Below are 57,671 nucleotides of genomic sequence, written 5' to 3'. Positions count from 1 at the left end.
CCGTACACCAAGCCGACGCGCATCTTCTCCTGTTGTCCCATAATTCCCTCCGTCAGCGCATCAAGCGCCTGTTGTCCCTCCTACGCTGTCCATGCTGCTCCTCTACAGAGCATCAATAATATGGAAGAAGCGATATTGCGTAGCCTCAGTCCACGCGTAGGAATCCTGATAGTCCCAATAACGGTGACGGCTGTTCGTCGTATGCGCATTAATGAGCGGCATGCCGTTTGCATCAAATGCAGTTACGATCGTCGTGTGTTGGAAATGGCCATCTCCATCCCAATCATAGGCGATGACGTCGCCAAGCTGCAGATCAGTTGGCTGTGCAACCAGCACTGCTCGCAAGCTAGATGCGCTATTAGCAAGCAAGCGCTCTAGACTGTTCGCGACCGCCCAGCTGTAGCTCCAGTTCTCCTGACCGTTGACCATTCCTTTATACCACCAGCCCGTTTCTCTTCTACCAGTATAGTTCATAGGCACCCCCCCTGCAAAGAGACATTGGGAGACATAATTGGTGCAATCGACCTCAAACGACAGAAAACGGGGATTAGGCTCGTTCCACCATTGTTCTGCATATTGTACCGCTCTCTCCCGCCGATAGGGGGAAGACTTCTGCGGCCGCATATTCATGCCTAGCACATCATAATTCAATAGGGGCATCGAGCGGTTCTGCCTCTCAGCATAATGCTGCGCCTCATGATTCTCGTCATCCAGCTTGCTGCCATGACGCTCATGGGCCGGTGTTTCTACTCGTGTAATAATCCAGCTGTCACCGTCTCGGTTCAGTGTCAATCGCTCGATGTCAATTCGCTCATCGAACAAGGACACACCCTGCTGGTCATACTCGCGCTGGACGTGGAACTCTACGTCGACAGCCACTTCTCCATCGCCTTCATGCTTGCGTACGATTTTAGCCTTTGTCTCGCTCTTAAGCGGTGTTGTTCCGCGTTCGCGATACCACAATTTCAATCTTCTGGCCCGCTCGCTGGCCTTCATAACATACTCCATATCCTCGATAGGTGCCTGAACCGCATAATTCCGATCATCCACTTCTGAGCGATTGTGCTGATCTACATAGAGATACAGCGTATTTTTCCAATCTTGCCGCATGCTACTGCCTCCTTGTACGGGCGCGCCTCCGGCGGACAACCGTCCTTGAAAGCCGCGGAATATTGCTACCATATATATGCGTCATCCACATCGCTCATGTCCTGTGGAATGGCCTTGGGAAGCACGGTTATCAATTGTGTGCTTAGGGCTACGAATCTGCTCTTTATCGAACAAACGACCAGACATCACAAATATGTGCGAAAAGCACGTACATTTAGGCATTTTTATGCAGAAAAACCTCTTTACGCTCATACGGGAACACGCTATACTGGAGATGTGAAGCAATTATGAAATAACGTTTCATCTAGTGGAACTAATAGAAAAAAACTAACTACCTGCATACCTGCCAGCACACGTGAATCAGATGCATCACCAAGCAAGAGATGAACACAGAACCAAGAAGGAGGTTTCTCTATGGCAAGAACAGATGCTTTTTCTACAGCACGCGAGTTAACCGTCGGCAATCATTCCTATCGCTACTACAGCTTGGAAGCGTTCGAGGCGCAAGGCAACGATATTTCCCGCCTTCCATTTTCGATCAAGGTGCTGCTTGAAGCAGCCCTGCGCCAATTCGACGGCCGCGCCATTACGAAGGATCACGTAAACCAGATCGCCAATTGGGCGAATGGCCGTGATGAGAATAAAGAGATTCCATTCATTCCAGCACGTATCGTGCTTCAGGACTTCACAGGCGTACCCGTTGTTGTCGATCTGGCAGCGATGCGGGATACGGTGAAAAAAGCCGGTGGAGATCCGAAGCAAATTAATCCGCTTGTTCCGGTCGATCTCGTTATTGACCACTCTGTCATGGTTGATGCATTCGGCACTAAGGATGCACTCGAATATAACATGAACGTGGAATTTGAGCGCAACGAAGAGCGCTACCGCTTCCTTCGCTGGGCGCAAACGGCGTTCGACAACTTCCGTGCGGTACCACCTGCAACAGGTATCGTTCACCAAGTGAACTTGGAATACCTCGCTTCCGTAGCGGCTACGAAGCAGGTTGACGGCGTTACTGAAGTATATCCTGACTCGCTCGTTGGTACAGACTCGCATACGACGATGATCAATGGTCTTGGCGTTGTAGGCTGGGGCGTTGGCGGTATTGAAGCAGAAGCAGGCATGCTCGGACAGCCGCTCTACTTCGTTACACCAGAGGTTATCGGCTTCAAGCTGACAGGCAGCTTGGCGGAAGGCGCTACGGCGACTGACCTTGCACTGACAGTTACCCAAATGCTGCGCAAGAAGGGCGTAGTCGGCAAGTTCGTTGAATTCTTCGGTCCAGGCCTTGGGAACATCAGCTTGGCTGACCGTGCAACTGTAGCGAACATGGCTCCAGAATACGGAGCAACGATCGGCTTCTTCCCTGTTGATCAAGAGGCATTGAACTACATGAGTTTGACTGGCCGCTCCGAAGAGCAAATCGAGCTCGTGAAGGCTTATTATACAGCCCAAGGCTTATTCCGCACGGAGGCTACCGAAGATCCGGCATTCACAGATGTCATTGAATTGGATCTCGGCTCGATCGTACCAAGCTTGGCTGGTCCGAAGCGTCCGCAAGACCGTGTAGAGCTGACGAACATGAAGCAATCCTTCCTTGATATCGTGCGCACGCCGATCGATAAGGGTGGATATGGTCTGAGCGACGAGAAGATCGAACAGCAAGTTGCGGTTACTCATCCGAACGGTGAGACAACACAGCTGAAGACAGGTGCTGTCGTAATCGCGGCTATCACTAGCTGTACGAATACGTCCAATCCTAGCGTAATGATCGGTGCAGGTCTAGTTGCAAAGAAAGCGGTAGAGCGCGGCTTGAAGAAGCCTGCTTACGTGAAGAGCAGCTTGACGCCTGGTTCCCTTGTCGTTACCGAATATTTGAACAAATCCGGCTTGATCGAGCCGCTGGAAGCGCTCGGCTTCCATGTTGCCGGCTACGGCTGCGCAACATGTATCGGCAACTCCGGTCCGCTTCCTGACGAAGTAAGCAAGGCAATCGCAGATGAGGATATGACCGTTGCCGCTGTCTTGTCCGGTAACCGCAACTTCGAAGGCCGTGTCCATGCTCAGGTGAAGGCGAACTATCTTGCTTCTCCTCCACTGGTTGTGGCATATGCACTTGCGGGTACAGTCAACATTGACCTTGCGAACGAGCCGCTTGGCTACGACAGCAACAATGAACCTGTATTCTTGAAGGACATCTGGCCAACATCCGAAGAAATCAAGGAAGCTGTTGCTCAAGCGATTACACCGGATATGTTCCGTGATAAATACGAGAATGTATTTACTCAAAACGAGCGCTGGAACTCCATTCCGGTTCCAGAAGGCGAGTTGTACGAGTGGGATGAGAAGTCCACGTACATTCAGAATCCTCCGTTCTTCTCGAACCTTGGCTCTGATTTGAACGATATTGCAGATATCCGCGACGCGAAGGTATTAGCGCTGCTCGGCGATTCCGTAACGACTGACCATATCTCGCCAGCCGGCAATATTAAGGTCGACAGCCCTGCTGGACAATACTTGATCGATAATGGCGTAACTCGTCAGGACTTCAACTCCTACGGTTCCCGCCGGGGCAACCATGAGGTCATGATGCGCGGTACATTCGCAAACATCCGTATCCGCAATCAAATCGCGCCAGGCACAGAAGGCGGCGTAACGAAGTACATGCCTACGGATGAAGTGATGTCCATCTATGATGCTTCCATGAAGTATCAAGCAGACGGTACGAACCTGATCGTAATCGCTGGTAAAGAATACGGTACAGGCAGCTCCCGCGACTGGGCTGCGAAGGGCACTTACCTGCTCGGCGCAAAGGCTGTTATCGCCGAAAGCTTCGAACGTATCCACCGTTCCAACCTGGTCGGCATGGGCGTTCTGCCGCTTCAATTCCAAGACGGCAACAGCTGGCAGACTCTCGCCTTGACTGGAACGGAAACATTCAGCATCGTAGGCTTGTCCAACAACGTGGAGCCAGGTCAATCTCTGCAAGTTGTGGCAACTCGCGAAGACGGTACGCAATTCGAATTCCCGGTAACAGTTCGTCTCGACAGCATGGTCGATGTCGACTACTACCATAACGGCGGCATCCTGCAAACGGTTCTTCGCCAAATGATCGCGCAAGAGCGCTCGCACGCGTAACTATAATTAATCTCGGACCAACATGGTCAACATGAAGAGCCCCCTTATCGACGATATTGGCTGGACACCTAGTGTGTTCCTCCAATAAAGCATAAGGGGGCTTTTTTATAAGTGTATAAAAAAAAGAGAAGTACCTGTACGTAATGTATGGCTAGAATAGGTAATAGACTAGCTAAATCCTCAGACTCTGCTACTGTTACTTCAGTTACTGTTACTGTTGCTTCCTCTGACATGGCATCTGTGGAGGACACCCCTTTACACCAAATGCTTCATATCTACATCAATACCGAACGTTTCCTGCAATCCTATCGTACCTGCTGCCGTTACCTGAATAGCTCTCGTCTTCGGCAGCCGCTCGAGCCAGCCCTTCTCTAGCATTCTTTCCAATAGGGCATTGCCTAAGGCTCCCGCTAGATGATGTCGGCGTTCACTCCAGTCCAAGCATTTCAATATATAGGCGCGCCGTTTCTTATGCGTCTCTACCAGATCTATATGAAATGCCGTGAAGAACACCTCGCCTTGCTCTGTAATCTGATAAGTCTCCCCGACATCTTCCATCAATTCCATTCGAAGAAGAGCTTCTGTCACCTGTACGCCCACACGCCCGGCGAGGTGATCGTAGCAAGTGCGTGCATAACGGATTTTCTTATCTTCATTGTGCTGCTTCAATGACTTGATCGGAACAGGAGGCGCAATTGATAGTAAAGTCTCCATCACATGAGCGACCTCTTGATTCCGAATGCCGTAATAGCGGTGTCGCCCCTGCTTCTCCATCGTGATGACATCGGCTTCGATCATTTTGGCCAAGTGGAAGCTGGCAGTTTGCGGCTTAATTCCAGCCATAGAAGCAAGCTCGCTCGCTGGGTGAAATCGGCCATCCAACAGTGCCGTCAACATAGCAGCACGAGAGCAATCGCTGACAAGCGAAGCGATGACAGCTGCATTGGCATCCATTTGTCTAGACACGACATTCCCCTCCTTGATTGTCACGATTGTATTTCATACTTCGATGATAATGGAATTATTTACGTTTTACAATGCAGAGGTATGAACAAAGAACCCGACCATAGGAGGCACAATGAATATGGAAATGATGAAGAAGAGGATGTCTGCAAGAAGCATTCAGCCGAAAGTTTTGTATTATGGAACTCCGGTCATATTGTTGAACACATTAAATGAAGATGGAACCACCAATATAAGCCCCTTGTCTTCATCTTGGGCCTTAGGAAATTGTATTGTACTGGGGATTGGACTTGGAGGCAAAGCGATTGAAAATATACAGCGCCATCCGCAATGCGTCATCAACGTTCCGAGCCCTGAGCTGTGGGGCAATGTCGAGAAGCTGGCTCCCTATACAGGAAAGCAGCAGGTTCCCGAATTCAAACAGCACATCGGAATTCACTATCATTCAGATAAATATGGAGTGAGCGAACTGACGCCAACTGAATCAACTGTCGTACAGCCTACTCGCATTGCAGAGTGCCCCATTCAAATCGAAGCACAGGTGAGACATATTCGTATCCCCGAGCATACTTCGTTTATGGCGATTGTCGAGACGGAAGCCGTTCACGTTCATGCCCATGAGGATATTCTCATCGGGGATAACCATATTGATCCGCGGAAATGGAGTCCGCTTATTTATAACTTCCGCCACTACTTCGGACTTGGCACTGAGCTCGGCAAGACGTACCGAGCAGAAACATAGAGCATCGAAAAAAGCTAAAAAAGCTGCTGTACCGGCGAGGAACTCCCCTTTTCCGGCCAGTGCTTCTCATTTCAAGCTGGATGTATATGTGAAATGTGCATCTTCCCCTTCTGACTTGCCCTTGCTGCCCCTTATTCTGTTGCATACTCTATTCATAGAGTTCTGCTATTCGTGGCATATGCAACTGTAGCAATTTGCAAAGGAGGGCTGGAGTGATAAATATATTTCCGAATCAGACCTATCAACGAACACGAGACTGGGCTGCTGGAACCGCTGTTAACCCTCAACAATTTCAAGAACGATATCGTGTGCTTTACCCGGCAGAAACGATTATTCTTCCTCCTCCCAAAGGAGTAGACACGCCTCGATGGGGATCTATATGTCACTTTGATGAAGCATTCGTGGCCGTTATACCAGGGGGAAAGGTCATGACTGGAAGTGGTCATGTGGTAACGCCTGACCACCGCCGGCTTCAAGACGTAGAACTCCCCCCTTATCCTTACCCGTTCAATGAGCTTCCTGAGCCGCAATATACATCAGAAACTGTAGCCACATTAATGTGGGGCTGGAATATTCCCGGCTATGCATATCACCAAGCTATTTTCGGGCACTGGTTTTTTGATTATTTGACCCGCATTCATTTGCTGGAGCAGAGCGGAATCGCTATCGACAAATATTTGGTTGGCCAACTGACACATTCTTTCCAATATGAATCGCTGCAAATGCTCGGCTTTCCGATGGAGAAGTTAATACAGGTTGACCGTAACGATTTCCATTTGGTCGCAAACGAGCTGGTCGTGCCGGCCGTACCATTCCTTATTGGCGGATGCCCGAGCTGGGCCAGTCAATACATTCGCACCCGTCTGAAAAATGCTTCCATTGCTCCTCGTCCTGGCTATGAGCGAATCTACGTTAGCCGCCAAGATGCGTTCGTTCGACACGTCATTAATGAAGAAGAAGTCATGCAAGTTTTGGCCGAGAAGGGCTTCGTCCGCATTGTGCTTACACCACTGTCCACGGCTGAAAAGATTGCAATTTATTCTTCAGCGCAAGTTATCGTTTCGCCGTTCGGAAGCGGGAGCATTAATACCGTGTTCTGCAATCCAGGCTCTACATTGATCGAACTGACGCCGTTAACAGTTGTTGATGGTTACTTTTGGAAAATTAGCAATTATGCAGGTATGAATTACTATGAGGTTCTATGTAATATCGAGCAGCCGCCAAAGCAGCTCGCTGGCTTTGATAACCTGATCGTCGACATCGACAAGCTGAAGCGCGTCCTTCATATGGCAGGCATTTAGTTGTGCCTGCCATATGTAGCGATTAGCACAGGGCTATGCAAGGACACGCCGCTTGCTGGCTGTATCTTCCGGTTAAATGCAAATGTGAACGACTCGCGTCCTCTCTCATCCGCCTGATGATGACCAAATGATAGGTATCCGCATAGTATGAAGCACATAATTCGAAGAGCTTCCACGCTTCCGAAACCTATGTTAACGCTTACATTATGGGAGGCGATTCCATTGGTCGTTACACTCGTCGGGATACACTGGGTGTATCTGCTGTTCATTGGGTTAATTATTGGCTTCCTCGTCATGCGGAGAGATACGACCATTGTATGTATGGCGGGGATATTCCTGCTCGGCTTGCTGGCAACTTCCTCGGTCAGTTCAGCGGTCAGCGGTATATTTACCAGCTTTATTTATGCCATTAAGGAGTTGCTTGGCACCATTCTCATCATCTCGATTATTGTCGCGATGAGCCGTGTGCTGCTCGCGTCCGGCATTAATGAAACGATGGTATCTCCATTCACCAAGCTAATGCGCGGTCCCACGATGGCCTATTGGACACTTGGGATAGTTATGGTCGTCATCAGCACCTTCTTCTGGCCGTCGCCAGGTGTCGCTCTTATTGGTGCGGTGCTGCTGCCAGCAGCAATTCGCGTAGGGCTGCCTCCTCTTGCTGTTGCGATGGCTATGAATTTATTCGGACATGGTATCGCATTGTCAGGCGACTTCGTCATTCAAGGCGCACCAAAGCTTACCGCGGATGCAGCCGGATTGCCTGTTAAGAGCGTGCTGGAAGCCAGCATCCCGCTTGTGATGGTCATGGGTGTCGTCACCACGGTCGTAGCGTTCTGGATGATGCGCCGCGATATGGGGTGTGGTCTTCTGACCATGAGTACCGGTCTTGCCAAAAATGACGACCGCAGCAGCTTCCATGTTCCCCGTATTCCCTTATCTCCCGTTGCCAAAACAACTCTAGCCATTCTCATTCCCCTGCTCTTCGTCATCGACGTCATCATGCTGTTCCAGCTAAATCTTCAGGGTGGGGAAGCAACGGCGCTTATCGGCGGAACCGCTGCAATCACACTCATCGTCGTTACCCTGCTCACCCATCGCAAGCAAGCATTTGAACAGACAACCAGCTACCTCGTGGACGGCTTTCTATTTGGTTTCAAAGTATTCGGCCCTGTCATTCCAATCGCCGCATTCTTCTATTTAGGAGACTCTGCCTTCTTCGAAATCTTCGGCAAAACTCTGCCCGCGGCATCGCATGGGATTGTGAACGATCTAGGGTTGGCGCTTGCACACAGCGTTCCACTCCACCCTGCCATCGGTGCAATTACCCTCACCATTGTAGGAGCTATTACAGGATTGGATGGGTCAGGATTCTCCGGCATCTCGCTTGCCGGCTCCATAGCGTCCCTGTTCGGGGCCGCCATTGGCGGCGGGACAGATACCCTGACTGCACTCGGTCAAGTTGCCGCCATATGGGTCGGAGGGGGAACACTAATCCCATGGGCGCTCATACCAGCAGCAGCTATTTGTGGCATCAGCCCGTTCGAGCTGGCACGCCGCAACCTTGTCCCGGTAATCATCGGCTTAACCGCCACGACACTCGTCGCAATGCTGCTGCTTCTCTTGTAGCAATAAGTCCCACCTGCTCGCTGCTTTGCAACAGGTGGGACTTATTTTGATTCATCCATCATTATTATTGTTACCTTGACACCTTTTCAACTTATATCGACTATGTCTGACAGATTTTCTTTAATCCTCATCACTAGTGTTTGTTATCCTTCAGAGCCATCATTTTAGTATTTGTTATCACTTTAGTGTTTGCCATCATTTTTTTGCTTATCATCGCTTTTGTGCTTGTCGTCCCCATTATTGCCATGGTCCATTGATTTGTTCATGCTTCCATTGTGCATGCCGCCGTTTTTCATTTTCTCTTTCCTCTTCAAATAACGTTGGTGGGAGATTTCATCAATTTCCTTCCACGATGCTTCCTTGCCCTTCAGGGCTTGATTGTCCGACACGAACTTCTGCGCTGCATCCTGCGTAGCGAACAACGCATAGCCATATTTCATCGGTGTCTTAATATCCGCCTTTACCGGAGTTGAATCCTTTGCTGTCACCCATTCTAATGTACTATAATCTCTCACCCAGGATGCAGCCGGCTTCTCTTTCATATCTCGCTCATAATTCAATAAGCAGCCGACATCGTCAAAATAGAGATGCTGACCATCTGCTGTCTGCATTTGCGCTGTAAACATCCCCATATCTTCTTCTCTCAAATAGATTTTCATTTGGCAAAAGGCGCATAAGTCCTCATGAGTTGGCTCCTCCGCATGCGCTGCAGCCAGTTCCTGCTTGAGTTGTGCCTTATTCTCAGTCGTTTGGTTTACTTGTTCCTTCCCCGTATTCGGAGCCGCTGCCCCCTCAACTGGCGCCGCAGCTTGTTCGCCCTTCTCTCCCGCATGGTCTGCACCGCCACATCCAGCAAGAATACTCAGCATCATGATCGAACAAATAAAAATAGCTAACCCCTTTTTCATATAACACCCTCCACGATGGAATTCATTGACAGATCAAATGCTAGCAAGCAATTGTGAGGAGATTGTGAAGGAAGTGAAATGAATTGTTGAACTTTATGTTGCAATTTTCCAAAAAGAAGTACAAAACTTCATAGATTTGATCAGATTTTGTGTCTAAAGCCGCTATAATGTTGCTATATTCCATTTTTTGAAATACAGGAGGAAGCGCCTTATGCGCCTTGCACCTTTCTTACGCACATTTTTGCCTTTGTTTGTTCCGCTCACTCTTGCTTTTGTTCTCACCGGGTGCGGCAAGAACGATTTCCAGCCTATAGAGCAGCAGCCTATTATCGTCAGCGTCAATGTGAAGGACCATAGTCTCTCTTTCCTTGATCCTGTCCGCAATAAGGTATCGGCGGCATGGCAGCTCGATTTCCCGCTTAGCGGCGCCCTATTCCTTGCGCAGGATCAATTGCTCGTCTACGGCAAGCAGGCGGACAAGGCTCTCATTTACCAATTGTCTACGGGAAAGCAGATCGAGACATGGGACGTAGGCAAAGGAGCGGCCAATGCGCTGCTGTCCCATTCGAAGCAATTTGTCTATTTTGTTGATCAGCATCATAAATCGATTCGCGCTTTCCGGCTGGACGGCACGCTTCAGTACGAGGTTGCTGTAGGCAAGCAGCCGTTGCATATGTATGAGGCGAAGGACGGGAGCAAGCTGTACGTCATCAATTTCGACGATACGACGATGTCCATTATAGATACTCGATTGCAAAAAGTTGTACAAACATTCGGCATTAACGAATCTTCGGCTGGTGGTCTGCTGTTGGATGATCGGCGTGAGCTGTGGGTTGGCGGCCACGGAAGCGGGGCTGAAGTTGAGTCGGACATCCATGTGTACAACATGGATACCGGTTCGCTTATTCGGCGCATCCCAGCTCCTTATATGCCCGTAAGCTTCGCACAGACGGATACAGGCATATTCGCACTGAGCCACGGATCCAGCACGCTTCGCAAGTTCGCGCGGAATACCGGCGCAGAGCTTGGCACGATCAAAATTGGCGCCAACCCGTTCGAGATGAAGGAAATTGGCAGAAATCTATACATCGCTAGTTATGATAGCAATGAGATCTACGTCATCGATCCCAACTCACTCACCGTCAGCTCAATCATTCCCGTGGGCCAAGGCCCATTCCAGATTATGTCCAACTCATAAGCGCAAGGAGGAGAGCAAGCATGAACCAGTCTCGATTGCTCATTATCGATGATGAAGAAGATATGAGAGCACTCGTGCATATGTATTTGAAAAGCTCTGGATTCGAGGTGTACCAAGCCGCGAATGGCGAGGAAGCGCTAGAGATTCTGTCTGCCATGTCCATCGATCTAATTGTTGCCGATGTCATGATGCCAGTTCTGGATGGCTTCACGCTCTGTCTGAACATACGCCAGTCCTCTAACGTGCCAATCGTCTTCTTAACGGCAAGAGGAGAAGAATGGGATCGTGTCTATGGCCTGAAAATCGGTGCCGACGATTATATTGTAAAGCCGTTCAGTCCAAGCGAGCTGATCGCCCGCATCGACGCGGTTCTGCGCAGGGTCAATCGAGAATCTGCAGCAGACAAAACGGTTCAGCTATACGGCCAAATCGAGATCAATGAACGAGGTAGAACGGTCAAGGTATGCGGCGAGCCCTTAGCCCTCACCTTGAAGGAATTCGAGCTTCTCCTTTTCTTATGCCGCCACCGCGGTCAAGCACTCAGCCGCGAGCAGCTTCTGCAGCACGTGTGGGGCATCGATTACGAGGGCAGTGTTAGAACTGTAGATACACATATCAAAACACTGCGCATTAAGCTCGGCAATGTGGGTGAATTCATTCAAACGATGTGGGGCATCGGATATAAACTTGAGGTGTAAATGGCATGAAGCAGCTAACCTTAGCACAGAAAATGTGGCTTATCGTGTGCGCGGCGATTATCGGAACCGTGTCTTTTTCGTATGCGCTCACTCACTATTTCTATGAAAAATACTATGTCGAAAAGGTAGATGAAGGACTGCGGCTGGAAGGGTTTCGCCTTGCAAGCAACTATAGCGGTGGAGAGGTCACCGCCAAGCTGCGCGATCAGATCGATTGGTACAACAAGATGTCTGACTCGGAGGTGTTTCTTGTCACGAACCCGCGCGAGTTAAGCGCCTGCCTTCCCTTCGAAGTCGAATATGACTCCCTCATCAGCGAGCAGGATCGCCAGCAGCTCCTTCAGGGCAACCCCGTCACCAAGTCCGGGTTCGAGGAACGCTTCGGCCGCACGATTCTATCTGTCAGCATCCCGCTGCTGGACGACAATCGCTTGCAAGGCATCTTATTCCTGTACATCCCGCTTGCAACCATTATGGAAATGAATAAGGAACTGACCAGCATTTTCATTCCGATCACCGTATGCTTCGTGCTCCTATCCCTTGTAGTGGGCAGAACATTAATCAACCGCATCACGCAGCCCCTTCGACGCTTGGAGTCCGCTGCCCATGAGATGGCACATGGCAATTATGCGGAACGTGTTCCGATTACAACACATGATGAAATCGGCAAGGTGGGACAAGCCTTCAATCAGATGGCATGTGCCGTTGCCGAGGAGGATAAGCGCAAAAAAGAATTTCTCGCGAACGTGTCCCATGAGCTGCGGACCCCTATCAGCTATGTGAAGGGGTACAGCGAAGCGATTCTGGATGGGGTTGTCGAATCCGAACAAGATCAGAGAAGCTATATCAGCCTGATCCACCGCGAAGCCGGCCGCATGCAGCGGCTAGTTCATGATCTGCTAGAGCTGGCCAAGCTGGAGAACAATGCCTATCCGCTTGCCATCACCCATCTGGTGTATGCTCAGCTTATTGAGGACGTGCTGATGACATACAGACACATACTTGTCCAGCAGCACATTGCATTGGAGATTGATCTTGATCCCGAGCTTATTATTGAAGCCGATCAAAATCGAATCGAACAGGTCCTCCATAACCTGCTGGACAATGCCATAAGGTATACGCCGGAACAGGGAACGATCAGCATCAAACTGCGTGCATCATCACACACCCCTTGTTGCGAGCTGAGCATTAGCGATACCGGCATCGGCATTGCCCCTGAGCATCTTCCCCATATAACCGAGCCGTTCTATCGAGCCAATAAGGCGCGAACCCGCAAGGATGGCGGGACAGGGTTGGGGCTTGCCATTGTGTCCAATATTGTTGCTATGCATGGCGGAACGCTGACCTTTCACAGCATCGAGAATGAGGGGACGACTGTAACGATTGCGCTGCCGCGATACAGAGAGACATAAAAACATGCGGGTTGTCATGCTCCGTTCACACATTCTTTCATCTTTGCACACAATTGTGTCGTAATGTAGGAGCCAAAGAAAATGAAAATGGGGACAGGATGGTGCCATTTGTGACCAATTGCAGACAAGTCAACAGAAAAATGCTGCTGGCCGCTCTAGCTTTGCTATTGTCTCTCCTCATCTGCTTCCCAGGTACAAGCAAGCTGCATGCCGCTAACGCTAACGGGAAGACGTTCATCGTTCGTGCCGGAGATTCGATCCAGAAGGCCATTAATGAAGCTGAACTAGGCGCTATCATTACCGTACAAGAAGGCATCTATCATGAACAGCTTGTCATTGATAAGCCGCTGAAGCTCCAAGCTGCAGACAGTGCCAAGGTTACGCTGAACGGCAATAATCAAGGTCATGTCGTCACAATTACCGCTCCCGGCGTTTCCCTAACCGGATTTCAGATTATCCAGAGCGGCAGCAAGAAGCAGGATGCCGGTATTTATATCGCCTCCTCGGACAACTTGATCATGTCCAATACGCTGTCCCGCGTACAGAATGGCATCTATGTCAACAAAGGAAGCCGCAATCAGATCGAGAACAATACGATAACGAGCAATAACAGCCGTATCTCTAAGCGAGGCAACGGCGTTCACCTCTTCTATGGCAGTGGTAATGTTGTGCGTGGCAATGACATTTATGATGTTCAGGACGGCATTTACATCGACTTCGCAGCCGACAGTACGCTAAGCAGCAACACGATATCCGATTCACGCTACGCCATTCATCTCATGTTCGGTGAAGGAGGTCTCGTATCGGGCAATCAATTCATGTACAACATTAACGGGATGATGGCCATGAGCTCCTCCTCCTTTCGGATTGAGAAGAACATCATGCAGAAGCAGCTTGATTACCGCGGCTATGGAGTGTTGCTCTATGACACCGACCGCATCACGATGCGGGGCAACCGCATGATGTACAACAGCAACGGTCTCGCACTGGAGGATGCGAGAGACAGCATCATTACAGACAATGTCATCTCGGGCAATCATCTTGGCCTTAGTCTGCTGAAGGGCAATACCGGAACTACCATATCGGGGAACCAGTTCATCGGCAATGTCGTGCAAGCACGTAGCTTGGATGCGAAGCAGGCCATTGATGACGGCACATCGGGCAATTATTGGGACGACTACTCTTCCTTCGATATTACCGGCGACGGCATCGGGGAACTACCTTACTACGCAGGCTCCATCTATGACAAGCTGCTGCCGAAGCAGCCGCAGCTGCAATTCTACTTCGAGAGCCCTGCCATACAGCTATGGAATGCAGTTAATCGCATGCTGCCTTCCGCTAACGCCACGAGCGGAGCAGATCGGTTCCCGCTTACGCAGCAGCCCACCCTTCAACCACTTGTAGATGATCCTGCACAATCAGTCCTAGAAGCGGAACATCCTACAGACAATCGCCATCTTATCGGCATCGCAGGATGCTTGTTCCTAATTGGCGGCATATTCATTCTTGCACAAGGGAGGATTCAGAAATGACATGGAGATTCGGAACAGTCGTAGCGGCAGTCGGCCTTATGCTTGCCACATCCTGCGGCAAACCTAGCTATGAACCGAGACCGATTAACCCTGATATCGATGTATGCATCATATGCAATATGAGCGTAGCGAACGAAGACTACGCAACAGAGGTTGTATTAACGGACGGCAAGATTATGACTTTCGATGATATCGGCTGCATGATGGATTATATCCAATCTTATCACAATGCAGACAATCCGATTGCCAAGTCCTATGTATACGCCGCAAGCAATTGGGTAGAGCTGGAGCAAGCCTGGTTCGCCTACCACCAAGACTTCTGGACGCCAATGGCGAATGGCGTGCTGGTCTTTCCGAACAAGGAACAAGCGGAACAATACGTTGCACAAGAAGGCAAAGGAAACGTTCTGTCGTTCCCTGACCTGAAGCAGCATAAATGGGACGGTCATCAATGATGCATATAGGTTCAATTGCGAAGCAGGAAATGAAGCTGATCATTCGCAGCCGCTGGCTGGCAAGCTTCTCCATATTATTTACACTACTGGCGCTGTTCATCGTATTCTTCGGCAGCACCGGCTATCAGGCAGGATACGAAGGGTTTACGAGAATGACTGCAGGACTTCTGAATCTCTCCCTCTTCCTCGTTCCGCTTCTCACACTGTTAATGGGCAGTACCATGCTCGCGGGAGATAAAGAGGATGGGGGCTATCAATTGCTGCTCACCTACCCGGTATCGCCAACTTCCATTGTTCTTGGCAAATACATAGGCATGCTGGCGGCCATTGCAGCCGTTATCCTGCTCGGCTACGGTATTGTCGGAACTGTGCTGTGGATCACGAACCGCACTGGCATGTTCGCCGCCTCCTTGTTTTTTCTCTTTATCGCCTTGACCCTGCTGCTTGCGGCTGTCTTCCTAGCGATCGCTTCGGTCATCGGCGTGTATGCCAGCACGCGATTCCAAGCGCTTGGCATCAGTATTCTGACATGGGCGCTCAGCGTGCTCCTATACGAATATATCGTGATGGGTGTCTCCAGTGTTGTCCCTTTTCATTGGATTATTACACTCTTAACCACATCCATCCTGTTCAATCCAGTTGAGCTGATACGGGTGTGGAGCATCGTTCAAATGAAGAGCGGCATGATATTCGGGCCGACGCTCTATGACTTTACGATATGGGCCGAGGGGAGCACCGGACAAATTGCCTTCTGTCTAACGGCTGCGGCATGGATTATTGCTCCGCTTGCCTTATCCATCATCATTGTGAAGCAGGGGGTGCGCATCCGCGAATGACAACAAATGCGATGATTCGATTCGATCATGTATCCAAGATTTATTCCAAGCAGAATCAGGTACGCGATATCCACTTCTCAATCGGCCAAGGCGAATGCTTCGCCTTATGTGGAGGCAATGGCGCCGGGAAGAGCACGATCATTCAGATGATGATCGGCATCGTGAAGCCAACGTCAGGCAGCATTTACTTGAACGGGCACAAGGTATCGTCCACGGACATCGCCTATAAATCCACATTCGCCTATATGCCTGACAATATGGTATTTCCCCGTTCCTTGACGGGATACGAGGTGCTGCACTTTTTCTCCAAGCTGCTGCAGGTGCCGCGAGGTCGCATCGATGAGCTGCTCTGCCTCGTTGGGTTGGAACAAGATAAGCATAAGAAGGTAAGCCATTATTCCAAGGGAATGCAGCAGCGGCTCGCGCTCGCACAAGCGTTGCTGCCTGAAGCTCCGATCATCATTCTGGATGAGCCCACCAACGGACTTGATCCCTATTGGGTGCATACGTTCAAGGAACTAATCCATGCTGAACGCAGGAAAGGAACAACAATCCTCTATTCGACTCATATTTTGTCTGTCGTGGAGGACACGGCCGATACTGTCGCCTTCATGAATGAAGGCGTCATGGTCGCATGCGATTCTGTCGCTAGTCTTTGCCGCATAGAAAATGGACATCGTTCCCTGGAAGCCGTCTTTTATGATACATGCCAGCGTATAGCCACTAGTTCGTAATTAGTGTTTCTTCTCGTATTTGAACGATGTTGGTATTTGCTTTTACTCGCGCAAGGCTCGTATCATTCAAGTGTGCACTATACAGTTGCACATTTATATACCTATTCAAACACTGTGCACTTATCTATACAAATGCAAAAAGCCAGCGATCGCTGGCTTTTTTAAGTTCATCAGTATGCATGCATTACGACATGATTAGCAATGTTTCTCATGAACATGCGGTTGTACCGCTGCTCCTGCCAGTTCATCATAATAGGCCTGTAGATCAATCGATCTGCCCCCATCCAGCCGTGATGCCTCTGCTGCGAATGCCATCAGATGGCTGCGTACGGAGACGGAGGCAGAAGACTTGCTCTCCGTCACCATTCCCGCCTCGAAATCACGCACTTCCTTAATAAAGGAGCGGACTATATCCGCGTCTCCACCCCCATGCCCTGCAGCGGATGCATGAATATGGACAACACGCATCTCCTTCGTCACGAAATCATGGATCGTGAATGCATCATCCTCCATATTGCCGCGAATATCCCCCCTCGTGCCCATCACCTGCACAATGCGGGTATTGTCGTGTGTGAAGCCGCACATGCTGAAGGTAGCCGTTGCGCCACTGGAGAATTCCATATTGACGACCTGATGATCCACAACATTATTATCCGTCTGATAGACACATTTCCCGTACGGCCCTTCCCACAGCGCCTTAATGATGCCTTCCTTCGTATGATCATCTGTAATTTTCCGCGCCCATCCAATGCCTTCCCCCAGGTAATAACGCGGCGCATGATACTGGCAGACATGTTCTGCCGGACATCCTTCGATACAGCGCAGCGGTGCACCCTCCGGTCGATTCCCTTCATGGAAATGTATTAACGAGCCAAACGAACTAATGCGTGTGCACGGCTCCCCCATTAAGTACGCCAAAATGTCCAGATCATGGCATGATTTCTGCAGGATCATCGGGCTCGACTCGTCGCTATTGCGCCAATTGCCGCGTACGAAGCTGTGCGACATATGCATATTGCCCACGTTCTCATTTAACTGTATCGAGACGATATCACCAATCGCACCTCGGTTGATTTCCCGCTTCAAAGATGACCAGAATGCCGTATAACGCAGCACATGGCAGATCGTGAGCAGACGATTGTGCCGCTTGGCCGCAAGCTCCATCTCCACACACTCTGCCGGCACAGGCGACATCGGCTTCTCCAGCAGAACATGATACCCTAACTCAAGTGCCCGGAGCGTTGGCTGGATGTGCATTCGATCCAATGTACAGATAATTGCAACTTCTGCCTGCCTCTCGTTGCCAAGCAGCGACTCCCAAGAATCGAATTGCTGCTGAGCGGTTAGTGCAAATTGCTCGGCAAATTTGCGTCGTCGTTCTGTATTCGGCTCAGCGACACCTACAATACGAAATTCATGCGGATTATCCAGTGCGTATGGAGCATATGCACGTGCTCCCCGATCCCCTGCCCCAATCACAACCGCAGTGATAGGCTTCATGTTGCTTCTCCCCCTCTAATGAAGCGAAGGAACGCTCGTAAGCAGCAGCGTTCCTTGGCCTCTCATTATTTTGCTTGGTAAGCCTTATTCATTTCATCTGTAATCATTTGCAGCTCTTTATCCTGCTTCAAGGTCGCAATAAACTGATCATAAGCCTCAATCGTCTCTTTCCCAATGATCACCTTCGTCCGCATATCCTCTACCTTCTTTTTAATTTCCGGGTAGAACCGATTATAGGCTTCCGAATAAATGCCGCGTCCTGGATCTGGTACAACATGCTCCTTGCGCTCGTTTACAATTTTCACGTTGCGTTCATACAATTCATCTGGCATCCCCACTGCAGCAATAGCCATATCGTCGCTAATCAAGTGGAACAAGCTCGACATGTTGCCGTCTCCCGTCAGATCTTTCTTCGCCTGCTCAGTAGCAATCCGCTTGCCGTTCTCTTCCTTGTAATGCACATCTTTCAAGCCGTAGTACTCCAGAATATTGCCCTCTGGGCTATTGCCATAATCGAACAGCGCCAGAATCTTCTTCACCTTATCCTCTGGTACCTTCTTAGGAATAAGGTAAACTCCATAATAGGACTCACCGGAAGGGACATACTTAGCCCCCTGCGGATTCGCCAGGTAAGAGGCCGGAATGAGATCGGCCTTCGGATCGATCTGGCGAAGCACTTCCCCTTGGATCCAGACATGGTTCATGGATAACCCCACCGCCCCTACCTTGCCGCCGCGAACCATATCAATAATTTGCGAGAACTTTAAGATGGCAAAATCCTTCGGAAACAGTCCTGCATCGTAGGCTTTCTTAATCCACAGCAGCGCATCACGGGAAGCATCTTCAGTGATGATCGGCGCCAGCTTGCCATCCTTCAACTTCCATGCGCCTTGCGTTTCATTGTAGACGTTATATACAAAACCGAGCGAGTCTGGGGATGCCGCATAAGGAACGATATCAGTCTTCCCGCCGGGCGCCTTCTCCTTAAATGCCTTCAGTACGTCGAAGAGCGAATCCATGGAATTTGGCACTTGCAGATTCAGCTCATCCAGCCAATCCTTGCGCAGCATCGGGAATACACCGCCGCCAAAGCTTGGATAGTACCGTGGAATGGCATAGTTCTTGCCCTCGATCTTCGTCTCTTCCCACATCGCCGCCTTAACGCCTTCCGTTAGATTCGGATAATCCGTAATGAAAGGCGTCAAATCCCAGAACACGCCTTGCTTAATCATCTTCTGGAGCTGCGAGTTGTTCAGCGACTCCACAAAGGTAACATCCGGCATCTCACCGGACGCCAGCATCACATTGACCTTATCTTCAATCGTCGTTGGTGTCAGCCATGTGATGTCCAGCTGTGTATTCGTGTTCTTCTCTAGTTCCTTCCACATCGGATTGCTGTTGTTCACCATGTCGGGCGCATAATTCAACGTTTGCAGTGTAATCTTCGTCGGACCTTCTCCCCCAGAGGCATCGCCTGTGCCTCCACCGCCGCATGCAGTCAGCAGCAGTGAACATGCCAGCATGATAAGCATTGTTGTCTTGAGCAAGGATGACAACTTACGTGATGAATTGTGAACCATTCTGAACCCTCCTTTTTGATATGCGAGCGCTACAGGCTGTCCATGTGCATCCTATATTTATTCATTCTTTGACAGAGCCAACCATCGCACCTTTGGCGAAATGCTTCTGTAAGAATGGATACACCAGCATAATCGGCACAGTTGCTATGACGACGGCTGCCATTTTCAACGTCTCGGACGGCATCTGGCGATTCATACGGAAATCCGCTCCGCTCCCTCCTGCCCCGCCGCCCATTGCCGCCGGATCGACCAGCAGGTTTTGCAGCAGCACCTGCAGCGGCCACATGCTCTGATCGTTAATGTACATAAGCGCGTTGAAATAGGTATTCCAATACCCTACCGCAAAGAACAAGCCGAATGCGACCAGCGCTGGAAGTGACAAGGGCAATATAATGCGCCAAAATACGCTTATCTCGTTACACCCATCAATTCGTCCCGCTTCCTCCAGACTATCGGGAATACTGTCGAAGAATCCCTTCATAAGCAGAACGTACCACCCACTGGTCAGCGACGGAATAATGAGCGACCAGATATTATCGATAAGTCCGACATTGCGCACAATTAAATACTGCGGCACAAGTCCTGGCTGGAACAGAAAGGTTAACAAAATAAGAAACAGAATGGCCTTCCGGAAGTGCAGTCGCTTCCGAGAGAGCGCATAAGCCAAGCCCCCGGTTACGATGAGGCTGCATGCTGTTCCCACTGTAGCCAGAAAGGTGCTCACACCGAGTGCGCTGACAAACAAGCCGTTTGCGAGCAAGTACTCATAGGCATCCAGTGACCATTTGGCCGGGAACAAAATAAGCGGCTTCGTGTAATATTCCGTTGGATCCGTGAACGACAGCACGATTGTATAGTAAATGGGAAAGACGGTCGCCAAGCTGATGAGCAGTAGAATGGCTATGTTCCCGATATTGAATAAGCGATCTCTCACACTGTTATCTCTCATAGCACTTGTCTTCCTCCCTAATTAATACAAACTGTCCTGTCCGAAGCGCTTAGCAATTTGATTGGCCGCCACCACAAGAATGACGCCAACTACCGATTTGAATAATCCGATGGCTGTACTGTAACTGAACTCCCCTTGCTTAATCCCAACCCTGTACACATACGTATCGAACACTTCCGCTACATTGGAGACGGCTGCATTCATCATCAGATAAATCTGCTCGAATCCGGTATCCATAATAGTGCCTAACCGCAAAATAAACAGAATGATGATCACATTGCGCATGCCCGGCAGCGTAATATGCCAAATGCGGCGCATCCGCCCTGCTCCATCCATCACCGCAGCCTCATACAGCTGAGGATCGATTCCTGCGATAGCAGCGAGGAAGATAATCGTCCCCCAACCGACCTCCTTCCAGATCGACTGTGCCGTCAACATTCCCCAGAAATAACTTGGATTCGTGAGCAGATCAAAAGCCTCTTTGTCCATAGACAGCAGCAGCTTGTTGAACAACCCTTCCGATTGCGAGAACATGAGGAACGTCAACCCCGAAATGAGCACCCACGATAAGAAGTGCGGAATGTAAATGAGAGACTGTACTGTTCGCTTCACAATCGAATGCCGAACCTCGTTCAGCATGATAGAAAGAATGATCGGCGCCGGGAAGAAAAACAACAGATTCAGAAAACTGATAGCGAGTGTGTTGCGCAGCAGAATGTAGAAATCTTCATTTGCAAAGAAGCGGCTGAAATGCTCGAATCCTACCCATGGACTTTGAAACACACCGAAATACGGCGAATAGTCTTGGAAGGCGATCACAAGATTCGTAATCGGAACATACTTGAAGACAAGGAAGAAGAGAAGTCCTGGCAGCGCCAACAAATACAAGTATCTATCCCTCTTCACATCTACCCATACACGTGTGCGCACTCTTCGTTTAGATGATGTCCTCCGTTCTAACTGGGCTGCAGATGCAGATGTTGATGGTTCCATGCTCATCAGTACTACCTCACTTTCTTCTGCATGTTCAATTGAGACAGCGAGTATCGCAGTGTTGCTAGGATTTTTTCATTAATGTAAACGCTATCATTATTTCATGCAATTTGACTTTTTTGCTGAAGCGTCTTACCTACCTGCATAACCGCGCTTATTCATCGCTCGATGAACGCACAAGCAAGCCCCGCAAAGAATCACCTGCTGCGAGATTCGATGCAGCATTTTTCCGATTTCCTGAGGCTGTACTTTTTTTCTGTAAGCCTTTTCTTCCGTTGTGCCATTCAGTATGATAAATACAATCGGCCACCATACCAGAACATTCCATACTACCGTTCTTGTATGAACAGCTTCGTGCAGTCGAGCAAATTACAATTTCTATTCCAATATCAAATATCAATGATTATCCAGTATTCCGTTTCATCATCCATTGCCACACAGGAGGAATTCATGGGAAAGCTGCATGATATACTACGTCCCTCTTCCAAGGGAATCTTCTATTGGAAAAGTCTCGCGCTCGCCGTACTGCTGACCTGCCTGCCAATCACGATCATCAGTGCGGCTTATTTATATATGGGCAACCAGCAGCTCGTGAAGCAGTTTCAAGAGAAGAACGACAGCGAGATGATTGAAGCAGCCAAACAAATCGATAAACAGCTTGGGCAGCTTATTAATTACGCTCTACATATGGTCGTGAAGCCGCATTTCAAGCCGACGATTTCCGATATGGATTTCGCACAGCAGTTCGAGGAAACGAACCAATTGCTCGATACGCTCACGCTTATCGAGAATGCCGATCCGATTATTGATCAGGTGTATTTGTACGTGGCGAAGCAGAACAAAGTACTTCAGCCCTCGATTGGTCTTCGGACATTGGAGCAGGCAGAAGAATCTCGCTGGAAGGAGCTTATGTCGGCCGAGCAGGGCATCTTCTGGACACATGAATTGCAGCGTCCCTTCAGTAGAGGCTCGTCCCATGCCGTCGTAATGAAGCTGCCGTTCAATGGAAACGCATCCTACGGGGCTATCGTGATTTACATCAATCCGTCTAAGCTGTTCGTATTTGCGAACCCAGACCGATATGCTTACCTGCTGGACGAGGAAGGACACATTATTGGGCAAAGCGTAGCAAGCAGACAGAATCCTGAGGCATTCGCCGCTATTCAATCTCATCAGACTCAACATACAGAGGCATTGAATCAACCTAGCGGAAGCAGCAAGGTTCCCTTGGATCAGGATACATTGCTCATAAACACCGTAACCTTGGAGAAAATGGGCGGCAAATGGACTTACTTATCGGCTACCCCTCAATCCATCATTACGGCACCTACACGACCCTATACACATATCCTCATTGTGTGCTGGATATTTGCCCTGCTGGCTGCGTTAGCGTTAAGCTGGTTCGCTTCCCACCGTATGTATCGACCGATACGCCGGATGATGAACTTGCTTACAGGCTGGCGCTCCCCCGATACGGATGTTCACAATGAGCTTGATTATATTGAACGGGAGTGGCAGCATTATCGAATTACAAATGAAACATTGGAACGGAGGCTGAATCAGGCCGTGCCGTCCATGCGCGAGGCAATTATGAATCAATTCATTACAGGACAGGCTGCGCACTGGACAGAGAGGGAGATGATGGAGAGGCTTCATACGATGGGGGTCGCCATTGAAGGCAGGTCATTTGCAGCGATCGTTCTACAACTTCATCCAACCGATGAAGAATATAAGCCGCTGTCCGATAAAGACGATGTTCTATTAACGTACGCAGCTATCAATATCGTGGCAGAACTATCCCAATCCGCAGCGGAACATGTTCACACGATTAATTTCTTAGATGGATCGTTCGGACTTGTGCTCATACTTCCCACACAGGATCATACTCAAGCAGAAGCACAACAGGAGATGCACAGTCTGTGCTCCCATTATATCAACGTGCTGCATGAGGTTCTGCGCATCCAGGCTACCATCGTCTATAACGGGCCAACTTCGTCGTGGATGGATATTCCCCATGCCATGGAGCAGGCTCAGCGTGCGCTTCGGTGCCGCACCTTCGACGCAACGAGCCAATTGCTTCAGGCCGATCAAGTGCTGGATAGAGCGAATACGCTGCTTGAAGCCCCTCTGCTTGTGCTTGAGCAGGAGCTTATTTACGCTCTCAATATGGGTCTGGCCCAGGAAGCGACGCAAGCCTTGGAGCAGTATGTAGAGGCACTGCAAGCAAGCCACGCGGCAGAATGGCTTGTCCATCAAGCGCTGTTGCGACTAATGGGAAGCATCCATCGCGCTATGCTTCAGGCCGGCCATAATCCGTATGCCGTCTATGACAGCGCCCAGCTGTATGAAGAGCTTCGTATGCTGCGCAATCCACAAGCATCCTTGTCCTGGTTCCAAGAGAAGGTGATCCACCCTTACATTCATTCGCTCTCTCGCAGCTTCAATGCATCTATGAAGGAGATTGTAGACAATCTGCTCGAACAGATTGCACAAAGCAACGGCCAAGAGATTGCACTCGAAACCTATGCGAAAAGTAATGGCGTCAGCATCTCCCAACTGAGCAAAGCTTTCAAGCAAATGACAGGAACGAACTATGTCGATTATATTACCTCGATAAGAATGAACTATTGCAAGCAGCTTCTACTGACCACGGATATGAAGATCAATGAAATCGCTGAATCGGCCGGTTACCAGGCCCCCTACTTCAATCGTATGTTCAAGAAGCTCGAAGGAATAACTCCCGGCCAATATCGCCAGCGTCATTCCTCACAAACCCTATAGCAGGATGTCGCAATTGGAGCAATAACTTCAGCATAACCTTATACATCACTGCAGATCATGGCTGGCATTCCGATCTCCGTTCTGATGGGTGCTGTCAGGCGCATTTCATAGGTCTATACAACTTCGGCCCCTCCACTGCTTACCGCAGTAGAGGGGCCGAAGGACGTATTATTTACAATGCACAGAATCTAGCAAAAAGACAATCTTAACCGTCGATTACAGCAGACTGACTGTTACTGCATCGTCAGCAGCATCGTGCCCATTCGGCGGGCAGTCTCCATCATCTGCGGGGCAAAGGATACAAGCGTATCTGCCGACATTCGGCTGACAGGCCCCGATACCGACAAGGCTGCGACCAGCCGCTGATTCCGATCCATGATCGGCACAGATACAGCCGCCGCTCCAAGTTCGCGTTCTTCCAAGCTCACAGCATATCCGAGTCGACGCACTTCCTCAAGCTGCTTCATATAGCTGTCCTTGTCAATGGAGGACGGCCAGCGTGAATCGCGCAATGCAGCCTCTAGCTCGTGCGTCTCAGCAAAGGCAAGCAGCACCTTGCTGGATGCCCCCACGAACAACGGCAAACGAACGCCCACTGGCGCTACTCTACGGATCGCCTGATTGCTCTGCACGGCCTGAATCCGTATCCGGTCGTTGCCATCCTTCACATATAGACTTACCGTCTCATCCAACTGATCGCGCAGGAGTTCCATCTCCGGCTGCAGCAGCTGAGCAGGATCATCGACCTGCGTCAAATTCGCCGCCAACTCCCATACCCGATATCCCAGGCGATACTTATCGCCATTTTTAAGTACGAATCCGCGATCCTCCAATGTTGTCATCAGACGATGAACAGTGCTCTTATTCAGCCCAACGCGGGTTGCAAGTTCCGTCAAGCTGATATCTCGCTCATTGGCAAAACACATTAATATATCGAGTGCACGCTCTACGGCGCGTACGGTTAGCTTTCCTCGTTCTTCCACCATGTATCTCCCTCTTCGGTTCCATAGTATGGAACATCGTTACAACTAGTATAACTCTCTTCCTTATTTTCGTAAAGATACTAGCACCATTCTCCCGCATCCTACGAACGTCCCTTCTTTCGACATGTTTTTACAGGGAGATTGCAATGTTACGGGACGATTACAATCACCTTACAAATCGCGCAAATCCGTTGACCCTATGCGGATTCCCGCATACGATAATGATACGAAGACAACGTTTACACGAATCAGCTCCCATCGGGACTTTTGTTCTATATGAATTTATTGGGCTCGACACCATTCTGCATTACATCATCGAAGGAGGTCATCTACATGAGCACACCTGTTATTACATCTCCCGCACTACAGCCTGAATGGCTCGGCCCATCTGGAGCAGCCCCTGCGGCAGCGCGGAGACTACGAGTGAAGCATGTAGCCATTGCGCTATCCCTATCGACCTTCTTCGCTGCGATTGTCATCTTCCTTGCCCTGCACGGATTCATCGCATGGATGTTCGCCAATCCGCAAGTACCCCCGCTGTTCTCCAATCCAATGGAGGCCAAAGGGATGAAGTACGAGACGGTATCCTTTCCCGCTCGCGATGGGCATACGTTGGTAGACGGATGGTACATTCCATCTGATAAGCCTTCCAAGCGCACCTTAATCTTCAGCCATGGCTACGGGGCCAATCGAGAAGAATATTGGGTGCCGATGTATGACCTCGCCAAATTCGCACATCGACTCGACTACAATGTCATCATGTTCGACTATGGATTTGCTTCCGAACAGCATCCGACCAAAGCAACAGGCGGCCGTCTGGAGAAGGAACAGCTGCTAGGCGCAGTCAAGCTCGCGAAGGAACGCGGTGCTGAGCACGTCGTCGTATGGGGCTTCTCCATGGGTGCCGGAACGGCGCTTCAAGCAGCACTGCTTACCCATGATATTAATGCCATGATTCTGGACAGCACCTTCCTGCTGGAGCCAGATACGCTATATCATAATTTGCAGCAGTACGCTCCACTGCCGAAGCATCCATCGCTTGATCTGCTGCGTACCTTCTTCCCTGCTGTCAATGGCACGAGCCTACAGCAAATTCCATACAATGAAGTGAAATCAACGAACTATGAGATGCCGATTCTCTTCGTTCATGGAACAGCGGACTCCAAGGCGCCATATGGAATTGCAGAAGGCATTGCCGCCCATCAGTCCAATAAGCTCTCGCAGGCATGGATCGTCCCTAATACACAGCATGAGCTTATCTATCGCACACAGCGCAAAGAATACTTGTCGAAGACATCCGCATTTCTGAATGCAGCCTATCGTGCTGATCGCGGTTTGTTCATTGCACAGAACTAACTTCCCTGTTACGCCGATTGAGAAATTCGGCAAGGAAGTTTCACAGAATACGAGATGGAATAAGTCGAAGTTGAACCGCAAGCCCCCGCTTGCGGTTTTTTTGTGCCATTTTACATAGGTCAACCTATGAAGCTAATACAATAAAAAGAACCATTTCAATCACAAGGAGGGAGAACATTGCAGCTCATATACGGGCCACTTATGCCTGTGCGTGTACTGGAAGAGAGTGCCTACTGGAAGCAGCAGGAGAAGAAGCATACAGAGGTCATTCGCGCAATTGTGCCCCAGCTGGAGCCTGAATACGTGCAGCTGCTTGCCCAATGGGAACAGGTTCTGTCACAGACGGAAGATGCAGCGAGGGGACAGCTGCGCACCGCCCTGCAGCAGCCAGATGTCCTTCAGCCAGATCAGCTTCAACAGCTTCAAGAATTGCTCCGCGCTTCTGTATATCAATCCGAGCAGTTCGTTCAGCAGCTTGATGCCATTAAGCATAACAGCCAAGCCGTGCAGCATACGGAGCACGCCCCTGTCGTATTCGATCATATCACGGAGCGATCCCAGTACTTTCTGAAAGCCATTAAACCTGTCTTTTACCCAGCAGTAGACCCCCCGGGAAGCAATCATAACACTCGTTCTAACAGCAGCTCATCCCCACCAGCTCGCATTCACGCCGCGGGGAACGAGCCTTCCTCGCATTGGCCGCAGCATCAGTATCAGCCCCAGCAACATCAGTATCCCTATCCACAACAATCCATTCAAGGCATTCATGCTCACATTGGCAATACGCGCAGCGCGCAGCCGGAACAGGATGATGAGACAGATGGGGAATCCTTCGTTCCAATTGGCGGACACCGGCTTCCTCCGCTTCCGTACCCTTATAATGCGCTTGAGCCTTATATCGATGAGACGACGATGCGCATTCATCATGACAAGCATCACAAGAGCTACGTGGACGGCTTGAACAAGGCCGAGTCGGCGCTAGCAGAAGCACGGCGCACCAATAAGTTCGATCTGGTGAAATATTGGGAGAACGAGCTTGCGTTCAATGGGGCTGGTCACTATCTGCACACCATCTTCTGGGATGTAATGAGTCCGCAGGGCGGAGGCAGGCCTACAGGCAGTCTGCTGCGCCAAATTGAGCATGACTTTGGCAGCTACGATGCCTTCCGGAAGCATTTCTCGAACGCAGCAGAGAAGGTTGAGGGTGGTGGCTGGACGATACTCGTCTGGAGTCCGCGCAGCCGAAGATTGGAGATTTTGCAAGCAGAGAAACATCAGAACTTGTCCCAATGGGATGTCGTCCCGCTGCTGCCGCTTGATGTATGGGAACATGCTTATTATTTGAAGCATCAAAATGAACGGCCAAAATATATTGCCGATTGGTGGAATGTCATCAATTGGCCCGCTGTATCCGAACGATTCGAGCAAGCTCGCAAATTGAAATGGACTCCCTTCTAAGCTTACAACATCATTCGATGAATGAGGTGTTTACTTCCTATTTTTCGAGCTTATTCGCCGTTGCGCCGCACCCTTTTCGTTCTATACAATAATAAATGGAAATAGCTGGATCACGTGCGGTTCTGTGCCGCGCTTTCCTTTTGTACCAGAACAATGAGTTATCGACTTCGAAAGGGGTGAGGCGAATTGCTCAGACCTATTGTGAAATGGGCTGGCGGCAAACGCCAACTACTTCCCAGCATCCGTTCCCTTCTGCCTTCGGCAGACTGGACGCGAGCAGCCTACTTCGAGCCGTTCATCGGCGGAGCGGCGTTATTGTTAGCATTAACGCCAGACAACGGGGCCATTAACGATGTCAACCCAGAGCTCATCAACGTGTACCAAATGATAAAGCAGCAGCCAGACCAACTTATTGAAACCCTTCGCCAGCATCGCAACGACGAAGGATACTATTATGAAATCCGGGCATGGGACCGGAACCAAGAAGCCTACGCCGCCTTATCCCCTATCGACCGCGCCGCCAGACTTATTTATTTGAATCGGACATGCTATAACGGCTTATACCGAGTCAATGCAGGCGGCCAATTCAATGTTCCATTCGGGAAATACAAGCGGCCGAACATCATCAGAGAAACAACTATTCGCAGTATGTCCTCCTATTTGAACCGCGCCAATATTCGAATGATGGATGGAGATTTTGCTGAGGCTGTGCAGGAGGCACGCGCCGGCGACTTCGTCTATTTTGATCCTCCCTATGACACCTTGACGCCAACTGCCGCCTTCACTTCGTATGCCAAGGGGGGCTTCGGCCGACCGGAACAACAGCGTCTAGCCAATGTATTTAAGGAACTTAGTGAACGTGGTGTATATGTCATGCTGTCCAATCATGCGACAGACTATATTCATCAATTGTATGAGGGATATCGAATCCATACGGTAAAAGCGAGGCGAAGCATTAATTCCAAAGGTGATGGCCGTGGTGTGATCAACGAGGTCATTATTATGAATTATTGACATGTAAGACGAAACGTGAATATGCAGGCATTGGTTGTACAACCCTATAGGCAGTGCAGGCATCAGTCAATCCCATACTTCTTCTTCGCACGATCGTAAGCTTCCTGGGCGCGATCCCGCCTCGGAAGCTTACTGTTGATGCGCAGAAGGAGCAGTAGATTGCAGGCGAGCAAGATGAGAATGGTCATCTCCATCCAAACTCCCATTCTATTCCCTCCTAAAATGAAATCACTAATCTACGAAAAAGTGAACTTGCCATCCATAACTGTGACAGCCGTGCCGGTTAAGTACACCCGCTCCTGATGCAGCTCCAGCTTCACAACGCCTCCTCTTGCAGAACATTGACGTCCAGTTAGAGATAACTTGCCGAGCTTGGCTCCCCAATATGGCCCCATCGTGCAATGAGCAGATCCCGTAACCGGGTCTTCATTCACACCGAGCGCGGGAAAGAAACAGCGTGACACGAAGTCAATTCCGTCATGGGCAGATTCCCCTGCTCTCGCTGTAACGAGCACACCAATCGCTTCTTCATCGCACGCCTTAAGCTGTTCCCAATTTGGCTCCAGCGACCGTACAGTCTGTTCCGAATTCACGATGGCCATTAGCTCGATTCGGCTTCTAAGTACCTCATGCACCGAGCAGCCTAGCGCTTCCTCCAGACGCACTCGCAGCGCCTCATCCTCTACGGGCATTAGCGAAGATGCTGGGAAATCCAGCGTGATCTCGCATTGGCCCCCGCTTTCCTTATATGCAGCATGGAGAATGCCGCTCTTCGTCTCGAAGGAGACTCTGTCCCCGCTCACAATCCCGCATTGCCGTAATACATGAGCCGTAGCCAGCGTTGCGTGTCCGCATAGATCAACCTCAACCTCAGGCGTGAACCAGCGTAGGCCGAGAGGGCGCTGAGCCCCCTCTTCCCACTCTGCATCTACATGAACAAATGCTGTCTCGGATAAATTCATTTCGGATGCGATATGCTGCATCATCGTCTCATCCCATTCCTGTTCAACGAGACAGACCGCAGCCGGATTGCCACGGAATGGCGCATCTGTAAAAGCATCTACGATGTATACCTTCATGTCCATACCTCCCTTGCCTAAGATTACTACAACCGGCTAATCGAAAAAGACAGATCTGTTCTATTTCTGTTCTATTTCTGTTCTATTCCCTATCAGCTTTATTGGGATCTTACAGAGAAAGGTATGTCTCCGCCGGCACCGCAGCCAGCCATGGACTCGGCTTGCCGACACAGAATACATGAAGCTCATGCATGGCCCGCGTGCAGGATACATATAGCAGTTTCTGTTCATTTGCACGCCCATAGGCAGCTTCCGATGCATCATAGATGACAACTGCATCGAATTCTACTCCCTTGGCCAAATACGAAGGAATAACCAGCGCACCCTCATGGAATGAGGCCGTATCTTGCTCGACAAGGTAAATCGAAATTTCATTTTGCAGCGCCTCATATGCTTCCTTGCTCTCTTGAGCCGTCTTACAAATCACGGCTACATTGCGATGCCCTTCCTGCAGCAGTTGACGTATGCGATCCGCGACCAGTCGATCACGCTCCGCTCTGTCCTCTACAACGGTAACTGTCGGCAGATTCCCAGCCCGATCGAACGGTTCAATACGATCGCCATCCATAGCCAGATAGCGGGCGAACTCCATAATCGGACGAGTTGTGCGGTAGCTTCGCGTCAAGTGGAAAGTTTCCGCAGATGAATCGCCGCGCATATCCGAAGATAGCCAACTGCTGTTAATATCCTGTTCCCCAGCATGCGGATAAATCGCCTGCTCCCAGTCCCCAAGCAGCGTCATGCTGCAGCGCGGGAACATTCGTCTTAACAATGCGAATTGGAACGGTGAGTAATCCTGCGCCTCATCAATGAACAGTTGGCGAATAGAGGTATTCACACGGAACCCCTTAATGCATTCATTCAGATACAGATATGGCGTTGCATCCTCAAATGGCATCTCCCCTGAGCGAAGGCGTGCTTCCGTATCTGCACATATGGCTCTCCACTCCGCAGGCAGCGTTCCGGCTGCCGCACATCGCTCCGATACATCCGGCATAGCGAACAACTGACGATACGTCCCCTCCATATCAATAAACCCAAGCTTCTTCACCTGCGTATAGAGAGACTTGAAGTGCTCATTCACAATCGATGCAGCAAGCCAATCGCGTTCACGCTGGAAGTCATCGAAGGTTTCCTCCGAGAACTGCTTCTTGCGCTGCAGCTTCATATAAGCTTCGTGGTATGCATCATCATCCAGCATCTCTACTTCCTCATCCACCCACGGCTTCTTGCGTTCTTGCTTCGCCGCGCGATGCAGTTCCCCACGCAGCCATTCGGCCAGCAAGCGCAAACGGTTCGGCAGCGGAAGCGATGCATCATAACGGTAGAGCTGGCTGTGAATTTGCTCTGCAGTTACGATTACCTCATCGCGGAAGCAAATATCATGTAGCTGCAGGCCTTCTGTCCCTAACCACTGTACGTACGCATGGATCATATCAATATAGTTACGGCTTGCCTTGAAGCGGATCGCCTCCATACGAGCGCTATAGCCCGGTTCTTCTGCAGCTGTCAGTGAATATTCCATTTGCTCGAACGGATGCTCAAGCTTGAAACTGCTGCCTAGGCGGTGCTCCAAATAATCCTGGAAGGTCGTCTGCTCCATATTTCGTTCTCCCAGCTCCGGCAACACTGTCGAGACATAACGGTTGAACAGAGGATTTGGGGAAAATAATACGATCTGCTCCGCCTGCAGTGTTTCCCGATACCGATAGAGCAGGTATGCAATACGCTGCAAAGCTGTCGACGTCTTGCCGCTGCCTGCTGGCCCCGTCACAATCAGCACGCCGCTCCGTTCATTGCGAATGATGCGGTTCTGCTCCTGTTGTATGGTCGCTACAATGCTCTTCATATGCTCGGCTGACGGCTGACTAAGCATTTGACGCAGCAATTCATCTCCAATCGTAACCCCGGTATCGAACATTCCACGGAACCGGCCTTCCGAAATAAGAAACTGACGCTTCAGTTCCATCGTACCTTCTATCTCCCCTACAGGAGTCGTGTAGCGCGCAGGGCCTGGAGGGAAATCATAATACAAGCTCGACACCGGAGCTCGCCAGTCATATACGAAAAATTCGCCTTCTTCATTGCGGAAAGAGCCAATGCCTAAATAGATCTCCTCACCGCGCATTTCTCCAGCTTCCTTGAAGTCGATTCGTGCAAAGTAGGGAGACTTCGCCATGCGAGTTAATACATCCAACTGACGCGCAGCATGGCGGTGTCTATGCTCGCGCTCGGTTAACACCTCTGCCTGCTGCTTCATGCTGGCGAAGGTCTCTATCGCCTCATTTATATCGTCCATGTTGATTTTGACATCGTCCCAGAATGCCTTGCGGAATTCGACTACTTCGTGTTTGATGTCGCCAATATCCTGCTGCAGGGGCTCAATATGCTGCTCAATAGCTTCCATCACCCGAACCGCTCGTTCCTCTTCTAGACGCCATTGTTCTTCTTTCGTACTCATCTAACCACCCGCTTCTTTAGAAATTTATAAATCAAGGTTGACAGCCTGTGATTCGATATGGTATTATATATTTGGATAGTAATGCATTTTAAAAATATACTCATATCGTACATTAGATCTTAACATAACAGTCCTCTGCTTACAAGATGTTGATTAGGCTTTTTCCTTGTCAACTTTTGTATACAGAGGACTTTTTGCATGGATGTAATATGTGATCACCAGTTAGGAATGTACGATAATCTTTTTCTTATGATGCTCCTCAAGAAGCTGAATAAGCTGTGTCTGCTCGGACGAGTTAGACAAGCAAGCAAGTGGGATAATATGTGCCTGCATCGAGCTGATGAAGATATAGATATAGTCCTTGGTCATTCTGATTTCCGGTATCGCATCCCAGTTGTAATGAGCGCTGCCGACCGGCGTCGTCTCATCAATTCCATGCTCAGCGATTTCCATCGTATGATCTCCGAGCCAGGCTGCATTTTCTGTGGAAGCAGACCAACGGATAACCTTTCTCTTAATCGAAAAATACATAAATACGTTCAAAAGCACCCCCAGCGCTACCCCAACGACAATCGAGTACCCCCATGGTTTGCCGATAACTTTAAGAATGATGCTTAAAAACAAGGGCAGGCCGATGATGTTCGCTAGCATGACTTTACGATATTTCGGCATGCTGTATATCACGAATTTATTAAATTTCCAATAGTCTTCCTTTGTAATATGCATTGAAATCTTCATAGCAGCACTCCTTTATTTCCATAGATAGCATAAACATCTTTATTCCCATTATACATGCAGCGATTTCATTAAGACACCCTCCTTTCCCGGGTAAGCAGTATAAGAAAAAAGAAGACACGACCCGCCTTTCAGCGAAGCCATGCCTTCTCCTCATTCCCTATTTATTAAGGACATATATCATTTATAACGTAAATAGATTCCTTCTACCCTTCTTGCTTGGAGAAATAATCGAACAAGTCTCCACGCGCTTCCTCCAAGTACGCCAGGTGCGACTCGCGCTCAATGCGAATTTTCAGACGCTGTGCTGTCTTCTCGAACAGATCCACGCATTCATTCGTGCGAATGATGAGCTTCTGTGGGCGTACCCCCTGCTCTTCAATAAGCTGCAAGAAATGATTCAGGAACTCCTGCTCAAAGTTGTCATCATACGCGACATGGAAGCCTACAGCTGCACGTGTCGTACGGTCTACCCACAAGCAGAGACGCGGATAGTACGGACGCTCGCCTTCACCCTTCACAGCAACAGGCGCATAGAAAAATTCTGTCTCCCATTGGCCCTTCTTATTCGGGAACCGATTCATAACATCATTCAGACGATCCCGATCTTCGATTTCAACCTTCACAGGACGCTCCAATACGAAGTCAGGATCCATCCAGCGATCTACCCACTCCTTGTTGTCCAGAGTACGAACCAACACTTGACCGGATTGCGGTGCTGTCATTACCTCATTGTCCTTCTTCACGCGCGCTGCCAGATCTATCGCTTGTTCTAAGGCGATCGCCAAGAAACTGACCTGCTTCTCGTCAAGCGTCCATGGAACAAACCCCGGGTCGTATGCGCGGAACATTGGCCATGCATTACGGCCGCGGAACCGGAACCCGAGCTCCTTGATCTGCGCCAAATCGTGCTTTTCCAGATCCGTACGGTCTTCGAACGTTACCATGATGCATTTTTGGCGGTGCAACCATGCATTCTGCTCATGATTGTCCAGCATCATGCTGTTCAGGCTCTCTAATCCTTCACCGCCGCGGAATAGCGCCAGACCGAACAAGTAGTCTGTTCCATTCATAATCGTGCAATAGCCCACTTCTCCGTCTTCGGGATTGCTCACGCCAAAGATCACGTTCTCCGGCATCCACTCCCAGCTCGCCTGCTTCTTGAACGCAGAAGCTGCTTCATACAATCTCGCCCACAGCTTCTGTTCCGCTGTCAATTCTACTTCTTGTTCCGTACTTTTCTGTTCCGACTTCTTCTTTGCTTCTGTCATGTGACTTGTAACTCCTCCTATTCAAATTCCCTGCTCTGTCCGAAAAAAACCCCGTCCCATGCCCGGAACGGGGTTCATCAGTTCATAGTTCACCCACATACATCACATTACTACTTAATCAGTGACAAAAATTCCGCGCGCTGCGCCGCATCCGTCCGGAAGCTGCCGCGTGTTGCCATCGTTACCGTCTTGCTTCCCGGCTTCTTCACACCACGGGCGCACATGCACAAGTGCTCGCCTTCCACAACGACCATCACGCCGTGTGGCATGAGTACCTCATCCATAATGTCGGCAATCTCGGTAGTGATCCGCTCTTGCACCTGCAAGCGGCGGGAGATTGCTTCCACCAAGCGGGCGAACTTGCTAAGTCCTGCTATCTTGCCGCTTGGAATATATCCGATATGCACCTTCCCGAAGAAGGGCGCCATATGATGCTCACATTGGCTATAATACGTAATATCCTTCACAATGACAAGCTCTTCGTGATTTTCATCAAATGCTACCCCTAGCGCATCACGAGGATCTACCTCATAACCGGCGAAGATTTCCTCATACATGCGAGTCACGCGTGCTGGCGTATCCAGCAATCCTTCGCGCTCAACATCTTCTCCGACGAGCTTCAAGATTTCCTTAATATGATGCTCAATCTTCTCGCGATTCGTACCAACCTGTGTATTCACATAATCCTTCAAACCAGCCACGAACGTTCCTCCTTCCGCCGCGCTTGTGAGCATGATCTCGTTAACTTAGCGGTTTTTCTTGAAATTCTTGTTCTTCATCATTTGCTGTGCTTGCTGCATCTGCTTCGAGTTCAGATTGTAGCCCATTTGCTTCGCCATCTTCTGCAGCATTTGAGGGTCTGATTGCATTTTCGTCATTTGGTTACGCAAGTAGTACACGCCGCCAGCGAAGCCGATGATAATGCCTACAATTAGTGTTACGATTGCCGTAATTACTGTCCACATCTTCCCATGGTCACCCCAACATCGTCAAGTTTAGCTCATTGCTTCTATATTCAAGTAGGGTACAGATTCCGTGAATGATCCACCGAAAACTTCACATAGAAAACGAAAAGAGATCGATGTGCCGTTCGATTTCGAATATACCGTACCGCCACTATGATAGCACGTACCATCAATCGTGACAAATATCCCCTGTTCCATTAAGGAGCAGTCAGCATCCGCTCTTCATTCGCCTGCATGCCTTCCAGCTTAAGGAGAGTAACTTTCTTGTCCATCCCCCCGCCGTACCCGACCAGTCGGCCATCTGCTCCAATGACACGATGGCATGGCGCAATAACCGGAATCGGATTGCGATTATTCGCCCCACCGACTGCTCGTACTGCCTGCGGACGTCCAATTGCCTCTGCGATCTGCTTATAGGATCTTGTCTCCCCGTACGGAATATCCATTAGAGCGCGCCACACCTCACGTTGGAATGGCGTTCCTTGGAAATCAAGCGTCAAATCGAACGATTGCCGCTCCCCTCTGAAATATTCCTCCAATTGGCGAATTGCCTCCTGCAGCCGTTCCGGATGACGCTGGAGGGCAGCCCGACCATATGTGCGCTGCGCCCAGGCGTTCAGACGCGCAGAGGTATCCAGCACACTGCCGAATTCAATAGAACACAGTCCTGTCGCCGATGAGGCAACGGTCAGCATCCCTATCGGCGACTCCATCTCCTGCACATAAATAGGCTCCACATGATTGTCGAACTGCTGCAAGGCATCATCTATCGCTTGCACAACGGCATCCTCCTTCTCACGATTCAAGGCTGACAGCAGCGCCTGCTTCGCATCAGTACCGCCAATCTGACCAAGCGCCCAAGCGGCTGTCGCACGAATATCATAACGCGTATCTTCTCGCAGCAAGGCACGCAGCTCCCCAACCGCGCTTCGATCACGAAAGTTCCCAAGCGCCACAATCGCATTGCGCTGGATCGGCTTCTTGCCGCGCCATGCAGCCGACAATGAGCCGAACTGCTCCTTAAATTCTCGATTCGATAATTGCAGCATTGGAACGAGAAGAGGCTTCGCCTTCTCGGGATCAGGCTGCATTTCGGGATGGTGCGTCCAGTTCATTCCTTTATTTTTGGGGCAAACGATCTGGCAAGTGTCGCAGCCATACAGCCGATTCCCCATCTTGGTCATCATCTCATGGCTCAAGATGTCCTTCGACTGCGTCTGGAAGGAGATACACAGGTTCGCGTTCAACTGCCCAGGGCCGACAAGGGCACTTGTCGGACAAGCATCAAGACAGCGCGTGCACTCGCCGCAGTCTTCTGTAACAGGCTCGTCAGACGGGAACGGAATATTCGTAATCATTTCGCCCAAGTAAATCCACGATCCCCACTGCGGCGAAATAATCGAGCAGTTCTTGCCGCTGAACCCAATACCTGCACGCTCTGCTACGGCCCTATCACTTAATTCCCCTGTGTCCACCATACTTCGTACCCGCAGTTCCTGTTCAGGCACTCGCTCACGCAAGAAAGCCTCCAGCTTCGCGAGACGATCACGCAGAACATGATGGTAATCAAGTCCCCATGCTGTCCGAGCGAACATTCCCCGATAGGAGCCTGCCTTCGACTTCGGCGATTCCTCCAGCTTGGAAGGATAGGCCACAGCAATGGCTATGATTGAGCATGCATCTTCCAGCAACAATTCGGGGCGAGTACGCTTGTCCAAGTCAGGCTCTTCGAATCCCGAGGCATAGCCTTGGTCAATGGAATGCTGCAGCCTTGCCTTCAATTCAATGAATGGGTCTGCCGTTGTAAAGCCGACCTGATCAATTCCGAGTGCCGGGGCGGCCTCTATAATATCCTGCTTCAACTGGCGCCACCGATCCTTGGAAGCACCCTGATCAGGCGTCATCCGCCCTTCATGATTTTGTTGTCCATGCGGCTTCTTCGAATCAAGCATCCCATTCACCTCCTTGTCGTCTCATGATGTATTTTCATATTCCATTCATTCCGCTAATGCGCTATGCGCTAATACTCAACAAAAAAAGCCTGTCCACAATCACCAACATCGGAAACGGCACCATGCATCCAGGAACTAAGTTCTGGAACAGGCGCCGTTCACCGATTTCATGTCTACTTGCTTACTGTTCATGAGGTTCGTTTAACAACTGCTTCCACTCTTCGTAATACCAACGTACCGTGCCATCATGGAATGGAGTACGACCCTGCTCAATGTACTCCAACACCTGATCCAGGCCTAGCTTCACCTTCTGCTCAACAAGCTCCGGATAATGATAGGTTAAGCGATTGTGCTCATACTCATCCTGATCCACTACTTGAACTTGCCCATCCGTCATGCGAATGACATCCAAATCATAGTCAATATAAGTGAAAGTATTGCCGCACCGATATGGAGGCGATGCTATATTACAATAATACCGAACACCGCATTCCTCGATAAGAGCAACAACGTTGAACCACTGCTTCGGGATGAGGAAGGTGACAGCAGGAATCTTGCTGACCCACTGCTTCCCATCCGACTCCCGAATCGGCGTCTGACTATTGATAAGGACGTACATGTCTTCCTTCACATGATCAGGATGCCGCATCGTGGAGGGCACAAGCCAGTTCTCGAGCCATACCCGATGCAGGTGACCATCGTGCTTGAAACTTTTCACAAGAGCTTCCTCATAACGATTCATGCTAATTCCTCGGCTTTGCGTTCAATTCGCTTTACTAATAGAAAAGCATATCTTTTCCCCGAATGCAACGGTTGAGAAGATATGCTTCCTTGTACAATGTTTGGCTATAGTAAATCGTGTATTGCCACTCTTACCGAATGAGGCCGATTGCGACCTTGCAATACATCTGCAATACAGGATTGCGCGCCGTTATCCTGCAACGATGCGCAGCTGCGACAGGGAGCGCAGCATATCCTTCGCTCCGTACCCCAATGCCTCAAACCATGGCAATACGACTTCTGTATGCTCGTCCACAGCAATCATAATGTTTTTGACGCGGCGTTGTTGGAATTTCTGTTCCAATCCCGCTACCAGTGCTTTGCCTACTCCTTGATTGCGATAATCTGGGTGTACGGCAAGGCGGTAATAGTAGCCGTTGTTACGATCAACGGTTCCGATGACAAGTCCGACAATAGCCTGCTCCCCACTAGATGCCTCATGTTCTGCGATGAGCACCAGCTCTCCGTCCAACGATAACTGACGCGCGAATGCTTCCAGCGTCTTCTCACAACATTCATCTGACAGTGATTCCTTCAACAACTGGGTTGCCGGAAGATAATCCGACAAACGAAAGGAACGAACATTCATGACTTACTCTCCCTCATCCTGAGCTTGGTTTCGTGATCGGTTGTCTCTCTGTCTAACACCTTTCTACGCCTTTACATTAAATCTGTATCTTGTGGTTATCTACATAGATTGTGCAATACCTTTACAAATACGACAAAAATCGCGAAAATCCTTCTTTATCTTTCAACTTCCATAAAAAAGATCGGAAAATCTCTCGCTTTCTCTTGTAAACGCTTTATTTAAAGCGTTTACATTACCCAATACAAGAAAAGGTTATAGAAATTGTAAAGAATTCGTATTCATTGCTAGCCCTGATCCATCGTTCTCCAATGGAGCATTCGTTTGAAAAGAACCATTTTCGGGTAATATGATAGCGTTGAATGACAGGTTGTTATTCATCTATTTGTGAAGAATTGCGAAGGCTTTACTTTCAATGCAGACTTTTGCAACATTTATGTTGATTTATTCGTTCGCTTCATGTTTAATTAGGTTAGAAGTATATAAGATGCTACATAATTATTAGGAGGTATGACACAATGGCACATCAATTACCAGCTCTTCCTTATGCCAACAACGCTTTGGAACCACATTTCGATGAAACAACAATGATGATTCACCACGATCGTCACCACAACACTTACGTGACGAACTTGAATGCAGCTTTGGAATCTGCTCCAGAATTGCAAGATAAATCTCTGGATGAACTTATCGCTAACTTGGATGCTGTTCCTGAGAGCATCCGCACAGCTGTGCGCAACAACGGCGGCGGCCATGCGAACCACTCCCTGTTCTGGGAAATCATCGGACCAAACGGCGGCGGCCAGCCTTCCGGCAAATTGGCTGATGCAATCAACAATGAGCTTGGCGGCTTCGACAAGTTCAAAGAAGACTTCGCTAAAGCTGCAGCTACACGCTTCGGCAGCGGCTGGGCATGGCTTGCAGTAGATGCTAACGGCAAATTGTCCGTATACAGCCTGCCTAACCAAGACAGCCCGATTATGGAAGGCAAGACGCCTATCCTCGGTTTGGATGTATGGGAGCATGCATACTACTTGAAATATCAAAACAAACGCCCTGACTATGTTTCCGCGTTCTGGAACGTTGTGAACTGGTCAGCAGTTGAAAAACGCTACGAAGATGCATTGAACAAGTAATTCATACATTGGCAACAGCCGTCCCCTTGCAGGCTTTCTGCTCGGAGGACGGCTGTTTTTGTTAGCAGCGCTTATGAGTGTTATTATCGCCTTATTCATATGCAGAAAGCCCCGACCTGCTTTGCACAGGATCAGGGCTTCTTATTTGCAGAGATTCATGTGTTTCCCTGCAGCTGAATGCTTATTTCGTTGTATGTTGTTTTATGTTGTTTTCTTGTACCATGTTACGTTCATACCTTGTTTCGCTGTATCTGTATGCAGTTACCTCGTCACACTGCTACTGACCATGACACGTATATAATAAGTATTCAGTCGCCTGCCGCTTAGCCTTCGAACAATGGCGTCGACAGATAACGTTCGCCTGTATCCGGCAGCAGCACTACAATCATCTTGCCTGCATTCGAAGGACGCTTCGCCAGCTGTGTCGCAGCTGCCAAGGCTGCGCCGGAAGAAATACCAACTAGGAAGCCCTCCTGCTTCGCAAGCTCGCGTGCTGCAGTGAATGCTTCTTCGTTCGTAACCCGGATGATCTCATCAACGATGCTGCGATCGAATGTGCTCGGCACGAAGCCAGCGCCGATACCTTGAATCATGTGCGGACCGCGATTGCCTCCTGACAGAACTGGAGAATCAGCAGGTTCAACTGCTGTAATTCGTACCGATGGCTTATTCTCCTTCAATACGCCACCTACACCGCTTATTGTCCCACCAGTGCCGACCCCTGCCACGAAGATATCCACTTCTCCGTCCGTATCGCGCCATATTTCCTGTGCTGTCGAATTCCGGTGCATTTCTGGGTTTGCCTTATTATGGAACTGCTGTGGGATGAACGAGTTTGGAATACTCTCAGCAAGCTCCTCCGCCTTCCGAATTGCACCCTGCATCCCTTCTGATCCAGGCGTGAGCACGATTTCCGCACCAAGCGCCTTCATCATCTTAATGCGCTCCATACTATACGTATCTGGCAACGTAATAATAATACGATAACCAAGTGCTGCAGCAGCGCTCGCCAATGCAATCCCCGTATTGCCGCTTGTCGGTTCGATAATGACCGAGCTACGGTCGATGACACCTTGCTCCTCGGCTGCCTTAAGCATTGCATATCCGATACGATCCTTGACGCTTCCGCCAGGATTGAATGCTTCCAGCTTCGCAACGAGCCTCGCTCCGAGGCCATGCTTGCGACTGTAGTTGTTCAGCTCCATTAGGGGTGTGTTGCCAATGAGCTGTGTAATGTTTGATGCAATGTTGGACATATTCAACTTTTCCTCCATAACGATATTATCGCAATTCCTTGTGTCGCTACGTGCGGCTACGCCTTGATTGGCATCGCTCCACGACTCGATGTATTCCATAAATGCCAGCCACGTACACGGCATATAGAAGCAAGACGACCGGAATCCTTGTCCAGTCTTGAAGCAACTGCTCGCCGACATAGGCGAACAGGAACATAACCGGCAGCTTCCCTAATACAGTTGCCACCATGAAGGTGCGTAGAGGGATAGACAGCATGGCCGCATATGCATTAATCGCTACAGCTGGGACAATGGGAATCATCCGTCCGATAAGCACAGCAGTGAATGCATTTCGTTCCATTAATTGATTAAAGCTTCGAAGTAAGCCGATACGCTCGATATACGACCTGCCCTGCTTGGATATCCCGCTTCGAACAGCAAGGAACATCAAAGCAGCCCCTACCGTTGAAGCCGCCACGTTGATCCAGCCCCCGATCCAGAATCCAAAAGTGGCCCCTATAATCCCTGCCACTAGACCGAATGGAATGACAGGAAATAAGGATATAGCGACAGCAGCAAGAAACATAATGATGAGCGCACCTGCTCCAGGCTCCATATGACGCAGTAGAGCAAGCAGCTTCTCATGGTACACCAAGATGAGTACAGCAGCGAGGACATACAGCCCGAGAGATATTCGCTTATCCAATGTACCTCCTCTGGCATCAGCTTCCGTTACTGGTTGCAAACGCTGCCTACTTCCTTACGTTAATAATTCCATATTAATATATAGAAGCCCTCCGCCACAAGCTCGCAGGCATTTTGCTCCCTTCCTCGACTGCCTTCGCAATAAGTAAATGAGAAATAGCCCCACACATGTTCCTATAATTTGCTTAATTTCTTCAATCATGACACCTCTTCGTGTAAACGAATCGAGATGCACGCCAACATGATTCCAATATAGATAAAACTCCCTCTAAAATCCAATAAATCGCAATTCATCTTCTTCATATTACGGATCATTTACATCGATTAGTTAAAAGTTTATTCCAAAATGGAATTAAGTGCGTTATACTGAATCTACCATACCACTGAACGGAAGGGATGATAATCACCATGAATCAACATGATCTCCGTCCTGCGCAGCGAATAAAGAAGCGCACCCTTCTCCTTCAATTGTTTCTGACCTTTAGCCAGATTGGACCGACCACCTTCGGCGGCGGTTATGCAATCTTGCCTGTCATCGAACGGGAAATCGCCGAAAAGCGCAAATGGCTAGAAGCAGATGATATGGGGGAAATCACTGCACTAGCTGGTGCCGCCCCTGGCGGAATAGGTGTCAATGTCGCCGCACTCGTCGGCTATCGCATTGCCGGCCTATCCGGACTCGCCGCAGCAGTCATCGGCATCTCCTTGCCTACCATTGCCATTATGCTGTTATTATGCGCTGGGGCAGCCGGACTACGTGATCAACCGTATGTGCAGGCAGCATTGTTCGGTATTAAACCTGCTATCGTTGCACTTATTGTATATGCAGCCGTGCGTCTGGGCACGCGCACCTTAACCAATGTGTTCACATGGACCATCACCTTGACCACATTAGCACTGCTGTTCTGGACTTCACTCCACCCCGTTATCATGTTAGCCATTGGAGCAGCCGCTGGTCTCGTACTGAATTGGATCACTCGCAGCAGCTTTATGGGCGACCATCCACACGACCGTTCCAAGCCACCGCGCACAAGCAATAGCGCCACCCGCTCCCGCCAAGCGAAGCAGCACAACAATAGAGCGGTCTAGGTTGATGGAATAGATATGGTTAGCCTCCCATAATCGAACAAGAAGGATGGATGCACCATGTTATGGGAACTCTTTTGGACTTTTTTTAAACTAGGATTTGTCTCCTTCGGAGGCGGATATGCGATGCTTCCGGTTATTGAACACGAAGCATTGTCTCATCACTGGATGACTGCAGAGCAGTATACGGAAGCAATCACACTCGCTGGCATGGCTCCAGGCCCTATTGCAATGAACAGCGCCGTATATGTGGGGTATACTGCATCTGGCTTGATCGGCAGTATTGCTGCATCGCTTGGAGTTATCCTGCCATCTGCAATCATCATGCTGCTTATTGCCACTATTTTCTACCGCGTGTATGATAATCAGTGGGTGCAGTCTGCACTTGACGGCATGAAGCCAGCCGTAATCGCACTGATCGCCTATGCGGCGGTCAACATGGCGATGCATTCTGGGCTCACGGCGAAGTGGACATTATCATCATTCATTCCAGTCGCAATCTTCGCCTGTGCACTGCTTGCGCTGATGAAGCTGAAGCTCCATCCGATAGCCGTCATCCTATTGTCAGGAATTGCGGGGATTGTTATATATGGATAAATCATTGGATCAACACATTCCTTCCTCCAAAGCGAAGGAAATCTTTCAATTCATTCGACGCACCGATGAAATCTCGAAGCTGGACTTGCTCCAATACAGCGGGCTTACGGTCAGCACACTGACTCGTGTATTGGAGGAGCTAACTGCGCTTGGACTCATCGCTGAATGCGGGTTTGGCGCTTCGACTGGGGGACGCAGACCGATTCTATACCGAGTCGTTCCTGATTACGGCTATGCATTCGGCCTTGATATCTCCCGCACCTCTTCCCGCCTCGTCATGCTGGACATGGCCGGAAATAAGCTCGATACATGTGAATGGGAAATGACTGCACTCATGACACCGGAATACTTGTTGGCAGAAGTAACGAAGCAGATTAAGCACTGGACGGGCAAGCATAAGCTCAGCCCAGATAAGGTACTCGGTCTTGGAATCGGCGCCGTCGGTCCGCTGGATCGATTCGAAGGTGTCATCTTGCAGCCTAGCTTCTTCCCTTCTCCAGGCTGGGAGAATGTCTCGATCGTCAATGACTTGGAACGACAATTGAACATGCCTGTCATGCTCGATAATGGGGCGAACACCGCAATTCGGGCAGAAGCGTGGGCCAATCGAGCAAGAGATGTCCGGCATATGCTGTACGTACATGTCGGCATTGGGCTCCGTTCCGCGATGATGTCCGAAGGCAAGCTTATCTATGGGGCTGTCGACATGGAGGGCTCACTTGGGCAAATGATCATTCAGGCAGATGGCATTCCCCCACGTACAGGGAACGGCAACTACGGCTGCTTGGAGTCATATGCCACCGTATACGCCATAGAACGCGAAGCGAACGCACTCGTCCGAATGGGTCGCCGCAGTCTGCTTGAGCAGATCGCGGGGGCAAGCTCCGACATTTCATATGCGCATATTATGGAGGCGCTGCGGCGGCGTGATCCACTGGCGACCGAGATTGTAACGCAGGCTGCTACTTATTTCGGCATTGGGTTAGCCAACCTGCTCAACGTTCTCCATCCAGAGAAAGTGGTGCTTGGCGGACCGCTCATGAACGCGAATGATTTATTTTTCTATACCGCAACACAAACAGCTATTCGCAAAACCTATCATTATCCGCAATATCAGGTCATGTTCAGCAAGGGCAGCTACGGTGACGAGGCGCTTGCGATCGGAGCGGCCTTCATGATACTGGACAAGATCACTGCATAAGAATGCATAAGGCCAGACACTAGACACTAGGGCATATAATCAGAGTGCTGGTGGCGAACAAATAGAGGTTCTGCTCACTGCAGAACCTCACTCTTCATTCGATAATAATTGCTTGCAATTGCTCACTCCATGGACTCTCTTACACTTCTGTACATACATGCCGAATTGTGTAAGTGGAAGACCGCCTATACAAAAAAAAGGGCAGTGCTGAGCACCGACCTCCCCTTTCGTCATCGCCTTATAAATGACCCTGCCGCTGTAGTAATTGAAGATAGTGCACATAATACTCGTTGTTCAGTGAACATTCTTCCCCTTGAGGAATCCCCATCATAATCATAAGATCATCAACTAATTCATAACACAATCCCTGCACGGTAAATCCGAGCATATGCCCCCCATCTTCACTAGTGAGTACAACTCGAAGCAGCTCTCCATTTCGAATCCGAATCCATTCCTTCTCCGATGGTTCCGGAGGCCTATGTTCAGCTTCCCGCTCCTTATATCTGGCCTTATGCTCTTCTTGGATGCCCTTCTCCGTATCACTATATATCCGGTTCAGAACATCACGATCCTCAATCTTGAAGCACTTGAATACCTGATATAAAAATCCCCCCTAATTTTCCCTTTTCAAAAGGGGGTTCGGCCAACATCCAATGGCTTTTCTGTATCACAGGTACATAACTGAGATAGATGGGGAACTGCTGACTACTCCCCTTAGGTACGCTGTTCTGGGGATGTCAGCCGAAGTGCATGAAACAGCGGCATATGCTGATGATTCGTTCCATGGACAAGATAATCATCCTCTACACGGTCAATGAACAGCACACCATCCAAATGATCCATCTCATGCTGGATGCAGCGGGCAAAGAAATCCTCAGCCTCCAATGTGACCGTCTCACCATCCCGGTTCATCGTTGTTATCTTAATATATTGATGCCGCTTCACTCTACCGTAGTACCCAGGATAAGACAAGCAAGCCTCCATCCCTTCCTGCTCACCAGCCGTCTCAATGACCTCCGGGTTAATCAATTCAATCAAGCCCTCTCCGACATCCATGACGACAACACGTCGCAAAATCCCAATTTGCGGTGCCGCAAGTCCTGCTCTTCCCTTCTCAGCATACAGGGTATCCTTCAAATCATTAAGCAGCGATATCGTACGCGCATTCAGCTCCGTAACTGGCTTGCAGCGCTTGCGCAATATCGGATCTCCAAAAGGTAAAATGATGCGTTCAGCCATCTCTCTACTCCTTTCTCTTTGGTAATTGCTATCAACCATCTTACTGGCAGATGGTTTACACATCTTGAAATCTTAATCGCGGTCTACTCTCTATTATTTCCTATGTTCTATTGGGAAGCTTCTCGCTTCATTTAACGCCGCTCCCTAAAGTACATGTCATCTTCATTGGAGTCTTCCCTATCCAATATAACATAAATATAATGTCATTATTTTTTCACCCGTTTGCATACCTGTTCCATCACACTATGAACCAACAATTCTCCCTATTCTATCTTCCTCTAGCCTGACACCGGAAGCAATCGAAGTAGAGGTTGTCCACCCAACAATCATTATGGCCATAAAAAGGGCCTCCCCCACGCCGACCATCGTCGACTATGGGGAAGACCCTCTTATCCATCTTCGAATCTTCGATTATTCAGCAGCTACATTCTTAATGCCTTGCACCTCGAAGCCGTAGATACGAGCTGCTGTATCTCCGCCTTGGGTTGGTTTCTCAACGTTAAGGCGAACATAACGAGCCTTGGTCTTAGCAATCGCGTGCTTGGACGTGCCCTTCTCGTTGTCCGTCACCTTCACAGCATCCGTCCAATTCTCGTCGTCCATGCTGAGCTGAATCGTGAACTCGCGTGTATTGAAGGCAGCCGATTCACCGCCAGCCTCTGCATGGTGTACGATGAACTGCGTTACATCATACGCCTTGCCCAGATCCACCTTAAGCCAGTGCTTCTCATTGCCTACTGCACACCATTTCGTATGCATCTCGCCGTCAACAGCGAACTGCGGCGCTTCACTGTCATTGACGAAGCTGGACGCTTCTGTCTTCGCACCCTTAGCCAGATCCTCTGCCCGGAACGCTGCTTCCTTGGATACCGTAATGAGCTGCGACTTCGTCATTACATCTTCACCGACTGCATTCTTCGCAGTCAGCTTCACTTCATACGTGCCTTCCTTCGCGAAGCTTACCTTCGGATTGCGCTCCTTGCTTGTCTCAGGTGTTCCGCCTGGGAAGCTCCATTCCCATTCTGTTGTCACTTCCGAAGACTTATCTGTCAGCTGTACTTCCTCACCTGGCGCTACGAACGTCTTATCCGCCTCGAAGTCTGCCTTAGGGGACGGATATTCAGGCCAGTCAAACGAAGTCATTGCCGCGCGGCCTTCCTCATAGTGACGATTCACCGGAACGACTGCTAGTTGCGTCGTCTTCTCCATGTCGCCGCCGCGCTTCATTTCAGACACATAGTAATAGTTGTTGCCTGTTGCGCCCATGAATTCACGGGAACCGTCCGGCTTCACACGATAGACTTGGTAATACTGCACATCGTCGCCCAGCGCTGTCCACGTCAAGCGAGCGTCTGCATAAATGCCGTCACGGACATCGTTTTCAATTATACGAACATCCGATACTTGACCTACTGGAGCCGGCTTCTCATTCATGTCGCGAATCGCAAGCTCCCCTACGTGTGCCAAGTACAGATTGTCATTGGCCTTGCCTTCCACTTGAACGGATATGCCAACAATCTTCTTGCCCGCATATGGGCTCAAGTCATAAGTTGCCTGTGTCCAGTCACCCTTCGCGCCAGCTGCCTTCGTATCAGAAGGCTTCACAAACGTATATGTATCCGGTGCTCCTTCGAACGCAACACCGATGTTCAGATCAGCGGCTTCCGGTGCATTCGACTGGTACGTCAGCGTCATTTGCATAGCAGCTGTCGCCTCTACATCAGTCTTGTACAGCTTCACATTCGAAGAGGCTCCTTCTGCTACCTTGCCTTGAAGCTTCAAGGAACTGCCGCCATAGAAGGAGTTCGAGAAGTCGAAACTTGGTGCAATCTTCTGTCCAGACTCGTCAACCATCCAGCGCCATGTCGGCAGAACGTCCTGCAGACTGCGGTTGAACCATTCACGATCACGGACCTTCTTGCCGAATACACTGAACTGCGTACCATTACCTGTATTGAAATGGGTCACGAAGTCAGACTTCGTAATGACCGTCTTATCTACGATATCATGCGCAATGCCACGCCATGCCCAATCGTTCGCTTTCGTCTTGGACGGATCGAGGCTATCGCCTACCCACAGACGCTGCTCCTTCTTCATGAATTCGTCATTCGTCTTAGTTGTATTGAACGCCCAGTCTGGGCGATACAAGCCAAGCGATGTCACCGCGTCCTGTCCTTCCGGGAACAATACCGGGAAGTTGTACTCCCCTTGATAGCCCCCGCCGCCTTCCAAATCCATACCTGCGAACAGCTCATGGCGATCCCGATTCAATTGCTCAGCTGCCTTCGGTGAGTTCTGGAATGGCGTTATGTAGTCGTACTTGCCTTCCTTCTTGAACTGCCAGCGGAAGTCGATGAACATATTATCTGCTACTCGCTCTTCCCCATCTTGGAAGAACATCTTATTGTTGTCCGTCAGTCCACCCTGCCATTTCACAGGGCCATCCTTCACCATGGAGTCATACCAGATGATTTCCATATTGGAAGGCTTGATCTTCTGCAAATATTTCAAAAACTTCTGCATATTCTGCGCATCTTCCGGCGTGCCGCCCTGTGTCTCCTGGTTAATGAACCAGCCGTCGAAGCCATAGTATTTCGCGACTTCAATCAGTTTGTCTGCAACAGGGAACGTACCGTCCTCACGCTGCTGGATCAGATCACGCATCCATTCGATTTTACCGCCGTGCTCCTTTTGTGGAAGAAATACGGTGCCGTATACCGGTACGCCATTCTTGTGCGCTGCATCAATTACGTCCGCACTTGGAGGAACGATCAAGCCTTCCCCGGCAGATCCGCCCCACATAATCAGCTTGTCAACATACTGCCAGTAGCTGAACGCGTAGCCATGGAAGCTGTCATTGCCTTGCGATGGTGCACCGCTCGTACTTTTGTACATCGATGCAAGCGCCATGACCTTGGCGTCTGACTTCGCATTTGGGTTCACCTTCGCTCCTTGTACACGAGAAGTGTCTAGCTTCACGGAGCTGCGGTTGAATGCCGCATCCTTGTCTGTCTGTGCCGACCACGACAATAGCGTATCCGGGTACCAATACGAGGAATGCGGCTGCGCAGCCTCTGCCTGGCCAGCGAAGCCAGCAAGCGATCCAGCAATCATCGCTGTGCTGAGCATCAAGGCAAACTTGCGTTTTATCTGACCTCGGGAAAGTATAGTCGGTTTCAATCGTTTCATTAGAATCCCCTCCAAAGTGACGACTTTCTCTTGATGTTGTATAGACAAATCCAATGCCTCAACAAGCGTATCCGAAGTCTCTCCTAACTTTGGTAACGCTTCCACAATGTTGTCGTGACCATTGTAAACGTTTACGAAATAGAAAAAAAGGGAACTTCCGCCTAAACGGCAAGCACCCTTTAATTTGTCTAGTAAATCTTTAAAATCTACACCAGAATAAATGTCACGAAAGTAACTAAATGGATTACTGAAAGCGGATTTTTAACAATCGCACGAATACATTCGGGAAAGCAAGCTCCTCCATCTCTTCTGGACCTGCCCATTTGTATACGGTATTGTCCTTCGGCTGCAGATTGCGAAGATTACAGCGGTACACGCGCATTTGCCAATGAATATGGCTGAACGTATGCTCTGCATCCATCCAGTGTTCAACGGGCGCAACATCTACCCCCTCCGCTTGCAAGGAATGATGCAGAATCGCATACGACTCAGCGTCGCTCATCCCGACGATGCCCACCTGCTTCGGTACGAGAATATGCGGCAGCTCCCACATCTTCGCCAGCAAGCCGGTATCTGGACGTTGACGGACAAGCACCTTGCCTTCATGTTCTCCAGTTCCCTCAATCAATGCCGCATACCGAAGCTCCGGTTTCGGCGGCTTCGCTTTTGTCTTGATCGGCAGGATAAGCTCTTCTCCTGCCATGCGTCCCTCACAATGCTCCATAACTGGGCAGAGCAGACATGACGGGGATTTTGGCGTACACACGAGCGCGCCGAGCTCCATTAGTGCCTGATTGAAATCGGATGCGCAGCCCTCCGGAATAAGTTCCTGTGCCAAATGCTCCATATGAACACGCGTCGATGGCTTCGCGATATCATCATGCAGGCGGAAATAACGCGACAGCACCCGCATTACGTTGCCATCCACTGCCGGTTCCGGCCGATTGAAGGCAATGCTCATGATCGCACCGGATGTATATGGCCCAATGCCTTTTAACGCGGACACCTTCGCCTTGTCATTAGGGACTTGTCCGCCGTATTGTTCCTTCACTTCTCGTGCTGCAGTCTGTAAATTACGCGCCCGGGAATAGTACCCGAGCCCTTCCCATGCCTTCAGCACTTCTTCTTCAGGTGCATCTGCCAGCGCCTCAACGGTAGGGAATTTCCCAATAAAGCGTTCGAAATACGGCTTTACCGTCTCCACACGCGTCTGCTGCAGCATAATTTCGGATACCCATGTGTAGTAGGGATTCGATTGACGCCGCCAAGGCAGATCCCTCTTATTCGCCCGATACCAGAGCAGAAGCTCGCGGCTGAAATATCTCTTTTGCTCGTCCATGACGGCCTCCTGTCTCTTGTCTATTGATTTGTCTCTAGTAGGTAGTATTCATCCTATAAGCGCAGTCTCCTTGCCCATTATACATGAAGGGAACCAGTTGTGAACGTTCTGCCAACAATCCACACCAGCGCTTGCAAGAGAGGTGCTGGAATTTCTATACTATTCATATAGAAATGTCCCAATAGAATGGAGGGCATCATCAGTGCCACAACGTCGAATGTTCACACGATTCATCCCAATTGTCGCCGGTATCGCCTTGCTAGGACTGCTTGCCGGATGCGGCGGAGGAGCAAATAGCAGCAATGAGAGCAGCTCAGGAAACGCCAAAAAATCAACTGCACTAGAAGGCCCAGAGGAAGTAGTCACCCTGTATAAAAACAATTGCATGCAATGCCACGGCAATGAAATGCAAGGGATGATGGGGCCAGAGTCTAACCTGCAAAAGATCGGCAGCAAGCTGACGAAGGAAGAGATTGCGAATGCGATTGAAAATGGCGGCAAACTCATGCCCGCCCAAGGCGGACGTCTGGAAAAAGAAGAAATCGACAAAATTGCTGACTGGCTCGCCAGCAAGAAGTAGCCTCTTCCCCCTCGAGGCCGATAACCCTATAAGATAAGTGCTCGATGAGTATTGCCAACATACGAACACCTCATAGTAAGCAAGGACGGCAATAAGCCGTTTTGCTTTGAGAAGCCTATCCTTTCAGCTATAATAGATAATAGATAACAGATATATGGGGATCGAAAGGGGATGTTCGAATGGAATACCTATCTATCACGATATCACTCATCACGTTATTCGTATGCTTATCTGTGTACAACAAGGTAAGCGCCATGGAGGCACGCATCAAGGCAATGCAGGTAAGCTATGACCACATCGCCCAAGAAGTCGGCCTGCCTCGACACCCTGTTCAAGACGAGGTGCTTCAGCTTGTACGCGAAGGCAAGAAAGTAGCTGCAGTCAAAAAGGCGAGAGAAGTGCTCGGCTTGTCGCTCGTAGAGGCGAAGCAATATGTAGACGCTCTTGAGGCCTAATGAACGCTTCATGCTTATCAGTATTTAGCAGACTCTTACATAAAAATGGGGTACCCTTGTCGGGACCCCATTTTCTATTTACGCTGTTTATTATTATCCTGGTGAAAAGGTTCCGCTCCCGCTCACATGCTGCCTATCATACAAATGGTCGACGGCCGATTCCCCTATTTCGCTCAGTAATGGAACACGCGACTCCCTACGCTCGCCAAGAGTGAACAAACTGCTTCGAAGCCCTTCATTCACCACATCCTCTGTATAGCCACTAAAGCTTAGCTGAAGGTCACCCGACGCCTGAATGGTTCCCTTCACGTAATTGGTGACCACCAAGGATTCCCCTTTCTCCTTGACGAGATATGTAGTAACCAAGAAACGATGAACTTCCTCAACGTTCGAACTGGAAAATAAGGACGGACGTACAACCAGGGTCTGTACGTGGACATGGCGAATCAAGCATACACACTCCGAACTCTCCACTTAACTGCTACGCAAGTGCGAATCCTAAAAAATGATCCTGCTGGACGATGGACTGTTTCATATTTTGCATAAAGATAACCTGCTGATCCGTCAACTTGCTAAAGTCTGCATAAGTATGGTGATACACATAGGAAAATACATGTCGATAATCGATGAAGTCATTCAATCGTGGTGTAATAAGCCTCGTGGAGCGATGGCTTGTGTAACCTTCCATCATTGCATCATGGAAGCGCTCGGCGAAGTTTCGCCGTTCTTCTGGAGCTTGCACAGTGGAGACAGCATGATAGATGGCGATCGCCACATCATATGCGTACCAATGGTATTCGCTGTCTCCGAAGTCAATGATAACTGGGGTATTCTGTTTAATCAGGAGATTGCCCTGATGAAGATCGCCGTGAACAATTCCATACTCTTCGGGGGTAACCGTCTGTTCAGACAACCATTTGCAGTACTGCTCCCATTTGCTCCGCACAGTAGGATCAAGCTGATGATGCTCTTGCTGGTACAGTGCATGCTCCTTCCAATGCGGACGGACAAGAGGAGATCCATCGTAAGCTTCTGAAGCCGCATGCATCTGCGCAAGGGCCGCCCCCCAATCCTTGAATAAGCGTTCATTCCACACTTGCTCATCATGGATCTGGATTCGTTGGCCTAATATCTTCTCATATATCGTAAAAAAGTGAGTTGGCAGGGAATGAACAAGTTGACCTCTTAAAGAAAGCGGTGCTGCAACCGGAATGCCGTATTCATGAAGATATTGCACCCATTCAACTTCAGACTGAATATGTGCCGTATTATGAATTCCATGCTCATATAGCTTTATAATGACAGGACTTCTCCCTACAATAGCTGCCTCGTATACATTAAGATCGTAACCACCAATTATATGCAATTCCGACCTGTCGCACCCGATGTAGTCACATACCTCCAGAAGCACTTCTTCCGGCGCCATAATCTTACTCCCCCATTCCACTATGTATCTGACGTACGCCATTCTACAATAGCCTGTGCCGACGCAATGCTCGGCTGGTGCGAGATGCTAAGATGAATGCGATATTCGCTGCTGGACAAGCCGAGCCGCTTCCAAGCAGCTTTGCTCAATCGGGCAATCGGCTTGCCAAGCTGATCCGGCAATATCTCAATGTCTTGGAAGGAGATCACTTCTCCGATTCCTGTTCCAAACGCCTTCACGATCGCTTCCTTGGCAGCGAATCGGCCAGCGGCGAATTCGACCTGCCTTCCTCCCTTGGTCGCATATACGGCCTGTTCGCGTTCTGTTAGTATACGAGCGATAAATCGTACACCGATGTGATCATGCAGCAGCTTGTTGACACGCTCAATTTCGATGATGTCATGCCCTAATCCATGTATCATCCTGATCCTCTCCTTCCATGCGGCTTCAACCGATCAATTGCAGATCAACGCTTCCAGATATATACATGAAATTAATCTTGCGGTAATTGTATCACATGCAAGAGGCGCTGCCCAACCTATAACGGCTGACAGCGCCCACATACGCTCCAGAATCAATTATTCGCCTACACGCCATTTCACCAAGAAATGAATCACAAGAATCGATACTATGCTGTACCCCAGCAGTACGATGCTGTTCAACATGACATCTGTTGTCCATCCAGTCAAAAGTACTCCCCGCATCGCCTCTGCCGCATATGTGGTTGGAAAAATATAGGCCACCCCCTGCAATAATGATGGCAGCTGATGCATATCGACCATGACGGGCGACAGAAATGTAACGAACATCATCAGCGCCTGCACAAGCATATTTGTCAGCTGATGATTCGGCGACCAGAACCCGATGCCTACACCGACGCCAACAACACTGGTCAAGGACAATAGCACAACAATCGGCAGCGCCCATGTAATATGAAAATCAATGCCGTATCCCCATTTCCCAAATGATGCAAGCAATACAAAGGACGGAAGGGCACTCATTAAGCCTTTCAGCATATTGGCAATTACGAAGTTCAGCTTAGATATCGGCAATGACAAGTAGTACGTAAAATGACCTTGATGCTTCTGCCACGATATCTCCTGCCCCATCGAGTTCATCCCCGTTACGATAATACCGAATATGAGGTTGCCGGCAATGACCCGGATCAAAGCTTCATGACTCGGATTGTCAGTAAAAGAAATCATGAAGAGCATGGTTGTAAATGGAAACATTGTTGACATCAACAGAACCCACACCCATGTGTCTCGAATGTTGGCGTATTGAATTCGGGTTAGGATTATAAACTCTGTCAACTTCCGCCCAATTCCTCTTGTACCTGCGAATGGGACTGCTGATTTGACTGCAGACTGGCTGACGATATCAGATCTGCTTGCTGCTTCTGATTTCATACATCCTGCACCTCCTGCTCTGCTTGACGATCAATATGGAAATACACATCCTCTAGACTTGGCGGCTTTACCGCGTATTCCTCGATCGGCAAGTGAGGAGAACGAACAATATAATCGAGCACAAGGCTCGCTTCTGATTTGTCTACGAGCAAACGAAGTCGGTTCTCGCCATCAATATGAAGTTGCCCCCACTGTCTCAAAGCCTGCTCGGCAGCCTCACGGCGGCCAAACTCCGTGGTCAGCTCGAATTTGAGCCGCTGATCGACCTTCTGCTTCAGCTTGGCGACCGCATCAATTACCAGCAAGCGTCCATGATTGACCACTGCAACCCGATCTACTACCTGCTCTGCCTCAAGCACGTTGTGCGTAACTAGGATAATGGTCGCCCCTTCACGATTGCGTTCCTTAATTAAATTCCATACGAGTCGGCGGTTCGTGGGATCCAGTTCATTCGTTGGCTCGTCGAAAATAAGGACTGGAAGACGGCCGATCAATGCAGTCCCGATGCCAATCATCCGCCGTTGCCCTCCAGACAAATGCTTTAGCTGCTTATCGCGAAAGTCAGACAATCCTACCATCTCCAGCAACTCCGCTGACTGTCTTACGGCGTCCGATTTTGTCATCCCTCGCAGGCGCCCGGTAAACTCCAGCGCTTCTTGTGCTTTCAACACAGACAAAACATGCGGATCCTGCGAGAAATAGGCAACCTGCTGTGCCACATATTTCGTATGGCGCGATACATCCATACCCTTGAATAGCACCTTTCCTTCTGTAGGTTTCAGGTGTCCGATCATCTGCTTGATCAGGGTTGATTTGCCCGCTCCATTGGGGCCAAGCACCCCCAATATTTCACCTTCTTGCACTTGCAGCGAAATATCTACATTCGCCTTCACCTTGCCGCGTTTATACATTTGACTCACATGGTCGAGTTCATAAATAACAGGATTCACGTTACACCCCTCCCTATATGGTAAATAATACCTAACGGGTTTGGTAGCAACAAGCGCCCATCGATGGATCTTATATTCGTTCTCCAGGTGAATAAGCTGCTCCGTCCGTAGACGGAGTACTTATAGACGGCGTCTCCCTGCTGACGATTTCCTACTGCTGACGATGTCCTCCATAAGCGGAGTTTCACTGTAGACAGTGTCTCTCTATAAGCAATACCCTCCTGTTGAGGAAATCCCCCTGCAGATAGTGTCTCTCTTCAGACAATACCCTCCTGTTGATGAAGTTTCCTTGCAGGTAGTGTCTCTCTTCAGACAATGCTCTCCTGTTGATGAAGTTTCCCTGCAGATAGTATCTCTCTTCAGATAATGCTCTCCTGTTGATGAAAATTGCTGCACTCCCCCTCGTGTAAAGTTCTTGCCCTGCCGAATCTTTAATGTTAACCTTTATTTAATATTATTGGTTAACATTAAAGATTCAGAGCGTTCGTTATTTACAAAGGAGCTGGAAATGAGATGGAAACAGAAAAACGGGAATCTCTTCTACATAAGGATCGTTCGTATGTCTGGCATCCCTTTACACAAATGAAGGAGTATGCCGATCGTGATCATGTGTTAATTGAACGTGCGGAGGGCATGTATGTATACGATGCAGAAGGGCGTCGCTATTACGACACCGTGTCTTCTTGGTGGTGCAACCTTCACGGACATGGGCATCCACGCATTAAGGCCGCGATTGCCGAGCAGTTGGATCAGTTCGATCACATTATGTTCAGCGGCTTAACTCATGCCCCAGGGATAGAACTGGCGGAGAAGCTTGTCCAGCTTAGCCCCGAGGGGCTAAATAAGGTATTCTATTCGGACAATGGATCGACTGCTGTGGAAGTGGCTATTAAGATGTCCTTCCAATACTGGCAGCAGATCGGCCGCCCTTTGAAGACAAAGTTCGTTTATTTGGAAGGCAGCTATCATGGTGATACATTGGGCGCGGTAAGTGTGGGCGGAGTTCCGCTCTACCATTCACTTTTCAAGCCGCTTCTGTTCCATGCCCACCGCGTGCCCGCGCCGGATATGCGCACTGCTCGCATATCCGGCCCTATTGGCGAGCGGGAGGTCGCGGAGGCGGCACTAGCGCCGGTGCGCGAGCTGTTCGAACGCGAGGGTGATACACTCGCGGGCATCCTCGTCGAGCCGATGCTGATGGGCGCTGGCGGCATGATCATGACGCCTGCCGCTTATATGCAAGGCTTGCGCGAGCTGTGCTCTGCGTACGATGTCCACCTTATTGCGGACGAGGTCGCAACGGGGTTCGGGCGAACGGGCAAGATGTTCGCCTGTGAGCACGCCGGGGTCAGCCCCGACATCATGTGTCTCAGCAAGGGGCTGACCGCAGGCATAATGCCGCTCGCGGCTACACTGTGCCGCGACAGCATCTACGCCGCGTTCTACGATGATTACGCGGCGCAGAAGACATTCTTCCACGGCCACAGCTTCACCGGCAATCCGGTGGCGTGCGCCGTGGCCCTCGCTTCCCTGCGCCTGTTCGAGGAGGAGCATACACTCGAACGAGCGCAGGACACCATTGCCGCGCTCAGTTTGGCGATGCGCGGCATTGCCGAGCTGCCACACGTTGCAAATGTGCGGCAGCTCGGGTTCGTTGCGGCGTTCGACCTATATGAGGATGTCGAACACCGCAAACCATTTGCTCCCGAGCAGCGCATCGGGGCGCAAATGTACGAGGCGGGCTTCGAGGATGGACTCATCCTCCGCCCGCTCGGGGACACCCTCTACTTCTGGCTGCCGCTATGCGCCACGCCAGACGATGTGCATGACATCGCCGCTCGCACCATCCGGGTGCTCCGCCGCGTTCTGCAGCTGCAAGCGCCAGCGTGCTTGGAGTAAACAGGGAACCAGCGGAGAAATTAAGCCCAGTTAAACATAAAGAAACAAATCATAGAAAGATGACTGGGGATTCGGATTCGGTCTCGGTCTCGATCGTTGTCTTAGTCTCGGTCTTGGTCTTGGTCT

Annotated in this window: 51 protein-coding genes (1 of these 51 cut by a window edge); 22 read left to right on the top strand and 29 right to left on the bottom strand. The window is 49.8% G+C overall.

Annotated features, from left to right (window positions below; genetic code table 11):
• Together BP95_RS0126275 and BP95_RS0126270 are read right to left on the bottom strand one after the other, a co-directional pair.
• Positions 1–41: the start of a D-alanine--D-alanine ligase gene (locus tag BP95_RS0126275; protein ID WP_021256106.1), read on the bottom strand. It extends 1,063 nt beyond the left edge of the window; only the first 41 of its 1,104 coding nucleotides appear in the window; the start codon lies at positions 39–41; the stop codon falls past the left edge of the window.
• A 61-nt stretch (positions 42–102) separates the two neighbouring features.
• Positions 103–1,110, bottom strand: a complete 1,008-nt coding sequence (locus tag BP95_RS0126270; RefSeq protein ID WP_021256107.1) for an amidase domain-containing protein — start codon at positions 1,108–1,110, stop codon at positions 103–105.
• Positions 1,111–1,524: 414 nt separating this feature from the next.
• Between BP95_RS0126270 and acnA the strand changes: the two genes are divergently transcribed.
• A complete protein-coding gene (acnA, locus tag BP95_RS0126265) occupies positions 1,525–4,248 on the top strand; it encodes an aconitate hydratase AcnA (RefSeq protein WP_028533625.1) in 2,724 nt (907 codons plus the stop codon).
• Positions 4,249–4,503: 255 nt separating this feature from the next.
• Here acnA and BP95_RS0126260 read toward each other — a convergent pair whose 3' ends face one another.
• Entirely contained in the window at positions 4,504–5,202 is a 699-nt protein-coding gene (locus tag BP95_RS0126260; RefSeq protein WP_028533624.1) for an ArsR/SmtB family transcription factor, read from the bottom strand.
• A gap of 130 nt (positions 5,203–5,332) precedes the next feature.
• Here BP95_RS0126260 and BP95_RS0126255 point away from each other — a divergent pair, with 130 nt between their 5' ends.
• The 3 genes from BP95_RS0126255 (at position 5,333) to BP95_RS0126245 (ending at position 8,883) form a co-directional block, all read left to right on the top strand.
• A complete protein-coding gene (locus tag BP95_RS0126255; RefSeq protein ID WP_028533623.1) occupies positions 5,333–5,953 on the top strand; it encodes a flavin reductase family protein in 621 nt (206 codons plus the stop codon).
• A 215-nt stretch (positions 5,954–6,168) separates the two neighbouring features.
• Entirely contained in the window at positions 6,169–7,254 is a 1,086-nt protein-coding gene (locus BP95_RS0126250) for a glycosyltransferase family 61 protein (protein ID WP_028533622.1), read from the top strand.
• A 222-nt stretch (positions 7,255–7,476) separates the two neighbouring features.
• Positions 7,477–8,883, top strand: a complete 1,407-nt coding sequence (locus BP95_RS0126245) for a hypothetical protein (protein ID WP_028533621.1) — start codon at positions 7,477–7,479, stop codon at positions 8,881–8,883.
• A gap of 182 nt (positions 8,884–9,065) precedes the next feature.
• Here BP95_RS0126245 and BP95_RS31435 read toward each other — a convergent pair whose 3' ends face one another.
• Positions 9,066–9,791 carry a nitrous oxide reductase accessory protein NosL gene (locus BP95_RS31435; RefSeq protein ID WP_021256113.1) on the bottom strand — a complete coding sequence of 242 codons (726 nt, stop codon included), beginning with the start codon at positions 9,789–9,791 and terminating at the stop codon, positions 9,066–9,068.
• Between the two features lie 211 nt (positions 9,792–10,002).
• On the opposite strand from BP95_RS31435, the gene BP95_RS0126235 reads away from it, so the two are divergent.
• From BP95_RS0126235 to BP95_RS0126205, 7 genes are all read left to right on the top strand, one after another.
• Complete coding sequence (locus BP95_RS0126235) at positions 10,003–10,989, top strand: YncE family protein (protein WP_021256114.1); 987 nt, start codon at positions 10,003–10,005, stop codon at positions 10,987–10,989.
• Between the two features lie 20 nt (positions 10,990–11,009).
• Positions 11,010–11,687: a response regulator transcription factor gene (locus tag BP95_RS0126230; protein ID WP_021256115.1), complete on the top strand. Its 678-nt coding sequence runs from the start codon at positions 11,010–11,012 to the stop codon at positions 11,685–11,687.
• Positions 11,688–11,692: 5 nt separating this feature from the next.
• Positions 11,693–13,099 (top strand): sensor histidine kinase, encoded by a 1,407-nt coding sequence (locus tag BP95_RS0126225; protein WP_021256116.1) that lies wholly within the window; start codon positions 11,693–11,695, stop codon positions 13,097–13,099.
• Positions 13,100–13,209: 110 nt separating this feature from the next.
• On the top strand, positions 13,210–14,631 hold the full coding sequence (gene nosD, locus BP95_RS31430) for a nitrous oxide reductase family maturation protein NosD (protein ID WP_021256117.1): 1,422 nt from the start codon (positions 13,210–13,212) through the stop codon (positions 14,629–14,631).
• Complete coding sequence (locus tag BP95_RS0126215; RefSeq protein WP_021256118.1) at positions 14,628–15,086, top strand: nitrous oxide reductase accessory protein NosL; 459 nt, start codon at positions 14,628–14,630, stop codon at positions 15,084–15,086. The genes nosD and BP95_RS0126215 overlap by 4 nt, the downstream gene beginning before the upstream one ends.
• Positions 15,083–15,922 (top strand): ABC transporter permease, encoded by an 840-nt coding sequence (locus BP95_RS0126210; protein ID WP_021256119.1) that lies wholly within the window; start codon positions 15,083–15,085, stop codon positions 15,920–15,922. Before BP95_RS0126215 ends, BP95_RS0126210 begins: the two co-directional genes overlap by 4 nt.
• Positions 15,919–16,656: an ABC transporter ATP-binding protein gene (locus BP95_RS0126205; protein ID WP_021256120.1), complete on the top strand. Its 738-nt coding sequence runs from the start codon at positions 15,919–15,921 to the stop codon at positions 16,654–16,656. The genes BP95_RS0126210 and BP95_RS0126205 overlap by 4 nt, the downstream gene beginning before the upstream one ends.
• 195 nt (positions 16,657–16,851) lie before the next feature.
• Here BP95_RS0126205 and BP95_RS0126200 read toward each other — a convergent pair whose 3' ends face one another.
• The 4 genes from BP95_RS0126200 to BP95_RS0126185 form a co-directional block, all read right to left on the bottom strand.
• Positions 16,852–18,156 carry a Gfo/Idh/MocA family protein gene (locus BP95_RS0126200; RefSeq protein ID WP_021256121.1) on the bottom strand — a complete coding sequence of 435 codons (1,305 nt, stop codon included), beginning with the start codon at positions 18,154–18,156 and terminating at the stop codon, positions 16,852–16,854.
• A gap of 65 nt (positions 18,157–18,221) precedes the next feature.
• Complete coding sequence (locus tag BP95_RS0126195; RefSeq protein ID WP_021256122.1) at positions 18,222–19,736, bottom strand: extracellular solute-binding protein; 1,515 nt, start codon at positions 19,734–19,736, stop codon at positions 18,222–18,224.
• A gap of 61 nt (positions 19,737–19,797) precedes the next feature.
• The gene (locus BP95_RS0126190) at positions 19,798–20,685 is read right to left on the bottom strand and encodes a carbohydrate ABC transporter permease (protein ID WP_021256123.1); all 888 of its coding nucleotides are present in this window, start codon (positions 20,683–20,685) and stop codon (positions 19,798–19,800) included.
• A 21-nt stretch (positions 20,686–20,706) separates the two neighbouring features.
• The gene (locus BP95_RS0126185; RefSeq protein ID WP_217635864.1) at positions 20,707–21,678 is read right to left on the bottom strand and encodes an ABC transporter permease; all 972 of its coding nucleotides are present in this window, start codon (positions 21,676–21,678) and stop codon (positions 20,707–20,709) included.
• A gap of 450 nt (positions 21,679–22,128) precedes the next feature.
• Here BP95_RS0126185 and BP95_RS0126180 point away from each other — a divergent pair, with 450 nt between their 5' ends.
• Positions 22,129–24,459 (top strand): helix-turn-helix domain-containing protein, encoded by a 2,331-nt coding sequence (locus BP95_RS0126180; protein WP_021256125.1) that lies wholly within the window; start codon positions 22,129–22,131, stop codon positions 24,457–24,459.
• 233 nt (positions 24,460–24,692) lie between these two features.
• Here BP95_RS0126180 and BP95_RS0126175 read toward each other — a convergent pair whose 3' ends face one another.
• A complete protein-coding gene (locus tag BP95_RS0126175) occupies positions 24,693–25,442 on the bottom strand; it encodes an IclR family transcriptional regulator (RefSeq protein WP_028533615.1) in 750 nt (249 codons plus the stop codon).
• A 333-nt stretch (positions 25,443–25,775) separates the two neighbouring features.
• On the opposite strand from BP95_RS0126175, the gene BP95_RS0126170 reads away from it, so the two are divergent.
• The 3 genes from BP95_RS0126170 to BP95_RS0126160 all read left to right on the top strand — a co-directional run bounded on the left by BP95_RS0126170 (position 25,776) and on the right by BP95_RS0126160 (position 29,270).
• The gene (locus BP95_RS0126170) at positions 25,776–26,798 is read left to right on the top strand and encodes an alpha/beta hydrolase (protein WP_021256127.1); all 1,023 of its coding nucleotides are present in this window, start codon (positions 25,776–25,778) and stop codon (positions 26,796–26,798) included.
• Between the two features lie 177 nt (positions 26,799–26,975).
• Positions 26,976–28,256 (top strand): Fe-Mn family superoxide dismutase, encoded by a 1,281-nt coding sequence (locus tag BP95_RS0126165; protein ID WP_021256128.1) that lies wholly within the window; start codon positions 26,976–26,978, stop codon positions 28,254–28,256.
• 186 nt (positions 28,257–28,442) lie between these two features.
• Positions 28,443–29,270: a DNA adenine methylase gene (locus BP95_RS0126160; protein ID WP_021256129.1), complete on the top strand. Its 828-nt coding sequence runs from the start codon at positions 28,443–28,445 to the stop codon at positions 29,268–29,270.
• Positions 29,271–29,332: 62 nt separating this feature from the next.
• On the opposite strand, the gene BP95_RS33645 is transcribed toward BP95_RS0126160, so the two are convergent.
• The 10 genes from BP95_RS33645 to BP95_RS0126110 all read right to left on the bottom strand — a co-directional run bounded on the left by BP95_RS33645 (position 29,333) and on the right by BP95_RS0126110 (position 39,102).
• Positions 29,333–29,476 (bottom strand): hypothetical protein, encoded by a 144-nt coding sequence (locus BP95_RS33645; RefSeq protein WP_175460762.1) that lies wholly within the window; start codon positions 29,474–29,476, stop codon positions 29,333–29,335.
• A gap of 30 nt (positions 29,477–29,506) precedes the next feature.
• A complete protein-coding gene (locus BP95_RS0126150) occupies positions 29,507–30,349 on the bottom strand; it encodes a PhzF family phenazine biosynthesis protein (protein ID WP_021256130.1) in 843 nt (280 codons plus the stop codon).
• Positions 30,350–30,458: 109 nt separating this feature from the next.
• Positions 30,459–32,810 carry an RNA polymerase recycling motor HelD gene (helD, locus tag BP95_RS0126145; protein ID WP_028533614.1) on the bottom strand — a complete coding sequence of 784 codons (2,352 nt, stop codon included), beginning with the start codon at positions 32,808–32,810 and terminating at the stop codon, positions 30,459–30,461.
• A gap of 222 nt (positions 32,811–33,032) precedes the next feature.
• Positions 33,033–33,548 carry a YcxB family protein gene (locus BP95_RS0126140; RefSeq protein ID WP_028533613.1) on the bottom strand — a complete coding sequence of 172 codons (516 nt, stop codon included), beginning with the start codon at positions 33,546–33,548 and terminating at the stop codon, positions 33,033–33,035.
• A 203-nt stretch (positions 33,549–33,751) separates the two neighbouring features.
• Positions 33,752–34,816: a DUF7309 domain-containing protein gene (locus BP95_RS0126135; RefSeq protein WP_028533612.1), complete on the bottom strand. Its 1,065-nt coding sequence runs from the start codon at positions 34,814–34,816 to the stop codon at positions 33,752–33,754.
• Positions 34,817–34,926: 110 nt separating this feature from the next.
• Positions 34,927–35,517: a GTP cyclohydrolase I FolE gene (gene folE / locus BP95_RS0126130; protein ID WP_021256134.1), complete on the bottom strand. Its 591-nt coding sequence runs from the start codon at positions 35,515–35,517 to the stop codon at positions 34,927–34,929.
• A 45-nt stretch (positions 35,518–35,562) separates the two neighbouring features.
• A complete protein-coding gene (locus BP95_RS0126125; protein WP_021256135.1) occupies positions 35,563–35,781 on the bottom strand; it encodes a YneF family protein in 219 nt (72 codons plus the stop codon).
• A 197-nt stretch (positions 35,782–35,978) separates the two neighbouring features.
• On the bottom strand, positions 35,979–37,685 hold the full coding sequence (queG, locus tag BP95_RS34355; protein ID WP_028533611.1) for a tRNA epoxyqueuosine(34) reductase QueG: 1,707 nt from the start codon (positions 37,683–37,685) through the stop codon (positions 35,979–35,981).
• A 229-nt stretch (positions 37,686–37,914) separates the two neighbouring features.
• The gene (locus BP95_RS0126115) at positions 37,915–38,475 is read right to left on the bottom strand and encodes a DUF402 domain-containing protein (RefSeq protein WP_028533610.1); all 561 of its coding nucleotides are present in this window, start codon (positions 38,473–38,475) and stop codon (positions 37,915–37,917) included.
• A 189-nt stretch (positions 38,476–38,664) separates the two neighbouring features.
• The gene (locus tag BP95_RS0126110) at positions 38,665–39,102 is read right to left on the bottom strand and encodes a GNAT family N-acetyltransferase (RefSeq protein WP_021256138.1); all 438 of its coding nucleotides are present in this window, start codon (positions 39,100–39,102) and stop codon (positions 38,665–38,667) included.
• 515 nt (positions 39,103–39,617) lie between these two features.
• On the opposite strand from BP95_RS0126110, the gene BP95_RS0126105 reads away from it, so the two are divergent.
• Positions 39,618–40,235 (top strand): superoxide dismutase, encoded by a 618-nt coding sequence (locus tag BP95_RS0126105; RefSeq protein WP_021256139.1) that lies wholly within the window; start codon positions 39,618–39,620, stop codon positions 40,233–40,235.
• A 323-nt stretch (positions 40,236–40,558) separates the two neighbouring features.
• Here the strand turns inward: BP95_RS0126105 and cysK are convergent, their stop codons facing one another.
• Both cysK and BP95_RS0126095 read right to left on the bottom strand, forming a co-directional pair.
• Complete coding sequence (gene cysK / locus BP95_RS0126100) at positions 40,559–41,491, bottom strand: cysteine synthase A (protein WP_021261186.1); 933 nt, start codon at positions 41,489–41,491, stop codon at positions 40,559–40,561.
• A 46-nt stretch (positions 41,492–41,537) separates the two neighbouring features.
• Positions 41,538–42,215: a TVP38/TMEM64 family protein gene (locus tag BP95_RS0126095; RefSeq protein ID WP_028533609.1), complete on the bottom strand. Its 678-nt coding sequence runs from the start codon at positions 42,213–42,215 to the stop codon at positions 41,538–41,540.
• Between the two features lie 368 nt (positions 42,216–42,583).
• Between BP95_RS0126095 and BP95_RS0126090 the strand changes: the two genes are divergently transcribed.
• The 3 genes from BP95_RS0126090 to BP95_RS0126080 are packed head-to-tail and all read left to right on the top strand — an operon-like array spanning position 42,584 to position 45,059.
• Complete coding sequence (locus tag BP95_RS0126090; RefSeq protein WP_028533608.1) at positions 42,584–43,264, top strand: chromate transporter; 681 nt, start codon at positions 42,584–42,586, stop codon at positions 43,262–43,264.
• A 57-nt stretch (positions 43,265–43,321) separates the two neighbouring features.
• Positions 43,322–43,858 (top strand): chromate transporter, encoded by a 537-nt coding sequence (locus BP95_RS0126085; RefSeq protein WP_021256143.1) that lies wholly within the window; start codon positions 43,322–43,324, stop codon positions 43,856–43,858.
• On the top strand, positions 43,851–45,059 hold the full coding sequence (locus tag BP95_RS0126080; RefSeq protein WP_028533607.1) for an ROK family protein: 1,209 nt from the start codon (positions 43,851–43,853) through the stop codon (positions 45,057–45,059). The genes BP95_RS0126085 and BP95_RS0126080 overlap by 8 nt, the downstream gene beginning before the upstream one ends.
• Before the next feature lie 714 nt (positions 45,060–45,773).
• Here BP95_RS0126080 and def read toward each other — a convergent pair.
• From def to mutY, 3 genes are all read right to left on the bottom strand, one after another.
• Positions 45,774–46,298 carry a peptide deformylase gene (def, locus tag BP95_RS0126070; RefSeq protein WP_028533606.1) on the bottom strand — a complete coding sequence of 175 codons (525 nt, stop codon included), beginning with the start codon at positions 46,296–46,298 and terminating at the stop codon, positions 45,774–45,776.
• Positions 46,299–46,709: 411 nt separating this feature from the next.
• Complete coding sequence (locus BP95_RS0126060; protein ID WP_028533605.1) at positions 46,710–49,487, bottom strand: endo-beta-N-acetylglucosaminidase; 2,778 nt, start codon at positions 49,485–49,487, stop codon at positions 46,710–46,712.
• A gap of 244 nt (positions 49,488–49,731) precedes the next feature.
• Positions 49,732–50,826, bottom strand: a complete 1,095-nt coding sequence (mutY, locus tag BP95_RS0126055) for an A/G-specific adenine glycosylase (protein WP_028533604.1) — start codon at positions 50,824–50,826, stop codon at positions 49,732–49,734.
• A 202-nt stretch (positions 50,827–51,028) separates the two neighbouring features.
• Between mutY and BP95_RS0126050 the strand changes: the two genes are divergently transcribed.
• Together BP95_RS0126050 and BP95_RS0126045 are read left to right on the top strand one after the other, a co-directional pair.
• Positions 51,029–51,406: a c-type cytochrome gene (locus BP95_RS0126050; protein ID WP_081819979.1), complete on the top strand. Its 378-nt coding sequence runs from the start codon at positions 51,029–51,031 to the stop codon at positions 51,404–51,406.
• 179 nt (positions 51,407–51,585) lie between these two features.
• On the top strand, positions 51,586–51,861 hold the full coding sequence (locus BP95_RS0126045) for a hypothetical protein (protein ID WP_021256150.1): 276 nt from the start codon (positions 51,586–51,588) through the stop codon (positions 51,859–51,861).
• A 93-nt stretch (positions 51,862–51,954) separates the two neighbouring features.
• Here BP95_RS0126045 and BP95_RS32160 read toward each other — a convergent pair whose 3' ends face one another.
• From BP95_RS32160 to BP95_RS0126020, 5 genes are all read right to left on the bottom strand, one after another.
• Complete coding sequence (locus BP95_RS32160; RefSeq protein ID WP_231515202.1) at positions 51,955–52,227, bottom strand: hypothetical protein; 273 nt, start codon at positions 52,225–52,227, stop codon at positions 51,955–51,957.
• Positions 52,228–52,342: 115 nt separating this feature from the next.
• On the bottom strand, positions 52,343–53,287 hold the full coding sequence (locus BP95_RS0126035) for a phosphotransferase enzyme family protein (RefSeq protein WP_028533601.1): 945 nt from the start codon (positions 53,285–53,287) through the stop codon (positions 52,343–52,345).
• Positions 53,288–53,307: 20 nt separating this feature from the next.
• Positions 53,308–53,709 carry a holo-ACP synthase gene (gene acpS / locus BP95_RS0126030; protein WP_028533600.1) on the bottom strand — a complete coding sequence of 134 codons (402 nt, stop codon included), beginning with the start codon at positions 53,707–53,709 and terminating at the stop codon, positions 53,308–53,310.
• Between the two features lie 156 nt (positions 53,710–53,865).
• Entirely contained in the window at positions 53,866–54,696 is an 831-nt protein-coding gene (locus tag BP95_RS0126025) for an ABC transporter permease (RefSeq protein ID WP_028533599.1), read from the bottom strand.
• On the bottom strand, positions 54,693–55,646 hold the full coding sequence (locus BP95_RS0126020) for an ABC transporter ATP-binding protein (RefSeq protein WP_028533598.1): 954 nt from the start codon (positions 55,644–55,646) through the stop codon (positions 54,693–54,695). The genes BP95_RS0126025 and BP95_RS0126020 overlap by 4 nt, the downstream gene beginning before the upstream one ends.
• Positions 55,647–56,159: 513 nt before the next feature.
• Between BP95_RS0126020 and bioA the strand changes: the two genes are divergently transcribed.
• Entirely contained in the window at positions 56,160–57,545 is a 1,386-nt protein-coding gene (bioA, locus tag BP95_RS0126015) for an adenosylmethionine--8-amino-7-oxononanoate transaminase (protein WP_028533597.1), read from the top strand.
• The last annotated feature ends 126 nt before the right edge of the window (positions 57,546–57,671 follow it).

The organism is Paenibacillus sp. UNC217MF, from assembly GCF_000686865.1.
Lineage (GTDB): Bacteria > Bacillota > Bacilli > Paenibacillales > Paenibacillaceae > Paenibacillus_B > Paenibacillus_B suaedae.
Note: the sequence above shows the minus strand (reverse complement) of the source record. Positions and strands in the feature narration are given on the sequence as shown.

Bases quoted from the DNA above. Each gene is read 5' to 3' on its own strand.
- BP95_RS0126270 (WP_021256107.1), bottom strand. From the start codon at position 1,110: ATGCGGCAAGATTGGAAAAATACGCTGTATCTCTATGTAGATCAGCAC.
- acnA (WP_028533625.1), top strand. From the start codon at position 1,525: ATGGCAAGAACAGATGCTTTTTCTACAGCACGCGAGTTAACCGTCGGC.
- BP95_RS0126260 (WP_028533624.1), bottom strand. From the start codon at position 5,202: ATGGATGCCAATGCAGCTGTCATCGCTTCGCTTGTCAGCGATTGCTCT.
- BP95_RS0126255 (WP_028533623.1), top strand. From the start codon at position 5,333: ATGGAAATGATGAAGAAGAGGATGTCTGCAAGAAGCATTCAGCCGAAA.
- BP95_RS31435 (WP_021256113.1), bottom strand. From the start codon at position 9,791: ATGAAAAAGGGGTTAGCTATTTTTATTTGTTCGATCATGATGCTGAGT.
- BP95_RS0126235 (WP_021256114.1), top strand. From the start codon at position 10,003: ATGCGCCTTGCACCTTTCTTACGCACATTTTTGCCTTTGTTTGTTCCG.
- BP95_RS0126230 (WP_021256115.1), top strand. From the start codon at position 11,010: ATGAACCAGTCTCGATTGCTCATTATCGATGATGAAGAAGATATGAGA.
- BP95_RS0126225 (WP_021256116.1), top strand. From the start codon at position 11,693: ATGAAGCAGCTAACCTTAGCACAGAAAATGTGGCTTATCGTGTGCGCG.
- BP95_RS0126215 (WP_021256118.1), top strand. From the start codon at position 14,628: ATGACATGGAGATTCGGAACAGTCGTAGCGGCAGTCGGCCTTATGCTT.
- BP95_RS0126210 (WP_021256119.1), top strand. From the start codon at position 15,083: ATGATGCATATAGGTTCAATTGCGAAGCAGGAAATGAAGCTGATCATT.
- BP95_RS0126205 (WP_021256120.1), top strand. From the start codon at position 15,919: ATGACAACAAATGCGATGATTCGATTCGATCATGTATCCAAGATTTAT.
- BP95_RS0126200 (WP_021256121.1), bottom strand. From the start codon at position 18,156: ATGAAGCCTATCACTGCGGTTGTGATTGGGGCAGGGGATCGGGGAGCA.
- BP95_RS0126195 (WP_021256122.1), bottom strand. From the start codon at position 19,736: ATGGTTCACAATTCATCACGTAAGTTGTCATCCTTGCTCAAGACAACA.
- BP95_RS0126190 (WP_021256123.1), bottom strand. From the start codon at position 20,685: ATGAGAGATAACAGTGTGAGAGATCGCTTATTCAATATCGGGAACATA.
- BP95_RS0126185 (WP_217635864.1), bottom strand. From the start codon at position 21,678: ATGGAACCATCAACATCTGCATCTGCAGCCCAGTTAGAACGGAGGACA.
- BP95_RS0126180 (WP_021256125.1), top strand. From the start codon at position 22,129: ATGGGAAAGCTGCATGATATACTACGTCCCTCTTCCAAGGGAATCTTC.
- BP95_RS0126170 (WP_021256127.1), top strand. From the start codon at position 25,776: ATGAGCACACCTGTTATTACATCTCCCGCACTACAGCCTGAATGGCTC.
- BP95_RS33645 (WP_175460762.1), bottom strand. From the start codon at position 29,476: ATGGGAGTTTGGATGGAGATGACCATTCTCATCTTGCTCGCCTGCAAT.
- BP95_RS0126150 (WP_021256130.1), bottom strand. From the start codon at position 30,349: ATGAAGGTATACATCGTAGATGCTTTTACAGATGCGCCATTCCGTGGC.
- helD (WP_028533614.1), bottom strand. From the start codon at position 32,810: ATGAGTACGAAAGAAGAACAATGGCGTCTAGAAGAGGAACGAGCGGTT.
- BP95_RS0126140 (WP_028533613.1), bottom strand. From the start codon at position 33,548: ATGAAGATTTCAATGCATATTACAAAGGAAGACTATTGGAAATTTAAT.
- BP95_RS0126135 (WP_028533612.1), bottom strand. From the start codon at position 34,816: ATGACAGAAGCAAAGAAGAAGTCGGAACAGAAAAGTACGGAACAAGAA.
- BP95_RS0126125 (WP_021256135.1), bottom strand. From the start codon at position 35,781: ATGTGGACAGTAATTACGGCAATCGTAACACTAATTGTAGGCATTATC.
- queG (WP_028533611.1), bottom strand. From the start codon at position 37,685: ATGACGCCTGATCAGGGTGCTTCCAAGGATCGGTGGCGCCAGTTGAAG.
- BP95_RS0126115 (WP_028533610.1), bottom strand. From the start codon at position 38,475: ATGAATCGTTATGAGGAAGCTCTTGTGAAAAGTTTCAAGCACGATGGT.
- BP95_RS0126110 (WP_021256138.1), bottom strand. From the start codon at position 39,102: ATGAATGTTCGTTCCTTTCGTTTGTCGGATTATCTTCCGGCAACCCAG.
- BP95_RS0126105 (WP_021256139.1), top strand. From the start codon at position 39,618: ATGGCACATCAATTACCAGCTCTTCCTTATGCCAACAACGCTTTGGAA.
- cysK (WP_021261186.1), bottom strand. From the start codon at position 41,491: ATGTCCAACATTGCATCAAACATTACACAGCTCATTGGCAACACACCC.
- BP95_RS0126090 (WP_028533608.1), top strand. From the start codon at position 42,584: ATGAATCAACATGATCTCCGTCCTGCGCAGCGAATAAAGAAGCGCACC.
- BP95_RS0126085 (WP_021256143.1), top strand. From the start codon at position 43,322: ATGTTATGGGAACTCTTTTGGACTTTTTTTAAACTAGGATTTGTCTCC.
- BP95_RS0126080 (WP_028533607.1), top strand. From the start codon at position 43,851: ATGGATAAATCATTGGATCAACACATTCCTTCCTCCAAAGCGAAGGAA.
- def (WP_028533606.1), bottom strand. From the start codon at position 46,298: ATGGCTGAACGCATCATTTTACCTTTTGGAGATCCGATATTGCGCAAG.
- BP95_RS0126060 (WP_028533605.1), bottom strand. From the start codon at position 49,487: ATGAAACGATTGAAACCGACTATACTTTCCCGAGGTCAGATAAAACGC.
- mutY (WP_028533604.1), bottom strand. From the start codon at position 50,826: ATGGACGAGCAAAAGAGATATTTCAGCCGCGAGCTTCTGCTCTGGTAT.
- BP95_RS0126045 (WP_021256150.1), top strand. From the start codon at position 51,586: ATGGAATACCTATCTATCACGATATCACTCATCACGTTATTCGTATGC.
- BP95_RS0126035 (WP_028533601.1), bottom strand. From the start codon at position 53,287: ATGGCGCCGGAAGAAGTGCTTCTGGAGGTATGTGACTACATCGGGTGC.
- acpS (WP_028533600.1), bottom strand. From the start codon at position 53,709: ATGATACATGGATTAGGGCATGACATCATCGAAATTGAGCGTGTCAAC.
- BP95_RS0126025 (WP_028533599.1), bottom strand. From the start codon at position 54,696: ATGAAATCAGAAGCAGCAAGCAGATCTGATATCGTCAGCCAGTCTGCA.
- bioA (WP_028533597.1), top strand. From the start codon at position 56,160: ATGGAAACAGAAAAACGGGAATCTCTTCTACATAAGGATCGTTCGTAT.